Origin of the sequence: Parahoeflea olei (assembly GCF_001703635.1) — a bacterium.
Lineage (GTDB): Bacteria > Pseudomonadota > Alphaproteobacteria > Rhizobiales > Rhizobiaceae > Hoeflea > Hoeflea olei.
On the sequence record NZ_LQZT01000049.1, the window covers coordinates 55405 to 96101 of the forward strand.

General features: G+C 67.3%; 39 protein-coding genes and 1 pseudogene. 30 read left to right on the forward strand and 10 right to left on the reverse strand.

Going from position 1 to position 40697, the window contains the following annotated elements:
• The first annotated feature begins 129 nt into the window (after positions 1-129).
• From AWJ14_RS20110 to AWJ14_RS20135, 6 genes are all read left to right on the forward strand, one after another.
• Positions 130-1332 carry an aminotransferase class I/II-fold pyridoxal phosphate-dependent enzyme gene (locus tag AWJ14_RS20110; protein WP_066183760.1) on the forward strand — a complete coding sequence of 401 codons (1203 nt, stop codon included), beginning with the start codon at positions 130-132 and terminating at the stop codon, positions 1330-1332.
• 40 nt (positions 1333-1372) lie between these two features.
• Positions 1373-2026, forward strand: coding sequence for an RraA family protein (locus AWJ14_RS20115; protein ID WP_066183763.1), 654 nt, complete (start codon positions 1373-1375; stop codon positions 2024-2026).
• 34 nt (positions 2027-2060) lie between these two features.
• Positions 2061-2894: an ABC transporter substrate-binding protein gene (locus AWJ14_RS20120; RefSeq protein ID WP_066183766.1), complete on the forward strand. Its 834-nt coding sequence runs from the start codon at positions 2061-2063 to the stop codon at positions 2892-2894.
• Positions 2895-2963: 69 nt separating this feature from the next.
• Positions 2964-3662 carry an amino acid ABC transporter permease gene (locus AWJ14_RS20125; protein WP_066183769.1) on the forward strand — a complete coding sequence of 233 codons (699 nt, stop codon included), beginning with the start codon at positions 2964-2966 and terminating at the stop codon, positions 3660-3662.
• Positions 3663-3664: 2 nt separating this feature from the next.
• A complete protein-coding gene (locus tag AWJ14_RS20130) occupies positions 3665-4411 on the forward strand; it encodes an amino acid ABC transporter permease (protein WP_066183772.1) in 747 nt (248 codons plus the stop codon).
• On the forward strand, positions 4408-5136 hold the full coding sequence (locus tag AWJ14_RS20135; protein WP_066183775.1) for an amino acid ABC transporter ATP-binding protein: 729 nt from the start codon (positions 4408-4410) through the stop codon (positions 5134-5136). The genes AWJ14_RS20130 and AWJ14_RS20135 overlap by 4 nt, the downstream gene beginning before the upstream one ends.
• A 411-nt stretch (positions 5137-5547) precedes the next feature.
• Here AWJ14_RS20135 and AWJ14_RS20140 read toward each other — a convergent pair whose 3' ends face one another.
• A complete protein-coding gene (locus AWJ14_RS20140; RefSeq protein ID WP_066183778.1) occupies positions 5548-6771 on the reverse strand; it encodes an aminotransferase-like domain-containing protein in 1224 nt (407 codons plus the stop codon).
• A 468-nt stretch (positions 6772-7239) separates the two neighbouring features.
• Between AWJ14_RS20140 and AWJ14_RS20145 the strand changes: the two genes are divergently transcribed.
• The 10 genes from AWJ14_RS20145 (at position 7240) to AWJ14_RS20190 (ending at position 15716) form a co-directional block, all read left to right on the forward strand.
• Positions 7240-9621, forward strand: coding sequence for a putative monovalent cation/H+ antiporter subunit A (locus tag AWJ14_RS20145; RefSeq protein ID WP_066183780.1), 2382 nt, complete (start codon positions 7240-7242; stop codon positions 9619-9621).
• A gap of 1 nt (position 9622) precedes the next feature.
• The gene (locus AWJ14_RS20150; RefSeq protein WP_066183782.1) at positions 9623-10042 is read left to right on the forward strand and encodes a Na(+)/H(+) antiporter subunit B; all 420 of its coding nucleotides are present in this window, start codon (positions 9623-9625) and stop codon (positions 10040-10042) included.
• Positions 10042-10419, forward strand: a complete 378-nt coding sequence (locus AWJ14_RS20155; protein ID WP_066183785.1) for a Na+/H+ antiporter subunit C — start codon at positions 10042-10044, stop codon at positions 10417-10419. The genes AWJ14_RS20150 and AWJ14_RS20155 overlap by 1 nt, the downstream gene beginning before the upstream one ends.
• A 9-nt stretch (positions 10420-10428) precedes the next feature.
• Positions 10429-11997, forward strand: a complete 1569-nt coding sequence (locus tag AWJ14_RS20160; RefSeq protein WP_066183788.1) for a Na+/H+ antiporter subunit D — start codon at positions 10429-10431, stop codon at positions 11995-11997.
• Entirely contained in the window at positions 11994-12467 is a 474-nt protein-coding gene (locus tag AWJ14_RS20165; protein ID WP_066183791.1) for a Na+/H+ antiporter subunit E, read from the forward strand. The genes AWJ14_RS20160 and AWJ14_RS20165 overlap by 4 nt, the downstream gene beginning before the upstream one ends.
• Positions 12467-12901 carry a cation:proton antiporter gene (locus tag AWJ14_RS20170; protein ID WP_066184180.1) on the forward strand — a complete coding sequence of 145 codons (435 nt, stop codon included), beginning with the start codon at positions 12467-12469 and terminating at the stop codon, positions 12899-12901. Before AWJ14_RS20165 ends, AWJ14_RS20170 begins: the two co-directional genes overlap by 1 nt.
• Positions 12894-13232: a monovalent cation/H(+) antiporter subunit G gene (gene mnhG / locus AWJ14_RS20175; RefSeq protein ID WP_066183795.1), complete on the forward strand. Its 339-nt coding sequence runs from the start codon at positions 12894-12896 to the stop codon at positions 13230-13232. The genes AWJ14_RS20170 and mnhG overlap by 8 nt, the downstream gene beginning before the upstream one ends.
• A 262-nt stretch (positions 13233-13494) precedes the next feature.
• Entirely contained in the window at positions 13495-13917 is a 423-nt protein-coding gene (locus AWJ14_RS20180; protein ID WP_066183798.1) for a Ros/MucR family transcriptional regulator, read from the forward strand.
• A gap of 385 nt (positions 13918-14302) precedes the next feature.
• Positions 14303-14905 carry a helix-turn-helix domain-containing protein gene (locus AWJ14_RS22305; protein WP_139112719.1) on the forward strand — a complete coding sequence of 201 codons (603 nt, stop codon included), beginning with the start codon at positions 14303-14305 and terminating at the stop codon, positions 14903-14905.
• Positions 14892-15716: a DUF6456 domain-containing protein gene (locus tag AWJ14_RS20190; protein WP_066183806.1), complete on the forward strand. Its 825-nt coding sequence runs from the start codon at positions 14892-14894 to the stop codon at positions 15714-15716. Before AWJ14_RS22305 ends, AWJ14_RS20190 begins: the two co-directional genes overlap by 14 nt.
• Here the strand turns inward: AWJ14_RS20190 and AWJ14_RS20195 are convergent.
• A complete protein-coding gene (locus AWJ14_RS20195) occupies positions 15679-16107 on the reverse strand; it encodes a SufE family protein (protein ID WP_066183808.1) in 429 nt (142 codons plus the stop codon). The two genes, AWJ14_RS20190 and AWJ14_RS20195, sit on opposite strands and share 38 nt — an antisense overlap.
• 286 nt (positions 16108-16393) lie before the next feature.
• A complete protein-coding gene (locus AWJ14_RS20200; protein ID WP_139112720.1) occupies positions 16394-16768 on the reverse strand; it encodes a DUF5330 domain-containing protein in 375 nt (124 codons plus the stop codon).
• 449 nt (positions 16769-17217) lie between these two features.
• On the opposite strand from AWJ14_RS20200, the gene AWJ14_RS20205 reads away from it, so the two are divergent.
• From AWJ14_RS20205 to AWJ14_RS20215, 3 genes are read left to right on the forward strand one after another with little or no spacing between them, the layout of a single operon-like run.
• A complete protein-coding gene (locus tag AWJ14_RS20205) occupies positions 17218-19086 on the forward strand; it encodes a sensor histidine kinase (RefSeq protein ID WP_245304389.1) in 1869 nt (622 codons plus the stop codon).
• On the forward strand, positions 19061-20056 hold the full coding sequence (locus AWJ14_RS20210) for a peptidoglycan-binding domain-containing protein (protein ID WP_171904914.1): 996 nt from the start codon (positions 19061-19063) through the stop codon (positions 20054-20056). Before AWJ14_RS20205 ends, AWJ14_RS20210 begins: the two co-directional genes overlap by 26 nt.
• A gap of 7 nt (positions 20057-20063) precedes the next feature.
• Positions 20064-20405 (forward strand): DUF1491 family protein, encoded by a 342-nt coding sequence (locus tag AWJ14_RS20215; protein WP_066183817.1) that lies wholly within the window; start codon positions 20064-20066, stop codon positions 20403-20405.
• Between the two features lie 102 nt (positions 20406-20507).
• Here the strand turns inward: AWJ14_RS20215 and AWJ14_RS20220 are convergent, their stop codons facing one another.
• The 3 genes from AWJ14_RS20220 to AWJ14_RS20230 all read right to left on the reverse strand — a co-directional run bounded on the left by AWJ14_RS20220 (position 20508) and on the right by AWJ14_RS20230 (position 24300).
• On the reverse strand, positions 20508-20885 hold the full coding sequence (locus tag AWJ14_RS20220; protein WP_066183820.1) for a response regulator: 378 nt from the start codon (positions 20883-20885) through the stop codon (positions 20508-20510).
• A complete protein-coding gene (locus AWJ14_RS20225; RefSeq protein ID WP_139112721.1) occupies positions 20857-22800 on the reverse strand; it encodes a sensor histidine kinase in 1944 nt (647 codons plus the stop codon). The genes AWJ14_RS20220 and AWJ14_RS20225 overlap by 29 nt, the downstream gene beginning before the upstream one ends.
• 255 nt (positions 22801-23055) lie before the next feature.
• Positions 23056-24300: a hypothetical protein gene (locus tag AWJ14_RS20230; RefSeq protein ID WP_139112722.1), complete on the reverse strand. Its 1245-nt coding sequence runs from the start codon at positions 24298-24300 to the stop codon at positions 23056-23058.
• A gap of 529 nt (positions 24301-24829) precedes the next feature.
• Here AWJ14_RS20230 and AWJ14_RS20235 point away from each other — a divergent pair.
• Positions 24830-25102 carry a hypothetical protein gene (locus AWJ14_RS20235; RefSeq protein WP_139112723.1) on the forward strand — a complete coding sequence of 91 codons (273 nt, stop codon included), beginning with the start codon at positions 24830-24832 and terminating at the stop codon, positions 25100-25102.
• A 94-nt stretch (positions 25103-25196) separates the two neighbouring features.
• Here AWJ14_RS20235 and AWJ14_RS20240 read toward each other — a convergent pair whose 3' ends face one another.
• The 4 genes from AWJ14_RS20240 to AWJ14_RS20255 all read right to left on the reverse strand — a co-directional run bounded on the left by AWJ14_RS20240 (position 25197) and on the right by AWJ14_RS20255 (position 30400).
• Entirely contained in the window at positions 25197-26474 is a 1278-nt protein-coding gene (locus AWJ14_RS20240) for an NAD(P)/FAD-dependent oxidoreductase (RefSeq protein WP_066183830.1), read from the reverse strand.
• A gap of 268 nt (positions 26475-26742) precedes the next feature.
• A complete protein-coding gene (locus AWJ14_RS20245) occupies positions 26743-27297 on the reverse strand; it encodes a DUF1254 domain-containing protein (RefSeq protein WP_066183832.1) in 555 nt (184 codons plus the stop codon).
• Entirely contained in the window at positions 27290-27877 is a 588-nt protein-coding gene (locus AWJ14_RS20250) for a DUF1214 domain-containing protein (RefSeq protein ID WP_066183835.1), read from the reverse strand. Before AWJ14_RS20250 ends, AWJ14_RS20245 begins: the two co-directional genes overlap by 8 nt.
• A gap of 282 nt (positions 27878-28159) precedes the next feature.
• Positions 28160-30400, reverse strand: a complete 2241-nt coding sequence (locus AWJ14_RS20255) for a transglycosylase domain-containing protein (protein ID WP_066183837.1) — start codon at positions 30398-30400, stop codon at positions 28160-28162.
• 134 nt (positions 30401-30534) lie between these two features.
• Here AWJ14_RS20255 and AWJ14_RS20260 point away from each other — a divergent pair, with 134 nt between their 5' ends.
• From AWJ14_RS20260 to AWJ14_RS22930, 10 genes and pseudogenes are all read left to right on the forward strand, one after another.
• Positions 30535-30987 carry a YcgN family cysteine cluster protein gene (locus AWJ14_RS20260; RefSeq protein ID WP_066183840.1) on the forward strand — a complete coding sequence of 151 codons (453 nt, stop codon included), beginning with the start codon at positions 30535-30537 and terminating at the stop codon, positions 30985-30987.
• A 357-nt stretch (positions 30988-31344) separates the two neighbouring features.
• Positions 31345-31506 (forward strand): DUF1328 domain-containing protein, encoded by a 162-nt coding sequence (locus tag AWJ14_RS20270; protein WP_066183845.1) that lies wholly within the window; start codon positions 31345-31347, stop codon positions 31504-31506.
• A 417-nt stretch (positions 31507-31923) separates the two neighbouring features.
• Complete coding sequence (locus tag AWJ14_RS20275) at positions 31924-32583, forward strand: hypothetical protein (protein WP_139112724.1); 660 nt, start codon at positions 31924-31926, stop codon at positions 32581-32583.
• Between the two features lie 1547 nt (positions 32584-34130).
• Entirely contained in the window at positions 34131-35651 is a 1521-nt protein-coding gene (locus AWJ14_RS20280; RefSeq protein WP_245304391.1) for a DNA-packaging protein, read from the forward strand.
• A gap of 53 nt (positions 35652-35704) precedes the next feature.
• Positions 35705-36328 (forward strand): class I SAM-dependent methyltransferase, encoded by a 624-nt coding sequence (locus tag AWJ14_RS20285; RefSeq protein WP_066183850.1) that lies wholly within the window; start codon positions 35705-35707, stop codon positions 36326-36328.
• A gap of 98 nt (positions 36329-36426) precedes the next feature.
• The gene (locus tag AWJ14_RS20290) at positions 36427-36720 is read left to right on the forward strand and encodes a Dabb family protein (RefSeq protein ID WP_066183853.1); all 294 of its coding nucleotides are present in this window, start codon (positions 36427-36429) and stop codon (positions 36718-36720) included.
• 103 nt (positions 36721-36823) lie between these two features.
• Positions 36824-38002, forward strand: a complete 1179-nt coding sequence (locus tag AWJ14_RS20295; protein WP_066183856.1) for a phage portal protein — start codon at positions 36824-36826, stop codon at positions 38000-38002.
• Between the two features lie 73 nt (positions 38003-38075).
• Positions 38076-38396 (forward strand): DUF6107 family protein, encoded by a 321-nt coding sequence (locus AWJ14_RS20300; protein ID WP_066183859.1) that lies wholly within the window; start codon positions 38076-38078, stop codon positions 38394-38396.
• Positions 38397-38664: 268 nt separating this feature from the next.
• Positions 38665-39135: pseudogene (locus tag AWJ14_RS22925) on the forward strand (HK97 family phage prohead protease); the annotation flags it as partial.
• 243 nt (positions 39136-39378) lie between these two features.
• Entirely contained in the window at positions 39379-40635 is a 1257-nt protein-coding gene (locus tag AWJ14_RS22930; protein ID WP_066184185.1) for a phage major capsid protein, read from the forward strand.
• Positions 40636-40697 lie beyond the last annotated feature (62 nt).

Genomic DNA, 40697 nt, shown 5'->3' on the forward strand with positions numbered 1-40697 from the left:
CTGCCGGATTGAGAGCATGAACATTCCTGAAAGTGATGGTGAGACATCAAATAATATCTCTTTCTTTGATGTACGTCCAGCGATAGCGTCCCGACCCGACGATCAGGTCCAGGAGGAAGGATAGCCAGAATGACGATTGCTCTTGCAGAACGCGTAATCGCCCTCAAACCTTCGGCAAGCATTGTTGCCAGGCAGAAGGTTCTCGAACTCCAGGCGGCGGGCAAGACGATCATCGATCTGACCATCGGCGAACCCGACCTCGACACGCCCGCCCACATCATCGAAGCCGCCACCGCGGCCGCCAAGGGCGGCGACACCCATTACACGGTGCCGATGGGCACCCCGGCGCTGCGCAAGGCGATCGCCGCCAAGCTCAAGCGCGACAACAATCTCGACTATGCGCTCAACGAAGTGATCGTCGGCGTGGGCGCCAAGCAGCTCATCTACGAAGCCTTCGCCGCGACGCTCGACAGCGGCGACGAGGTGATCGTGCCGGCTCCCTACTGGGTGAGCTATCCCGACATCACCGCCATCCATGGCGGCCGGCCGGTGATCGTCGACTGCCCGGAGGCCGACGGCTTCAAGCTGACGCCGCAGTCCCTTGAAAAGGCGATTACGCCCAGGACCAAGTGGCTGGTGCTCAATTCGCCCAACAATCCGTCGGGCGCCGTCTATTCGCGCGAGGAACTGGCGGCGCTCGCCGACGTGCTGCGCGCGGCGCCGCATGTCCTGGTCCTGACCGATGAGATTTACGAGCATCTCACCTATGGCGACCGGGTGATGAGCCTTGGCGAAGTCGCGCCGGACCTGATCGGGCGCCTGCTGATCGTCAACGGCGTCAGCAAGGCCTATGCCATGACCGGCTGGCGCATCGGCTATGCGGCCGGTCCCGCGCCGCTGATCGCCGCGATCAACAAGCTCATCGGCCAGAGCACCTCCTGCGCCAGTTCGGTCAGCCAGGCTGCGGCCGCCGCCGCGCTGTCGGGCGACCAGTCCTGCGTCCGGGACGTCACCGAGATCTTCCGCAAGCGCCGCGACCGGATGTTCGAGCTTCTGGACGGAACCCCCGGCCTGAGCCTGCGCAAGCCCGAGGGCGCGTTCTATTTCTATCCGTCGGTGGCCGGCCTGATCGGCAAGACCACCCCCGAAGGCAAGGTGCTGGCCTCCGATCTCGACGTCTCGCTCTACCTGCTCGAGGCCGCCCATGTGGCCGTCCTCGACGGTGGCGCCTACGGCATGTCGCCCTATATCCGGATGTCGTTCGGCGGGGCGATGGAGGGCATCGAAGCCGGTTGCCGGGCCATCCGCAAGGCCTGTGAAGCCCTCGTCTAGCACCAAGACGCGGGCCAAGGATCCAATCAAGAGGAAGACAATGCCAACAGCCGCAGCCCAGACCAACGCCCCCGACGCGCTGCTTTCCGAATTCTGCACCGCCGCCACCGCTGTGATCAGCGACAATCTCGAGCGCCTGCCGGGCGCGGTCGGGCTGCGTCCGTTCCACGCCGTCGCCGGCACGATGGTCGGCCGCGCCTTCACGGTGAAGGTGGCCGCGGGCGACAACCTGTTCATCCACAAGGCGCTGGACCTGGCCAAGCCGGGCGACGTGATCGTCGTCGATGGCGGCGGCGAGACCTCCCGCGCGCTGATCGGCGAAATCATGGTGGCGATCGCCAAGAGCCGCAAGCTGGCCGGCTTCGTGATCGACGGTGCGATCCGTGACAGCGGCGCCATCGGCGCTGACGAGTTTCCGGTGTTCGCGCGCGCCGCCATTCACCGCGGTCCCTACAAGCATGGCCCCGGCGCCATCGGCGGCGCGGTCTGCGTCGGCGGCATGGTGGTCAATCCGGGCGACATCGTCGTGGGCGACGCCGACGGCGTGGTCGCGTTCCCCGTCGCGGGCGCGGCTGAGCTGCTCAAGGCGGTTCGCGCCCATGAGCGCAAGGAAGAAGAAATGCTTCGGCAAATTGCCGAAGGAACCTATGTCGGGGCCTATTCAAAGCCTGACAGCACCGGGCTTTCGGCCTAAAGACGATCAACCAAGAATACGAAGAGGTGGAAATATGAAATTCAAGCTTTCAGTCCTGGCGCTCGTCGCCACGGCGCTGACCGTCGGCACTGCCGCCGCCGACCAGCTGGCCGACATCAAGTCCAACGGCACGCTGACCTGCGGCACCCTCGGCACCGCCGAGCCGTTCAGCTTCGCCGATCCGAACACCCGCGAGATCGTCGGCTATGACGTCGATCTGTGCCAGGCCATCGCCGACGACATGGGCGTCAAGCTCGTCATGAAGCCGATGTCGGTGGAAGCCCGCATTCCGGAACTCGTGCAGGGCCGCGTCGACGTGCTCGCCGGCAATCTCGGCTACACGCCGGAACGCGCCGAGCAGATCGACTACACCACCGCCTATTTCGTGAGCCTGCAGAAGCTGCTCGTCAAGGCCAGCTCCGAGTTCGCCGCCATTGACGATCTCGCCGAGAGCCGCATCAGCGCGCCCAAGGGCTCGAGCTCCGAGCGCTACGTGCGCGATGCCCTGCCGCAGGCCTCGCTGCTGACCTTCCAGGATCCGCCGTCGGCCTTCCTCGCGCTCGCCCAGTCCAAGGTCGACGCGATGATCCTGTCCGAAATCAACGCCGAGAAGTTCGTCGCCCAGACCGGCGAGAAGTTCAAGTTCGTTGACCAGGCCGTGGCAAAGGAATTCTGGGGCCTCGGCATCCGCAAGGGCGAGACCGCCCTGCTCGAGCAGGTCAACGCCACGCTCAAGCGCCTCGAAGAAAGCGGCGAAGGCCAGAAGATCTTCGACAAGTGGCTCGGCGAAGAGACCACCTACAAGCTCAAGAAGCCGTTCAAGTTCGACGAGCCCGTCAGCGATCCGGTGCTGCGTCCGGCTCAGTGATGGCGCGTATCGCACATCAGATGTCCCCGGCGCACAGCGCCGGGGACACTCTCTTTCCGGGGAACCGCCATGGGCTATGAGTTTGATTTCTCTGCTGTCCTGACGGACCAGTATATCGGCTGGCTGCTGTCGGGCATTCGCATCACGCTGATGCTGTCGGCCGGCGCGTGGCTGCTCTCCTTCGCCGTCGGGACCGCGCTTGCCGTCCTGCGCGCGACGAATTTCAAGCCGGCCGTCTGGCTCGTCGCCACCTTCGTCGAGATCCACCAGAATATTCCGCTGCTGGTGCAGGTCCTGTTCTGGTATTTCGCGATGCCGGAGATCCTGCCGGAAGCCTGGCGCGACTGGCTCAACCAGAACAACAGCGAGTTCATCCTGGCGATGATCGCGATCGCCATGTGCCACGCCGCCTATATTTCCGAGGCGCTCAGGAGCGGATTGCGCGCGGTGCCCGTCACCCAGTACGAGGCCGGACGGTCCTTCGGCTTCAGCTACCTGCAGACGATGTCCTATATCGTCGTGCCGCAGGCGCTGCGGCTGTCGATCCCGCCGCTGGTCAATCACTCGCTGCTGCTGTTCAAGAACACCTCGATCGCCATGGCAATCGGTGTGCATGAACTGACCTACCAGACGCGCCAGATCGACAGCGACACGTTCCGCACCTTCGAGATCTTCCTGGTCGCGACCATTCTCTACATCTTGATGTCCTTCGTCATCATGGCCGCGGGCAATCTTGCCGAGCGCCGCTTCGGAATGGGGGCCAGATAGCCATGTGGGAGATCATTCAGAACAACTGGACGCTGCTGCTCGTCGGCCAGTATCCCAACGGTCCGCTCGGCGGGCTCGTCGCAACCCTGCTTCTGGCCATGGCCGGGCTGGCGCTCGCGTTTCCGGTCGCCATCACGATCGCCGTGGCGCGGATCAGCCCGTATCGGCCCATCCGCCTCGTCGCCGCCGGCATCGTCCATGTCGTCCGCGGCATGCCCTTCCTGATGGTGCTGTTCTGGAGTTATTTTGCGCTTCCGGTGCTCATCGGCCGGCCGCTCAGCGGCTTCTGGACCCTGGTCGGCGCGCTGGTGCTCTATGAGAGCGCCTATCTCGCCGAAGTGATCCGCGCCGGCATCCAGGCCCTGCCGAAAGGGCAGGAGGAGGCGGCACGGTCGCTCGGCTTCGGCTATTTCCGGACCCTGTTCCTGGTGATCCTGCCGCAGGCGCTCTACAATTCGCTGCCGGCACTGATCGGACAGTTCGTCTCGCTCATCAAGGAAACCTCGCTCGGCTACGTGATCTCGGTCAACGAGTTCACCTATGCGGCCGGCCAGCTCAACAGCCAGTTGCTGGTGCAGCCGGTGGAAGTCTTCTCCATCCTTGCCATCACTTACTTCATCGTCTGCTTCACGCTGACGCAATCGGCACGCTGGCTCGAACAGCGGATCGCGCGCAGCCGCCAAGGCGGACCCGGGGGACGCGCTGCGCAGACCCTTCCAAATCCTCTGGCCACGGAACCGATGCCATGATCAGCTTCGAGAACGTCAACAAGTGGTACGGACCTGAACTGCAGGTCCTCAACGATGTCACCGCCGAGGTGAACAAGGGCGAAGTGGTCGTCCTGTGCGGGCCGTCGGGCTCGGGCAAGACCACCCTGATCCGCACCATCAACCGGCTCGAGCCGATCAACAGCGGCAAGATCACGGTGAACGGGCAGGAGACGCATGCCAAATCGGCCAATGTCAACCGCCTGCGCCGGGAGATCGGCTTCGTCTTCCAGCAATTCAACCTGTTCCCGCACATGAGCGTGATGGACAACATCACGCTGGCGCCGCGCAAGCTCAAGGGCATGAGCCGCCCGGAGGCCGAGGAAAAGGCGCTCAAGCTGCTCGCCCGTGTCGGGCTTGAGGAAAAGGCCGGGGCCTATCCGAGCCAGCTGTCCGGCGGCCAGAGCCAGCGCGTGGCGATCGCCCGGTCGCTGGCGATGGATCCGCCGATCATCCTGTTTGACGAGCCGACTTCGGCGCTCGACCCGGAAATGGTGGGCGAGGTGCTGGCGGTCATCAAGGGGCTCGCCCATACCGGCATCACCATGATGTGCGTGACCCACGAAATGGGCTTCGCCCGCGACGTCGCGGACCGGGTCTGGTTCCTCGACAAGGGCGTCCTTCTCGAAGACGCCAAGCCCGGCGAGTTCTTCTCGAACCCGAAGCACCCACGCGCCCAACGCTTCCTCGCCGATCTCCGGCACTGACCGGACTCCGGCACTGACCGGACTCCGGCCCTGAACCGACGCGCCGGCCGTGCGCCCCAAAAGGGGCCGCGGCCGGCGTGAGCCGTTCCGGCGCCTGCGAGATCGGGCTGCCTGATCGGGGCTCTGCCTCTTGCCGCACGCGCGCCATCCGTGCGGCGGCGCCCGTGGGCGTTGGCCGGGTTGCCGTGCAGGTGCCGCGGAGCGCACCGCGGTGCCGCATGCCTTGCGCAGGCGGCAGATCGGGATTTCAGAGTAAGAGGGGCGGGCACTGAAGGGGGCCGGCCGTCGCGGGACTTCGCGAGGGCGCGGGCGCCGGCTAAGTCACCGCTGCCCGGAAAGCCCGGCGGCGCTGGCGCCGGGCCCGTGAATTGGCTCATCCCGAAGCATGAGCGTCCGAAAGATCAGGCCCGCCTAGGCCTGCACCGCGCGCGCGAGGCGCTTGATGCCCTCGTCGATCATGGCCTCGTTGGCGCAGGAGAACGACAGCCGGATGGTGTTGGCGCCCGAGCCGTCGGCGAAGAAGGCGCGACCGGGCACGAAGGCGACCCGTTCGGTCTTCAGGCTTTCGGCGAGCAGCGCCGCGCCGTCGAAGCGCTGCGGCAGCGTCACCCACACGAACATGCCGCCGTCGGGTCGGGTCCAGCTCACGCCTTCGGGCATGTGCTTGGCAAGGGCCGCGAGCATGGCGTCGCGGCGGGTGCGGTAGACGTCGCGGATGGTGTCGACCTGGGCCTCGAAGCCCTCGGAGGCGACGGTGTGAATCGCCATCTGGTTGAGCGTCGCCGAGTGCAGGTCCGCGGCCTGCTTGATCAGCACCAGCTTGGAGATCACCGGTTTCGCGGCGCAGACCCAGCCGACCCTGAGGCCCGGCGCCAAGGTCTTGGAGAAGCTGCCGCAATAGATCGTGCGGGTTGAGTCGATATGGCCCGAGCGGGCGATGTCGAGCGCGAGCAGGGGAGGGACCTCCTCGCCGTCATAGCGCAGCGACTGGTAGGCCGCGTCCTCGATCACCGCGATGTCGAGCTCGGCGGCCAGGTCGAGGATCGACTGGCGTGCGCTCTCGCCCAGCGTCTCGCCGGTGGGGTTGGCGAAATCAGCCGAGGCATAGGCGAACTTGACCTCTCCGCCCTTGGCGCGGGCGGTCTCGCGATAATCGGCGGCGGTGCGGTTGGCGAGCGGGGTCAGCCGGTCGTAATTGGGCTCATAGGCGCTGAAGGCCTGCAGCGCGCCGAGATAGGTGGGCCAGCCGACCAGCGCCGTGTCGCCCTTGGACAGGAACAGCTTGCCCAGATAGTCGAGGCCCTGCTGCGATCCCGAGGTGATGACGATGTTGTCGGCGGTGCAGGCGACGCCGAGCGAGGCCATGCGGCTCACCAGCCAGTCGCGCAGCGGACGGTAGCCCTCGCTCACCGAATACTGCAACGCCGCGCCGCGATTCGCCCCCGTCAGCGCCGCGCCGAGCGCCTTGCTGAAGGCATCGGCCGGAAACAGCGCGGGATCGGGAATGCCGCCGGCGAAGGAGATCACGTCGGGCTGGTCGAGCAGCTTCAGCAGCTCGCGGATCTCGGACGCCTTCATGCGCTCGGCGCGGGTGGCGAACAAGGCCGGCCAGTCGAGGCCATGGCCCTGGGTCATCGCTGCGGGCCTCGACCCATCCTGTTGCATTTGCGTGGACATGATATTCTCCCGTGGACGCCGCGACGCCCAAATAAACGCGGTGGTGGCGACCAACGCGGGGCGCGGGTGGCGAGCCAGTTTGTGTGGCTATTTCCCGACCCGGCGCAACAAAGCTGCGTCTGCGGTGGTTTCGAAGCAAGATTGAACACGAACGCGAATTTATGTCAACAATGCTGACCTAAATTTTCCGTGATTGCGGCAGCCCCCTGCGCAGCCCCCTGCAAGGCCGCGCGAAGCCGGGGGTGCGACGCTTTGTCCCGCCGTGGCGGCGCGGGCCAGCGGTTGCGGGAGAAAAGGCGCCCTGAAGACGGTATTTTCCACCAAATATGCGTGGTTTTGCCTTGTCCTCGACGATATCGATGACTAAGTGACGGGAACATAACGCGTGTTAAGCGATAATCCGAATTCCGTCCCCGGGGAACCTTGATGAGCGCAGCAGCGCCTGCAACGACTTTACTTGTGTTGGTATTGCCGTTTCTGGCGGCGCTTGTGGCACCGTGGCTGACGCGGCGGCTGGGACACAATGCCGCCTGGGTGCTCGCACTTGCGCCCTTGGCCGTGTTTGTCCGTTTCCTGGGCTTCGCCGGCGCGGTTGCCGACGGTGCCGCGGTCACGGGTGGCTTTGCCTGGGTTCCCTCCTACAATGTCAGCTTCTCCTGGCTGATCGACGGCCTGTCGCTCACCTTCGCGCTGCTGATCTCGGGCATCGGCACGCTGATCATTCTCTATTCGGGCGGATACCTGAAGGGCGACGCGCGTCTCGGCCGGTTCTTCTCGTTCATGCTGCTGTTCATGGGCGCGATGCTCGGCGTCGTCGTCTCCGACAGCTTCCTGATGCTGTTCGTCTATTGGGAGCTGACCTCGATCACCTCGTTCCTGCTGATCGGCTTCGATCACACCCGCGAGGCCTCGCGCCGGGCCGCGGTGCAGGCGCTGGTGGTCACCGGCGGCGGCGGCCTGGCGCTGCTCGCGGGCCTGCTGGTGATCTGGAACGTCACCGGCGTGAGCCAGCTCTCCGAGCTGTTCGCCCATGGCGACGCGCTGCGCGCAAGCCCCTTCTATCTCTTGGCCCTGCTCACGGTGCTCGGTGGCGCGTTCTCGAAATCGGCGCAGTTCCCGCTGCATTTCTGGCTGCCCAATGCCATGGAGGCGCCGACCCCGGTCTCGGCCTACCTGCATTCGGCCACCATGGTCAAAGCCGGCGTCTATCTCTTGATGCGGCTCAACCCGGTGCTCGGCGACACCGTCTGGTGGGAGACCCTGCTGCCGCTGTTCGGTGGCGCCACCCTGATCGTCGGCACGCTGCTCGCCGTGCGCCAGACCGATCTCAAGCTGATGCTCGCCTACACCACGGTCTCCTCGCTCGGGCTTCTGGTGATGCTCACCGGCTTCGGCTCCGAACACGCGATTGCCGCGGCGGTGCTCTACCTGGTCGCCCATTCGCTGTTCAAGGGCGCGCTGTTCATGGTCGCCGGCCTGATCGACCACGAAACCGGCACCCGCGACATCACCGCGCTTGGCGGCCTGCGCAAGGCCATGCCGATCACCTTCGTCGCCGCCATGGCGGCCGCGATCTCGATGGCCGGCCTGCCGCCCTTCGTGGGCTTCCTCGCCAAGGAAGAAATCTATTACGCGCTGTGGGCCGCCAATCCGTGGTCGCTCGCCTTCGTCGCCGTGGCGATCATCGGCAACGGGCTGATGTTCGTGATCGGCTTCGCCGTCGCCATCAAGCCGTTCTTCGGCGCGCCGGTGGCAACCCCGAAGGCCGCCCATGAAGGCCCGGTGCTGTTGTGGCTGGGGCCGCTGGTGCTCGGCCTGACCGCGCTCGCCGCGGGCCTGCTCTCGCCGCTCAGCCACCGTTTCGTCTCTTCGCCGATGGCGAGTGCCGTGGCCGGCCGGGCCGAGACCGTGACGATTTCTGTGATCCCGCATCTCGGCATGGCCTTGCTGCTCTCGCTCGTGACCGTCGCCTTCGGCATTGCCGCCTACCGGATGCTCGACCGGCTTCGCGCCGGCATGGCCCGGCTGCTCGAGGCGATCGGCTGGGGCCCGGACCGCGGCTTCGACCAGGTCATCTCCGGCATCGTGCGGCTGTCGGTGGCGGTGACCCGCATCATCCAGCCCGGCCGTCTCGACATCTACATGACGGTGACCTTCCTGCTGATCGCCGCCGCGCTGATCCTGCCCATGGCGATCTACGGGGAATGGCCGTCGATGCCCGCCTGGCCCGAGGATGCGCAATTCCACGAGCTGGTGGTGATCGCCATCGTGCCGATCGGGCTACTCGCGGTGATGCTCGCGCGCGACCGGCTGACGGCGATCGTCTCGCTCGGCGTGCAGGGCTTTGCCGTGGCGCTGATCTTCATGCTGTTCGGCGCGCCGGACCTGTCGTTCACCCAGTTTATGGTCGAAACGCTCGCCGTGGTGATCCTGGCGCTGGTGATGACGCGGCTCAAGCTGTTGGCCTCCGATCACCGGCCGACCGGGCGCAAGGCCGTGGACCTTGCGGTCTCGCTCGCCTGCGGCGGCGGTTTCATGCTCTATCTGCTCTCGGTGACGCAGCAGCCGTTCAACACCGCGCTCAGCGATTTCTTCGGCGCCTATTCGAAGACCATCGCCCACGGCGCCAATGTGGTCAACGTCATCATCGTCGACTTCCGCGGCACCGACACGCTCGGCGAGATCGCCGTGGTGATGGTGACCGCGCTCGCCATCCTGTCGCTGATCCGCATCCGCACACCCCGTCCCGGCCTGATCGCCGACAACGATCCCGACCAGCCCCGCGCTGACCTTGGCAAGGCGAACTGACATGCGCACGGTCATCCTCCGCTCCATCGCCCCGTTCCTGACCAGCCTCATGGTGCTGTTCTCGATTTTCGTGCTCTTGCGCGGCCACAACGAACCCGGCGGCGGCTTCATCGGCGGGCTGATCGCCGCCTCGGCGCTGGCGATCTACGGCATCGCCTGCGGCGTCGCCGCCGTCCGCCGCGCGATCTATTTTCACCCGATCGCCATTTCCGCGGTGGGGCTCCTGATGTCGGCGCTGGCCGGCGTGCTGTCGCTGTTTGCGGAAGTGCCGTTCATGAGCGGACTGTGGGTCTATCCGCATCTGTTCGGGGTCGAGGTGGCGCTGTCGAGCGTGCTCGTCTTCGATGTCGGCGTCTACCTGGTCGTGGTCGGCGCCATCTGCTCGATCGCGCTCGGGCTTGAGGAAGGGGACCGCGACTGATGGAACCGTTGTTCGCCCTGCTGGTCGGCGCACTGTTTACCGTGGCCTTCTACCTGTTTCTCTCCAAGCATGTGATCCGCGTGCTGATGGGCGCCGCCATTCTCGGCAACGCCGTCAACCTGCTGATCTTCACCGCCGGCCGCGTCACGCGCGAAGTGCCGCCGGTGATCGGCGGCGGCAACGACGTGCTGGTCCAGGGGGCGGCCAATCCGCTGCCGCAGGCCCTGATCCTGACGGCCATCGTGATTTCGTTCTCGTTCTTCGCGTTTCTTCTGGTGCTCGGCTTCCGCGCCTTCCAGAAGCTCGACACCGACCGGTCCGACGAAATGCGCGTGGCCGAACCCGTGCGCGAAGCTTCGCCGCCGCTCGGCTACTGAGGAACGACGATGGCTGGACAAAGCGATACCATGGTTGATCTTGCGGCTGCCTATGTGTTGGAGCCGGTCGCCGCTGCCGACTGGCTGGTCGTGGCCCCGGTGGTCTGGTGCATCATGACCGGCGCCGTGCTGGTGACGCTGCGCAAGCGCACCGCGGTGCAGCCGCTGATCGCCATTCCCGCGCTTGGCGTGCTGGTGCTGATGACGCTCGCGCTGTTGTGGCATGTGATCGCCGGCGGCACGGTGACCATGACCATGGGGCGCTGGCTGCCGCCGTTCGGGATCTCGTTCACGGTCGATCTGATGGGCGCGCTGTTTGCGGCCACCGCCGCGATCGTCGCGCTCGCCGCGGGCATCTACGGCCGCACCGATGTCGACGATTCGGGCCGCCGCTACGGCTTCTATCCGTTCCTGATGCTGATCATGGCCGGCATCCTCGGCGCCTTCATGACCGGCGACGTGTTCAACCTCTATGTCTGGTTCGAGGTGCTGCTGATCTCCTCGTTCGGGCTGCTGGTGCTGGGCTCGGAGCGGGCGCAGCTCGACGGCGGCGTCAAATATGCCTTCCTGAACCTGATCGCCACGACGCTGTTCCTGGTCGCCACCGGCTATCTCTACGGCCTGTTCGGCACGCTCAACATGGCCGACATCGCCATCAAGGCGGCCGAGCTGCGCGGCACCGCGCCGCTGATGACGCTGGTCACGCTGTTCCTGCTTGCCTTCGCCATGAAGGCGGCCGCATTCCCGGTCAATTTCTGGCTGCCCGCCTCCTACCACACGCCGCGCCTGGTGGTCTCGGCGCTGTTCGCCGGGCTTCTCACCAAGGTCGGCGTCTATGCGCTGTTGCGCATTCTCGTCATGCTGTTCCCGCTCGAGCGCGAGGCGTTGTCGCTCGTGATCGCCATCGCGGCGGCGCTGACCATGGTGCTGGGCGTGGTCGGCGCGCTGGCGCAGAACGACATCCGCCGCGCGCTCGGCTTCCTCGTCATTTCCGGCATCGGCGTGATGCTGGCCGGGCTCGCGCTCGGCAGCCCCGCGGGCCTTGCCGGCAGCATCTTCTATGCCGCCCATTCGATGGTGGTGATGACGGCGCTCTATTTCGCGGCCGGCCTCGGCGCGCGGCTCGGCGGCGGGTTTGAGCTCACCGGAGCGGGCGGGCTTTCCACCCGTCACGGGCTGATCGCGGCGATGACGCTGGTGCTGTTCCTCTCCGTCGCCGGCCTGCCGCCGTTCTCCGGCCTCTGGCCCAAGGTGATGCTGGTCAAGGCCTCGCTCGATGTCGGCGCCTGGTGGCTCGCCGGGTCGATCCTGGTGACGGGCCTGCTCACCACCATCTGTGTCGGCCGCATCTGGGTGCTCGCCTATTGGCGGCCCGCGCCCGAGGGCCGGGAGGATACGGTTCCGTTGAACCCGCCGCTGATCGGTGCGACAGTGGCGCTCGCCGGTCTCGTCGCCGTGACCGTCGCCGCCGGCCTGTGGCCCGATCCGGTGATGTCGCTCGCCCAGCAGGCCGCGCGTGGTCTGCTCGATCCGTCCGCCTATGTGCAGTCGGTGTTTCCCGCGGAGGCGCCCCAATGAGCCTGTTCCTGGTCAATGTGCTTCTCGCGCTGGCGTGGTCGGCGGTCACCGGGTCGTTCACGTTCCTCAATTTCGCCTTCGGCTTCGTGCTCGCGATCTTCGCCTTGTCGCTGATCCGCGAGCAGGTCGGCTCGATCGGCTATTTCTCGCGCGCCCGGCGGGTGATCTCGCTGTTGCTGCTGTTCGTCTACGAGCTGGTGCTGTCGGCCTGGCGGGTGGCGGTGATCGTCCTGTCGCCGCGGCTCGATCTCAAGCCGGGCATCTTCGCCTATCCGCTCAGGGTCGACCGCGATTTCGAGATCACCATGCTCGCCAATCTCATCACGCTGACGCCGGGCACGCTGTCGGTGGATGTCTCCGATGACCGTCGCACGCTCTATGTGCACGCCATGGATGCGTCCGATCCCGACGCCACCCGGCGCGACATCGCCGAAGGCTTCGAGCGCAAGATCATGGAGGCGTTCCGGTGATCAGCCTTGCAACCCTGTTCGATCTCGCCGTCACGGTGGCGCTCTGCAGCCTGTGCCTGTCGTTCCTCATCACCATCTACCGGATCGTCAAGGGGCCGACCCTGCCGGACCGGATCCTGGGCCTCGACATGCTGGTGGCGATCGCCATCGGCTTCATCGCGGTGATCGGCATCAAGACCGGTTACACGCTCTATGTCGATGTGGCGATCGCGCTCGGGCTGGTGGGCTTTCTCGCCACCGTCGCCTTCGCCCGCTTCGTGATGTCGCGCGGCAAGACCGAGGACGACATTCTCGCCGAGGTGCGCCAGGCCGCGACCGATGCCCGGCGCGAGGCGCGCGCCGCTTCCAAGGCTGCCGCCCGGTCGGGCGAGGGGCCGGGGCGCCCGGCCGCTCCCGCACCCGCAGCCGCACGCAAGGAGCCGGGTCATGAATGAAATCGCAACCCTGATTGCGGCGCTGCTGCTGCTGATCGGATCCGCCTTCACGCTGGTGGCGGCGATCGGGCTTTTGCGGCTGCCGGATCTCTACACGCGCATGCATGCCGCCTCCAAGGCGGGCACCATGGGCTCGTGCCTGGTGCTGATCGCGCTCGCCGTCCATGCCCATGATCTGGGCACCATGTCCCGGGCCCTGGCGGGAGTCGTGTTCTTTCTGCTGACGGCGCCGGTGTCGTCGCACCTTCTGGCCAAGGCGGCCTATTCCGTGGGCTACCGTTTGCACCCAACTTCCGTACGGGACGAAATGGCCCCGAAAGACAAAAAGTAGTATTACGTCAAACGGGAATTGACAAAAATGCAACTTATGAATTCATAAAAATCAAGCTTACCCGTAGAAATTAAAATTGAATAACAAAATTTGATGGTTTGTATTAAAAGGAAGGTCTCGCTACGAGAATTAGTACTTGTTAAACCTTCGATTTCCGATAGACCGCTTTCACAGCCTGCCGATCGGAGCATCGGTGCATTTGCAAGCCGATGATCCGCCCCCCTCTGGTAGTCTGTTTGATTGAAAACGTTAGGACCCGACTATGACTGAAACACAGAAGGACAATGGCGCCGAGTTGTTGATAGAGCTGACAGCTGAAATTGTTGCCGCTTATGTAAGCAACAACTCGGTGGCAGCGAATGATCTACCCAACGTGATTTCCCAGGTGCACATGGCGCTTGGCGGAGCCACGACTCCCACCGAGGAAGTCGCCGAAAAACCCAAGCCCGCCGTGCCGGTGCGTCGCTCGATCCAGAACGACTATCTGATCTGCCTCGAAGACGGCCAGAAGTTCAAGTCGCTCAAGCGCCACCTGATGACCCATTACGGCCTGACCCCCGAGCAGTACCGCGAGAAGTGGGAACTGCCTGCCGATTACCCGATGGTCGCCCCCGCCTATGCCGAAGCCCGTTCGCGGCTCGCCAAGGAAATGGGCCTCGGCCAGAAGCGCAAGCGCCGCGCCTGAGGCCGCTGCGGGAGGTTCTGGCACACGAGAGGATCCGGACGTCGCCATGACGCCCGGGGTGGCAGGATCGCCCTGATGATGTCCGCGGCGCGCAGATGCACGCCGCCGAGGAGAAACAACCGTGGCTCCGGCCACGGTTTTTTTATGCGCGCAAGCGCGTCCGTGGCGAAGGCGGGGTGGCCGGCCTCAGCGGCTGCGGCGCGACCGCACCTGGAGGCATCACGGGCAAGCGCGCAAATTTCGAGGAAAAAATTCCTTGTAAAATGCCCGTCAAGGGCTGAAAAACGAGCGAAAACAACGATAGGATGTAGCCCGACGCTGGCTGCACGTCCCCGATATCTGCATATCATGTAAGAAAATATTCCTATTAACGGAGATTTTCATCATGACGGATCATCACGGACACACAGTCATTTCCAGAAGAGCCGCGCGGCCAGAGGCGCGGGACACGGACCGGGGCGTGCCGGGTGGCGACGTCAGCCTCTCGGCCGTGTCTGGCGACCAGGATGCGCCGCTCGCCGCGATTGCTGAAGGACTGGCGGTATCGGGCCAGGCCGCGGCCGCCGCGGCGGCAGGCGTCGGCGCGGGGGCAGCGGATGATGTGCGGGGCAGGGCCGGGCGCCGCCGCGGCGAAATCCCGGCGGGGCGCGCCCATCCGGTCGATGTCCTGCGCTGCCGCATCGTCTGGCGGCTCGTCACCGAACTCTTCGCCATGGCCGGCGAGCGTGATCTGCTGCCGCGCCTGGCGGCTCGCCGGCGGCCCTGCCACACCCGCCAGATCGCGATCTATCTGTCGCATGTGGTGCTCTCGGTTCCCTACCGCACCATTGCCGAGGCCTTTGCCCGGGACCGGTCGACCGTGATGCATGCCTGCGCGGTGGTCGAGGACCGGCGCGACGACGGTGCCTATGACCGCTTCGTCGAGCGTTGCGAGCGCTGCGTCGCCGCGGTGTTTCAGCCTTTCGGGGGCGATCATGCGGAGCGCTGAGCCGCGCGCCGCCCGCAAGGCGCTGGCGGGACTGCTGCGTTTCCTCGGCCGCGACGGGGCGAGCGGGCCGGCGCCCGCGGACGCCGCTGGCCGAATCACGCTCCTGCGCGAGGACGGGGCAAGCCGCCCGCTCGACAGCGCGTTGCTGAGGGCGGCGCTGGCGCGCGGGCTGGCGGCGGACGGCCCGGCGCAACCGGGCGAGGCGCGGGGCGGAGCGGTGCGCCTTTACCGGACGACGCCGGAGGGGCGGGCGGCGCTGCGGCGCTGGCTTGCCGACCCCGAGAGCGCCTTTCAGGACCAGCACCGCAGCCTCGCCGCCGCCTCGGATCCGGATCTCGGAGCGTTGACCGTCAATCTTGCCGAATCCCCGCTTGCGGCGCTCGCGCGACTGCGAGGCAAGGGCGGGGAGCCTTTTCTCTCGCCGGCCGAGGTCGCGGCGGGCGAGCGCTTGCGGGTCGATTTCACCCGTGCCGGCATGCTGCCGGGCCTCGGCCAGCGCTGGGAGCCGGTGCGCGCGCAGCGTCAGCCGGGCGGGGCGGGCGGTGTGGCCGAACTCACCGATGCCGCCCTGCAGGCCCGGCAGAGGACCCTTGCGGCGCTCGCCGCGGTCGGTCCGGAGCTTTCGGGCGTGCTTCTCGACCTATGCTGCTTCCTGAAGGGGCTCGCCGATGTCGAGCGCGAGCGGCAATGGCCCGCGCGCTCGGCCAAGCTGATGTTGCGCACCGCACTGGCAGCACTTGCCCGGCACTACGAGGCGCCGCGCCGGCGCGACCTCAGGCCGCGGAGCGCGCCTCCGCCGCATGCGCCTTGATGCGCGCCACCATCGAGCGCAGGCCGTTGGCGCGCTGCGTCGAGAGATGTTCGGCCAGCCCCAGCCGCGCCATCAGCTCCACCTCGTCGAGGCTTTCGACGGCGGACGCCTTCTGGCCCGAGGTTGCCGCCAGCACGATCGCCACCAGCCCGCGCACGATATGGGCGTCGGATTCGCCGCGGAAGATCATCACCGGATCGCCGGGGTCGCCGGGCGCGGTTTCGGCGACCAGCCAGACCTGGCTTGCGCAGCCGCGGACCTTGTTGGCGTCGGTGCGCTCTTCCTCGGGCATCTCCGGCAGCGCCTTGCCGATCTCGATGACGTAGCGGTAGCGGTCTTCCCAGTCGTCCAGATATTCGAAGTCGTCGATGATGGTCTTGAGGTCGTTCATGCCGTTTTCCCGTGACTGACCCGTCATATAGGCCAATTCGTCCGGCTGTGCACCCCGGATCGGCGCGTTTGACGGAGAGACGGGGGCGGCGCGATAAAAAACGCCGCCGGGAGGAAGGGCAGGTCCCGGCGGCGGCGCATCGAGTGCGGCTTGAGGTGGCAGTGACAGGCATCATGGCATGAATGGCGTCATGGCATGATGGCATCGATGGCGGATCCTTCGCCTCGTCACGCCGGCTGTCGCACCGGCGGTGGAGGCAGGGCGGGTCCGGACCCTGAAGGCGTGTCTACTCGGTCTGCGTGGCGGTGTGCGTGGCGGGCAGGGACCCGGTGACGAGGTCCCGGTCGCCGCCGGCCACTTCCGTCATCGCAGCCGTGTCGGAGTCGGAGAACTGGGAATCAAGGAACTGATAGGCGATGCGCGCGCCTTCGCGGGCACGGATGCCGAGGGCCGCGAAGGTCTCGGAGCCGGTCGCGCAGACATCTGGCTTGCGCACGCAGATCTGGCGGATGTCCTCGAAGGCTTCGACGGCCGCGGCCACGCTCTGGCCGACTTCCAGCGGCGGCGCCTTGTCGAGCGCCTCCTTCGAGCCCGAATCCAAAAACGGCAAGGTGATCAACACCAGCGAGAACCAGAAACTTCCCTTGATCAGAAACCACATGATCGTGCCCTTCCTGTTGCCCGCCATCTTTGGGCGGGGGTGTCCGGGTTGTCCCGAACTTGACAGGCATCATGCTCGCCAAACTTCAAGGCCGATTTGAAGCGGAGACGCGGTTTTGAGACAAATTTGTCGAAAATTTTAGCGATTCGCCCCGTGCCCGGATTTGCCCGGGCGGCCAGACGGCCCGCCCCCCGGTTCGCCCGCCTGTCGCGGGACCTGCGGCGCGGCGGAATCGGCGGATTTGCGGGTGTGCGGCGGCAGGCCGGGCCCTGCCTGCGGGGCGGGAAAGCACTGGTTAACCATGTTCGCCAAAGCCCGGCGCCCGGCCCTGCCGCAGGGGCGGATTCGACCGGTTTCGGACCTGCTCCGGCCCCCGGCTTATCCTTTCCTTAAGTCGCCACTGGCAGACTCGGTTCAACCAAAAGACTGCGGCGTGTCTGGATTCGGCAGTGACTGATGTGAGTGCATTTATCGACAAAATGAGGCTTGCCGGAAGGCAGACGGCCGAGTCCTGGCTGGGCGATCCGGCTGCGGCGCAGGCCGAGGCCGCCGGCTGCCACGCGGCGCGGGTGAGCGCGATGTCCGCCTGCCTGTCCGGCGTGCTGCTGGCGCCGCTGCTCGCGGGTCCCGTGCTGCTGACTGCCTTTGCCTGGTCGCATGCCATTGCCGGTGCGCTTGCCGCCGCCGCGCTGCCGCTGGCGCTTGCCGGCGTGATCGCCTCCGGCGGTTCGCCGCGGCAGGCGGGCCGTCTCGCACTTTTCGCCGTGGCCGTTGCGCTGGGCGCGCTGGCGCTGGCGAGCGGTGGCCTTGCCTCGCCTTTCCTGCCGCTTCTGGCGCTGCTCCCGCTTGAGGCCGCGGTGCGGAGCCGGCGCCCGGAAGGTCTTGCCGAAGGGGTTGCGGCCGCGCTGCTTGCGCTCGCGGGCGTCGCGCTGGCGCCATCTTTGTTTCCTGCGTATCCGGCGCCCGAAGGCGGGCTGATCGCCGCCGGGCTGTCGCTTGCGCTCTATGCGCTGATGCGCGGCCTGTCGTTGAGCGTCGAGGTGACGACCCCCGTCGTGACCCCTGTTGTTCCCGCGGAACCTGTGGCCGCATCGGCCGCGCCGGATCTTCTCGATCTGCTGCCGGGGCTCTACACCCGTCATGACGCCCGCGGCGAGGTGCTCAAGATCGCCGGCGCCGACCGGGCCGACTTTGCCGCGCGCATCGGTGACCTGTCGGGCAAGGGCTTCGTCAGCCGCATTCACGTGGCCGACCGGATTGCCTTTGTCGACGCGCTCGATGCGCTGCGCCGCGGCGAGGCCCGCCGCCAGGTCGAGATCCGCTTTGACAGCATCGGCACGGGCACGCAATTCCTCCATGCCGCCGTGTCGTTGATCGCCGAGCGCAGCGGCGACGGCGCGCTCACCGGCGTGCTCGCGCAGACCCGGGACATGTCCGCCGAAATCGCCGGCCGGCAGCATGCCGATGCGGTGGTCGAGGAGGCGGAGACCGCCAATGCCGCCAAGACCCGGTTCCTGGCCGCCGTCAGCCACGAGCTGCGCACCCCGCTCAATGCCATCATCGGCTTTTCCGACATCCTCGCGGGCGAGTATTTCGGCGGCTTCGCCAACGAGCGACAGCGCGAATATGTCCAGCTGATCCACCAGTCGGGCGAACATCTGCTCTCGCTGGTCAACACCATGCTCGACATGTCGAAGATCGATTCGGGCCGCTACGAGGTCTTCGTCGAACCCTTCGCGGTGGGCGAGGTGATCGACAGTTGCGACGCGATGCTGCGGCTGCAGGCTTCGACCCGCGGCGTGACGCTCACCCGCCGGCTGGCCCGGGGCGTGGGCGAGATCGTCGCCGATCGCCGCGCCATGCACCAGATCCTGATCAACCTGGTCGGCAACGCCATCAAGTTCACGGACGCCGGCGGCGTGGTCAATGTCGACGCCGCGGTTGAGAACGGCCGTTTCAAGCTCACCGTCAGCGACACCGGCATCGGCATTCCCTTGGAGAAGCTGGCGACGATCGGCGAACCCTTCGTCCAGGCGCAGAACGGGCTTGCGCGCAATTACGAAGGGACCGGGCTCGGCCTGTCGCTGGTCAAGGGCCTGGTGCACCTGCACGGCGGCAGCTTCAGCATCACCAGCACGGAAGGCGAGGGCACGGTCGTCAGCGTCGAGCTTCCCGCCGACGGATCGGGCGCCAATCATGCGCCGCCGGAGCCGGGGGATGTCGCCGCCATCACCTTCCCGCCGGTGCTTCCGCGGCCGGCCCGAAAAGACCTGGACTCAAGGATTGAAAACAATGCCGAGACAGCACTCAGCGCCTGATGTGTTTGCGGACGAACCCGGCCCCGGTCGCGCGATCCTGCGCGCGCTGGGCGAGATTGTCTCCCGCCATCCTTCGCTTGCCGGCGGTGGCGTGGCCTTCAGCGTCATCTTCGGGTTCGTGGCGGCCAATGCCCTGTGGCACCAGCCCGGCCAGCACCCCGCGCCGATCCTGAAGACGCGCGAGATCGCCGAGCCCGCCACCCCCACCGCGCGCGCCGACCAGCCCGCCCGCAGCACGCCGGGAGCTGCGCTTCCGCTTGCAGACGGCGTGCCCGCGCGCACCGTCACCACGTTCCGGATCGAACGCAGCGACGAGACCCCGACCGCCTCGATCCCGGTTCCGGTGGTCGACCAGGGAACGCCGCCCGCCGCGAGCGCCCCGCGCCCGGCCGCCGATCCGGTGCTGAGCCGGATCCAGACGATCCTGAGCGCGCAGGGGCTTTACAGCGGAGGCATCGACGGCCTGATGGGGCCGAAATCCGCGGCCGCGATCCGCGCCTGGGAAAAGGCCAATGGTTATGTCGAAACCGGCGAGCCGACGCCGGCCTTGCTCAAGGTGATGGACACGCGGCCGACGATCGGCGACCTGATTGAAAGTGCGGCCAAGACGCCGGCGCCGGCCGCAGCCGCGCCCGCCCGGCGCAGCGAGCCGCCGGTCAGCCTCGCGGGCCTGAAAGACGTGCCGGCGCCCGCGCCGCGTCCGCGCGCCACGCCGGCGAGCGCCACGGCCGGCGACACCACCCCGCCCATGGCGGTGCCCGCCGTCGATGTCCCCAGACCCAACGAACTGGTGCGGCGCATCCAGGCGGGCCTTTCCAACATCGCCTATGCCGACATTGCCGTCGACGGGGTCGCCGGCGCCGAAACGCGCGCGGCCATCGGCGCCTTCGAGAAGCACTATCGCCTGCCGGTCACCGGCGAGCCGAACCAGACCGTGCTCGACAAGCTGATCGAGATCGGCGCCCTGTGAGCGCGACGTGAGGCTCAAGGCCGAGGTTTTCGTGGCGGCGCTCACCCGCCGCCTGTTCGCCGAGGGGGCAATGGCCGCCATCGAGCGCCGCGGTGCGGCGGAAGCCGGCGCGATCTTCGTCCGCGTGCGCCATCGCGACGGCACCGAGAGCCTCGCGGCCCCGGCGCCGCAGTCCGTCTTCGAGGACGATCATCCGGTCATGCGCCTGTTCGAGATGCGCAAGACCCGCGTGCCGGAGGCCGAGATCAGCGAAGTCCTGGCCCGTGAAAGGCGCTTCGACCCCGATATCTGGGTGGTCGAAATCGAAACCGACCGGCCGGAAGACTATCTCGACCTCGCGGAAGGCTAGCGCATCCGTAGCCCCGCCGCGCCGTGGGCCTGCAAAAAGATGTGAAATTCCAGATCCTTGGAGGGCCTTTTGTGAGGACAGTTGGCGCATGGCCCGCAAGGCTCAGCCTTCGAGCACCTTCCGCATCAGGTCGAGATGCTCCATCGTCAATGGCTTTTCGAAGTAGTTCCTGACGAAATAATACTCGGCGGCGCGTTTGCGGTCCTGGTCGAGCAACGAACTCGTCAGCATCGCCACCACCGGCACATGATGGTCGAAATCGGCGGCGTAGCGGTCGAGGAATTCGAAGCCGTTCATGATCGGCATGTTGATGTCGAGAATGATCGCGTCGGGCGTCTTCCTGGACAGGATCTCGAGCGCTTCGCGGCCGTTGAAAGCGGCCGTCGTCTCGATCGACGGATCGTATTTGCGGATCGTGTATTCGCAGATGAACTGGTCTGCGTCGTCGTCGTCAACGACCAGGATGTTTCGCATCGGCATCGGTCTCTCCCTGAGGCAATTCGACAGCAAAGCTGCTGCCCTTCTCAAGCGCTTCGTAGGTCACGGTCCCGTTCAGCGCTTCCGTGCTTTTCTTCAGTATATACAGTCCCAACCCGCTTCCGAATGCCCTGTCGGGGTGAAACCGCCTGAACATGCCGAACACCATCGGCCGCGCCTCCGGGGGAATCCCGAGGCCGTTGTCGATGAAGGCGATGCGGACGGTGCCGGAGTGGTGGCGCGTGGAAATCAGCAGCCTTGGCTCCGCTTCGTCGGGATCGCGGTACTTGATGGCGTTCGACAGGAGGCTGGCGATGATCATGCGGAACTTGACCGGCTTGCAGACAAGCCACAAGCCGGGCTCGATGTCGCATTCGATCCGGACCTCGGAAAAGCCTTCGAGATGCGACAGCCCATCCCTGGTCTCGGCGATCACCGCGTCCACCGACAATCGCACCGGGTCTTCCACCAGAAGCCGGCTGCGGGTGACGGCGATGATGTTCTGGATCAGCGCCTCCAGCCGCTCGCTGTTGGTCTCGAGCCGGCGCAGCGTGGCCGACAGCATGTCATGGTCGTCCTTTTCCAGGAGGTCCCGGGCAATCCGCACCAGGCCGAGCGACGAGGCGATCGGCGAGCGCAGGTCATGCGACGTGCGATAGGCGAATTCCTCAAGCTCTCCATTGGCCTCCAGCAGTTGGGCCTCGGCGCGCTTGCGCACGGAAATGTCCCGCACGATGCCGCTGTAGAACACGCCGTTCGCAAGCGAGATGCGTGCGACCGCGAGGTCGAGGGGAAACACCGAACCGTCCTTGCGCAGCCCTTCCATCTCGCGGCCGATGCCGATGATCTTGGCCTCGCCGGTGCGATGGTAATTGGCGATGTAGCTGTCGTGATGATCGCTGTAGTGCCGGGGCATCAGCATCTTGACATTGCGCCCGATCATCTCGTCGCGGCGGTATCCGAACATCTTCTCGCAGGCCGGGTTGACGGACAGGATCGTGCCGCCGGTATCGATTGAGACGATGCCATCGACAGCGTTGTCGATGATGCCTGCGAGTTCCGCCTTGCTCGCGGCCAGCGCGGCCGCCGACCGGCGGTAGCGCTGCGAATACCAGAACGCATAGCCGGCGAGGCTGAGATAGATCAGGCCGGAGACCAGGATCAGCGTGGACAGGGTATGAAGCGTCTGCTGTCCCTCGCCGGGATAGAGTGCGAGGCGCATTTCCTGGGCACGGAATTCGAGATAGGTGAGGGCGAGAACCGCGAGATAGGCGAGGATAGCCGCACCGGCAATCGTGAGCCGGACATGGTTGGCGCTGCGCCCGGCCCCCAGATAGATCAGGCCGCCGCCCAGAAGCAGGAAGCCGAAGCTGGTATGCGGCGACATCCGTGCGGGGCCGAACCAATCATGCGCCCGGTCGATCTGCACGGCATAGCCGAGGAGGGCCACGGTTGCTATGCCGAGGACGATGAAACCGAGGGCAAGCCGCGCCTGGCTCGCATATCTGATCCGGGGAAGGGCGATGCCGATGGCCGAGAGCAGGAAGCACAGCGCCGTGTTGGGCGCCATCCGGCCGGGCGCGCGCGTGCCGACGGCCACGAACGGGGTGTTGAACAAGGTATCGACGCCGACCGTGGCACCGCTGAGATCCTGGTAGAGCGAAAGCGCCGCCACCAGGGCGGTGGCCGCAGTGAGCGCGTAGACAAGGAGCGTCTTGCCATAGGCCGCCAGGATGAAGCTCAGCCCCAGCATCACCAGGCACAGCGCGGTGTTGAACTGCATCGCCAGGATGACCGGCGCCTTCTGGGCCACCTGTTCGAGCCGCAACCACCAAAGGCTGATGACGGTCAGGCCGATCATCACGCAGACAGATCCGATGCCGATTGCCGCCGGGCCTCTGTACAGGTTTCGGTTCACGTCCTCTCCCTGTGATGTGCTGCTGGACGCACCCGGATCCGGGCGCGTCGAACAGCGAACGTGAATGCGGATTAGATAGTTCTAATTCTTTTGGCGCAACCCGTCCGCACAGGTTGTTTTACGTTAAACAACCTGTGCTGAGCCGTAAAATACAGGAGGTTTCAACAGGAATGTCAGAAAACCCGGGGCCGGCATCGCGGTTGTGCTGCGAATCACCTGGCGGAAACGGTGCCGGGCGAAGGCGCCGCGCGGCCGTCAGCCGTGCTTGCGCGCGGCCTTGCCAGAGTCCCTGCCAGAGTCCTTCCCAGCGTCCTTGCCTGCGTCCTGCCGCGGCCGGGTCTGGACCGGGTCGCGGCGAACCGGCTTGCCTTCGGCGAGCGCCGGGACGTGGAGGCTGCCGCCGGTGGTGTAGCGGTCGGCGCGCTGCCAGGCTTGCAGCCGGACAAGGCAGAGTTCCGGATCGAGCCCGGCAACCAGTTCCGCGGCGAGCGTTTTTGGCGCCGCGGGCTCGGCCAGATGCGGAAAGAAGCTTTCCAGCGCCGCGTTGATGGTGGCGACCGGCGCGCCGAGCGCGATCATCGCGGTGGCGAGCTGGCGGCCCGAAAGATCCATCATGATGCGCTCGGCGAGCGGGTAGCTCGCATCCATCGCATCGGCAAGGGCGGTGGCAAACCAGCTTTCCTGGTTCGGCCGGGCGTGGCGCGTGAGCCGGTCGATCCTGGGGTCGGGCAGGGGCGCGGACCGGGACGCGGGTATCGCTCCCTTCTTCGCGCGCGTGCTCGTCGGCCGGTTGAGCGGCTGCGCCGGCGCGCGCATGCCCACGGTCGGGACGGGAAGCCGGGCGGGACGCCGCAGCGCCGGGGTTGCGGGCGCGTCGGCGTCATCGGACGCCGCAGCTGCGCCGCGGCGCACGGGGTCGGTGCGGCCGGCCTTGCGCACCGCAAGGGCGCGCAACTCGGCCCGCAATTGTTCGCTCGGGTCGAGCGGCGGGGCGGCGACCACCGGGCGGCCGGAGGGGCGGCCGTGATCGGCCGGGGGCGCCGACGGGGCCGGAATGGCAGGCGCTGGCGCGACTTCGGGCGCCGGCGCGGCGCCGGGGGCCAGCGACGGATCGGGGATCAGCCCGCGCAGGATCAGGAGCCCGTCCACCGAGGGATCATTGAGGCGCCGGAGCGTCATGATCGCCTGCGGCGAGAGGTCGGAGCGGCGGGCGGCGGCGCGGGCATGCGGCGCACCCCGGCGCAGCACGGCGCGCGCCAGCGTGCTTTCCTTGAGTCGCGGGTAATGGGCGATGAAGGGGGCGGCAATCGCGATCGGTTCGTTGACCAGCATCTCGACCACGTCGTCCGGCACATGCGCGATCCGCGACAGGGTTGCCGAGGCAGTGCGACGCACATCGGGGCTGGCGGCGGCATAGAGCGGCATGAACAGGCGCGAAAACCGCACGAGATCCTGGCGCGACGGGTGCTCGAGACATTCCAGGCCACTGATCGCGGCCATCAGCACCGCATCCTTGCGGCGATGCGGATCAGACCGTTCGAGGTCGCGGAAATTGTCGGACACAGGGCACCTTACTCACACGCAGCGGGACAGGTAGATCAAATTAGATCAAAACCGTTAGCAAAGCGTTAAGCATTTTCCCCGGGTTTCGCAAAGCCAGGCTTTTCAGGGACTTAACGGCGATCAGCGGGGAGGGAGGCGAGACTGCGCCCCGGTGCCTGGAGGGCGCGTTGTGCCGGTTTCTGACGCAACTGCAGGTGGGCTCCCGGGCTTCGTCGAAGCCGGGATGCGGGTCGGGGTCAAGCCCTTGCGCAGGCCAGTGCCACGGGGGGACGGCGAGCGCGGCGGCGCAGTCGGCCCCTGGGTTCCGGCCAGTATTTCCAAGGCTCGCTGCACCAGGCTTAAAAGCAGGGGGGCAAATGGGTCGGGTTTATGTTAGCAACCTGTTAACCAAGACATGGCTTGATGGAAATCAACGAAGGAGACAACTGTCGAGCGTATTTCTTCATCCAGACCATTGGAGACCAATATGGCGACAATACTGACCTTTGACCGTGCGCGGTGCCGGGTTCCGATGCAGTCCCGGAGCAAGGCGGGCACGACCACGGCCCAGATCCTTTTCTTCACCGGCATTCGCCGCGAGCCGCTGAAACTGAGCTACGCGCCACACCCGGAGCGGGCGGACGCGCCGGTCCGCCGCGATCCGGACGGACATCCGCCGCGCCATCCCGAGCCGATGTTCGATGACGGGGTCCCGCAGAAGCCGGGCCGCGCCAAGCGCCGCAATGCCAAGAGCCGATGACCGGGGGTGCGGGCGGCGCTGTTGGGGACGGCGCCGCCCGCGGTCCGGGGGCGGGCATTCGGGCGTAGTGCTGCCGGCGCGGACGCCGGCATTTTCATGATTTCAGCTTGTGCATCGCCAGCATCTTCATGATGGCGTTTTCGTAATAGGTTTCGGTGATGCCCTTGCGCACCTTGCGCAGGAAGTATTTCTCGAAGGCGACCTTGGCGAGATGCACCCACATGCCTTCGCCGGCCCAGTTGACGTTGCGCGGCGGGTTCTGCGGTTGCGCGAGGAACGCCACGCCGCGGTCGCCGAAATCGGCCAGGCAGAAGGCGTTCCAGGTCGCCTGTTCGGTCGGCTCCCCGCCGAGAATGAGCGTCTTGATGTTGCGCGCGGTGGCAAGCACCATGCTCTCGATCATGTAGCCGGTCTTCGGCACGCCGGTCGGCACCGGGGTCTGTTCCAGCGGCGGAATGGCGATCGCCACGCCGATGCCGAAGATGTTGGGGTATTTCGGATTGCGCTGGTGCTTGTCGACGATGACGAAGCCGCGCGGATTGACGAGCCCCTCGATGCCGCGCAGGGCCGCGATGCCGCGGAACGCGGGCAGCAGCATGGCATATTTGAAATCGAGGCTGTGGGCCTTCTTCTCGCTGCCGTCGTCGTTGAGCTCGCGGATATGCATCGTGCCCGGTTCGACCCTGTCGACCATGGCGTTGGTGATCCAGCGCACGCTGCGATCGCGCAGTTCGTGCTCGAGCATGCCCTTGGTGTCGCCGACGCCGCCGAGCCCGAGATGGCCGATATAGGGTTCGGCGGTGACGAAGGTCATCGGCACCCGGTCGCGCAGTTTGCGCGTGCGCAGCTCCTTTTCCAGGATCATCAGATATTCGTAGGCCGGGCCGTAGCAGGAGGCCCCTTGCGCGGCGCCGACGACGATCGGGCCGGGATCGGCGCAGAAGGCCTCGAAGGCGGTATTGGCCTGCTCCGCATGGGCGAGCGTGCAGACCGACTGGGTGTGGCCTTCGGGGCCAAAGCCTTCGATCTCGTCGAAGGCGAGCTCCGGCCCCGTCGCGATCACCAGATAATCGTAATCGACGAGGCGCCCGTCCTCGAGCTCGATGCGGTTGTCCTCCGGACGCAGCTTCTTCGCCGCGCCCAGGACGAAGTCGATGCCGTGCTTGCGCATCAGCGGCGCGAGCTCGACGGTGATGTCCTTCTCCGTGCGCCAGCCCACGCCCACCCAGGGGTTGGAGGGCGTGAAGTGGAAGCTCGGGGTCTTGCTCACGAGCGTGACCTGCTGGCTGCTGCCCAGTTCCGCCTTGAGGTCGTAGACCATGGACACGCCGCCCAGGCCCGCGCCGAGCACAACGATGTTCGCCTTCTTCATGTTGCAGTCCTCCCGTTGCCGGGCCTCTCGGCCCATTCATATAGAATAATCCGAATATAAGGAGAAATACAAGAAACATCCTTGATTGAAATCAAACCGGGATACGCGCCTGCGAAGGACCGGGGCCGGGGCCGCGCGGGTCCGGTCGGGTCGGTTCAATTGGAGGAGGGGCGGAGCGAGAGGGCGTCCGTGCGGAAACGCAGCCCCCAACATCGATTGCCGGCGCGGGGAGGGGGCGAGGGGCTTGCCCGGTCCCGGACTGCGGTTCTCAGGCGGGGTCGAGTTTCAGGGGCGCGCAGAGGGCGCCTGCGAGAAACGCGCGCGCTGCGGGCTCCTGGCTCGGCAGCGGCGCCACCGCGCGCAGCGCCACATAGCCTTGCTCGCGCTGCAGCTCCACCAGCACAGCGCGCTCGAGCGAGGCCGGCATGGCGCGGCGCAGCTGCAGCATCTGCGCCGGCGTGACGAAGGCGATGTCGACATTCTCCCCGATCGAGGAGCGGTCATTCATCGAAAAGGTCTCGTTGGAGGCGGTGTCATAGGCCGCGACGGTCCAGATCGGCACGTCGCCGGTGGCGATGATCCTGACCGGCGCCTCGGTTATGTCGAAATGGCAGACGGCGGTGTGGATATTGGCGTCGTCGTTGAACAGGCCGGTCGGGTTGGGTTCGTTGGCGAGCGCATAGAACACGTTCGGCGCGCCCATTTCCCGCACCCGCGTCCAGGCATCCTTGCCGGTCCACATCGGCAGCGCCAGGACGATGATGATGTGGATGATCGCCGCCCCGACGAGCCCGATCGCGGTTGCCAGCAGCACGCTACGCATCGCGGCACCCGATCCGGCTGATCTTCGGCATGTCGAGATCGACCATCGAGGCGGAGGCGGCGGTGGGCGTGTCGACCATGGTCAGCACGAAGGTGACGGCGGAGGACGTGTCGAGCCGGATCCAGTTGCCGGGCTCGGGCGCGGCGTTGACCCGGATGCTGAACGTGCCGTCGGTGCGGCGCAGCGTGGTCCAGGAATTGAGGCTGTCGGGATAGGAGGGCGGCGACTGCACCGGCGCGCCGCCGGCATCGGCAATCCGCAGCGTCCAGAACCGCGCCGGCGGCGTGGCGCCGGATATCTCGTAGGCGCAGCGCCCCGACAGCAGGAAGCCGTCCTCGTCGGTGCGGGCGGTGAACACCAGGCCCTCGGCGCGGCCGAGCAGGATGCGGCCGTCGCCCGCCCGGTGCGCCCGCGCGAACGGATCGGCGGCGGAGGTCTGCAGGTTGGGATAGGCGCTCCAGGCCCCGAGGTCGATCGAGCCGAAGCCGGAGGTGGCTTTCAGCATCCGCGCAGCCGACCACGTGCCGCCGCCAAAGGCGATCGCCAGCGTGAGCAGAACCAGGGCAGGCAAACGCAACACGGGCGGGCTAGTCCTTCGTCAAGACAGGGGCGCAAAACGGGCCGGGGAAAGCCGACCGACGACGGGCGTGCCGGCGACGGGCGCGCCGGCGGGGGCCGGATGCGGATGGCCGCGGCGCGGGAAAGGCCGGCGCTGGATGGGGGACAGAGCCGGCATCGACGCGCCCGGCCTGACGCGGCCTGTTGTCCCTGGTCTCATCTGCGCTCCCCGCCGGTCCGTGCGCTTGCCGCATGCCGCATCGCCCTGTCCCGAAACGGGACCCCAAAATCGGGTCATGCCATATCACTGTTCGACGGTGATGGGAACAATGCCGGCGGATGATCCCTCGGGCGTTTCGGCGGCGGCAAGGCGGCCGGCCGCGCCGAGCGGCCTGGCGCGCTCGAAGCGTTCGGCGAGCCCGCGCAGGACAGTGGTGGTCTCGCGATTGAGGCTGCGCGGACGCTGCAGTTGCGGCAGCGCATTGCCGTTCGCATCGGTGGCGGCACTTGCCACCAGCGGCCCCGCCTTCGGCTCCGGCAGCGGATTTTCGACGCCGGGAATGGCCCTGAGTTCGATGCCCTGGTGGGCATAGTCCATCACCCGCTTGAAGGTTGCCGCCGGCAGCGAGCCGCCGGTCATGCGGTTCGACGAGGTGTAGTCGTCATTGCCGAACCAGACGGCGGCGGTGAAATTGCCGGTGAAGCCGCAGAACCAGGCGTCGCGATAGGCCTGGGTGGTGCCGGTCTTGCCGCCGGTGAGCACGCCATCGACGGCGGCGCGGCGCGCGGTGCCGACATAGGGCACGCGGGTCAGCATCTGGTTCATGTAGTTGCCGGCCTCTTCCGACAGCACCCGCTCGGCGGGCGGCTCGTCGCGGTCGAAATCGTAGAGCACGTCGCCGGCATAATTGACGATCTGGGTGATGCCGTGCCGGCGCGACTGGTAGCCGCCGGCGGGGAACACCGCATAGGCGGTGGCCTGGTCGAGCACGGTGACTTCCGAGGTGCCGATCGGGATGGTCACGTCGCGGCGGATCGGGGTCTCGACGCCGAATTTCTTGGCCATCGCCATGATCTGGCCGATCGGATCCTCGCCGAGCTTCTCCTTGGCGAGACGCACGGGGATGGTGTTGATCGAGCGCGCCAGCGCGGTCTTGATGTCGATGCGGCCGGAATAGCCGCCGGAATAGTTGCGCGGGTTCCAGTTGCCCCAATGGATCGGCGCGTCGACGATCGGGCTGTCGGGCGTCATGCCTTTTTCCATGGCCAGCGAATAGGTGTAGACCTTGAACGAGGAGCCGGGCTGGCGCAGCGCACGGGTGGCGCGGTTGAACTGGCTTTCGCCGTAGTCGCGGCCGCCGACCATGGCGCGCACGGCGCCGCCGTTCTCGATCAGAACCATCGCCGCCTGGCTCGCCCGGTAGCGCTTGCCGTCCTGCCTGAGGCTGGTCTCGACCGCGGCGTCCGCGGCCTCCTGCATGCCGGGATCGATGGTGGTGCGCACGATCAGCGAATGCTGCTTGAAGCCGGCGGCGATGCGCTTGACCTCGTCGAAAGCCCAGTCGAGGAAATAGTCGGGCGCGTCGTGGTCGCCGCGGTCGATCACGCTTGCGGGATTGCGGCGCGCGCCGATCACCTGGCCCTCGGTCATCAGGTTGCCCTGCACCAGGTTGGACAGGACCTCGTTGGCGCGGGCGCGGGCGGCCGGCAGGTTGATATGTGGGGCATAGCGGGCCGGGGCCTTGAACAGGCCGGCGAGCATCGCCGCTTCCGCGATCGAGACCTCGGTGATGTCCTTGCCGAAATAGAACTGCGCGGCGGCTGCGGCGCCGAACGTGCCGCCGCCCATATAGGCGCGGTCGAGATAGAGCCTGAGGATTTCCTTCTTGGGCAGGTTGGCCTCGAGCCAGAAGGCGAGGAACGCCTCCTTGATCTTGCGCTCGATGGTGCGCTCATTGGTCAGGAACAGGTTCTTGGCGAGCTGCTGGGTGATGGTCGAGCCGCCCTGGACCACGGAATTGGCCTTGACGTTCTCGGTCATGGCGCGCGCCAGGCCCAGGAAATCGATGCCGAAATGGTCGAAGAAGCGGCGGTCCTCGGTCGCCAGCACCGCTTTGACGAAGTGGTCGGGCAACTGGTCGACGGGCACCGAATCCTCGTGGATGATGCCGCGATGGCCGATCTCGTTGCCGTAGCGGTCGAGGAAGGTGACGGCGAAGTCGTCGCGTGCCTGCCAGTTGCCGGAGGTTTCCTCGAATGCCGGCAGCGCCAGCGCCAGAAGCAGCACCATGCCGGCAGTGCCGGCGTTCATGCCCTCGCCGAGCACCTCGAACACCGCCTTCCAGACGCCGCGCGTGCGGAAGCGGCGGAAGAAGATGGTAATCTCCTCCCAGGTTTCGCCGGCACGAAAGCCCGCATTCCAGATCGTGGAGTCGATCCACGAATCGATGCGGAGCAGAATGTTGGACCGCTTGCGCGGCCGCTTCTCCTGATTGAACGGGTCTTGCACGGGTCTCGATCCATTGCGGGCGGGCGCGCCGTCCATGTGTTGAGATGGTGGTGTGGCGTCACCACGGTTTTCGCCCCTGTGGCCTATGCTTTTGGACGATTTTCAGTCAAAGGACAAGTCGCGCGAGCCCGGGCAGGCCCGCCGCAGTGCAAAAAACAAGGACGACAGCCATGGGCGCCAAACCCTTCTGGATCACCAAGCGGCTCGACGAGATGACCGCGCGCGAATGGGAAAGCCTGTGCGACGGCTGCGGCCGCTGCTGCCTGAACAAGCTCGAAGACTGGGACACGGGCGAGATCGCCTGGACCCGGATTGCCTGCCGCCTGCTCGACGGCGAGAGCTGCCGCTGCACCGACTATGCCAACCGCCAGGCCACCGTGCCCGACTGCATCGGTCTGACCCCGGAACAGGTCGAGACCATCCCCTGGCTGCCGCCCACCTGCGGCTACCGGCTGGTGGCGGAGGGCGCCGATCTCTACTGGTGGCATCCGCTGGTTTCGGGCGACCCGGAGACCGTGCACGAGGCCGGCGTGTCGGTGCGGGGGCGGACGGTGAGCGAAGTGGGCATCCCGGTCGAGGAGTTCGAGGACTATCTGGTGGACTGGCCCGGCGAGGAGCCGTGAGTTTCGGTTCGCGGCGGCATCGGCCCGGCCATCAGGGCGAGCGTCACAGGGATCAACGCGACAGCGCTGGATAAAGCGTGCCCATCGCGGCCCGGCAGGTCTCCGATTGGAACGGAGCTCTGACCCGGCGGGCAACCGCGAGGTCCGGTCCGAACCCGGGACCAAGGACGACCCGGCGGGGGACCTGGCGCAGGGCCGCGCCATGGGCATGCTCGTGCCGTGTGGAGCCGGATCGGCCCGCATCATGTCCGCCCGGCCTGATATCGAGCGTTCGGCGCAAGCCTTTTTTCGACCTTGGACGGAACCATTCCGGCGCACGGGCGTTTTGCTCGCGATGTTCAAAAGGAGGCTCTCCCGATGATCCAATGGATCCTGATACTGCTTATCGTCGCGGCCGTTGCAGGCCTTCTCGGCTTCGGCCGCCTGTCGGGCGCCGCCATGACCGGTGCCAAGCTGCTGATCGGCATCGTGCTGGTGCTGTTCCTGCTGGCCGTGCTCGGGATCGTCGCCATCGCCTAGCCTCCCATCTTCCTCCACCCCTTCTTCCACTCAGGCAGAAGCACACCTTGGCCGCCAGAGAGACATCTCCGGCGGTCTTTTTTGTGGGCCTTCCTTGTGCCTGGGACGGCGGACTCTGTTTGGCGGGAAACCGGAGCAAGTGTCTGGAAAGACAGGGCATCCGTGTCTGCGTGAAGGTGCTGGGGATACGCCGCGGATCGGGCGTCAGGGCGCAGTGCGAACGCTGCTTTCAAAAAAATAGGAAAATAATCCTTGACAACGTGACGGTGGTTTGGTAGGGTTATGCCATCGTCACAGTGGTGCGCCTTCGGGGCGCGGTGATTTGGACATTGAACACCTCCGGCTGGCGTCCGCGCATCATCGCGGGCGCTTTTTTGTTGGCCTGCGGGTGGATTTTTCGACGGATGCGAGGGTGCGATGACCGGAAGCTTTGAGGCGGACGGGCGGGCGGGTGTGCCTGCGCCGGCGGGCCCGTGGGGGCCGGAGGCGATGGCGCGCGAGGCCGAGCTGATCGACTGGCTGGTCGACCAGCTGCTCGCGCTCGAGCCGATCGAACACAAGCAGCACCGGGTGGCTGGCACTCGGCTCGCGGGCGGGTCATGCGCGGCGGCTTGTGGGGAACCGGCGGCCCCCGAGGCGGCGACGGACCATGCGGAGGGCCTTGCGCCCGAGGGCGGGGAGCGGGAGAGCCCGAACCCCGAGGCCGCGGACACCGAGGCCGCGGGGCCGGCAGGCGCGGCGGGTGGCGCCGGCTCCGACAGCACCATGCGGATGCTCAGGCAGATGCGCGCCGTGCTCGACCGCGAGGCGGCGCGGCTTGGCATCGACGGCGCCGAGGGCAAGGCGGCGGTCGATCAGGTGGCGCTGATCGCCCGCACGCTCGAAAAGATCGACCAGATGGAACACCAGATCGCGGCGGACCGCGCCGGCGAGACCGCCCGCACGCTCAGCGCCGACGAACGCGCCGAGATGCGCCGCACCGTGCGTCATCTGATCCTCGCCGCCGCCGAACGGCTCGCTGCCGAACGCCTGGCCGCGGCGGAGCACGCCCCGGATGAGGATGCGCCGGTGGAGTGATCGCGAGGGCGGATGTTCTGAGGGACGGCGCGGCGCTGGTCGCACGACGGCCAATTCGGAGGGGGTGGCGGTGGACCCCGGATCAAGTCCGGGGTGACGGAAATTGAAAGTCGGCGGGGTGACGGACATCGAGAAGTGCCGGGGTGTCGGAGATCGAGAGGCGCCCGAGTGACGGAGAATGAGGGGTGCCGGAGTGACGGAGAATGAGGGGTGCCGTTGCGGCGACAGCGGCCTCAGGGACGCGTCACGTATCGATGAGCGTGTTTGACGCGGATGCCTCTGCATCCGTCATGCCGGACTTGGTCCGGCATCCAGGGCGGAACGACGGGTGCCCGGCCCTTTGACCTTGAGGCAGTCGGATTGGCGGTGCGCCCCGTGGCGGCGCGGCGGCCAATTCGGAGGGCGCGGTAGTGGCCGCGCGACGGCCAATTCGGAGGGTGTGGCGGTGGACCCCGGATCAAGTCCGGGGTGACGGATATTGAGAGCTGTCGGGGTGACGGAAATTGAAAGTCGGCGGGGTGACGGACATCGAGAGGTGCCGGGGTGCCGGAGATCGAGAGGCGCCGGAGATCGAGAGGCGCCGGAGTGACGGAGAATGAGGGGTGTCGTTGCGGCGACAGCGGCCTCAGGGACGCGTCGCGTATCGACGAGCGTGTTTGACGCCGATGCCTCTGCACCCGTCATGCCGGACTTGATCCGGCATCCAGGGCGTGACGGGTGCCCGGCCCTTTGACCTTGAGGCGGCCGGCGTGACGGCACGCCCGGTGGCGTGGGCCGTCAATTCGGATGGCGCGGTAGTGGCCGCGCGACGGCCATTTCGGAGGGTGTGGCGGTGGACCCCGGATCAAGTCCGGGGTGACGGAAATTGAAAGTCGGCGGGGTGACGGACATTGAGGGGTGCCGGGGTGCCGGACATCGAGAGGTGCCGGGGTGCCGGAGATCGAGAGGCGCCGGAGTGACGGAGAATGAGGGGTGCCGTGGTGCCGGAGAATGAGGGGTGCCGTTGCGGCGACAGCGGCCTCAGGGAAGCGTCGCGTATCGACGAGCGTGTTTGACGCGGATGCCTCTGCACCCGTCATGCCGGACTTGATCCGGCATCCAGGGCGGAACGACGGGTGCCCGGCCCTTTGACCTTGAGGCGGCCGGCGTGACGGCGCGCCCGGTGGCGTGGGCCGCCAATTCGGATGGCGTGGTAGTGGCCGCGCGACGGCCAATTCGGAGGGTGTGGCGGTGGACCCCGGATCAAGTCCGGGGTGACGGGAATTGAAAGTCGGCGGGGTGACGGACATCGAGAGGTGCCGGGGTGCCGGAGATCGAGAAGTGCCGGGGTGCCTGAGATCGAGAGGCGCCGGAGTGACGGAGAATGAGGGGTGCCGTTGCGGCGACAGCGGCCTCAGGGACGCGCCACGTATCGACGAGCGTGTTTGACGCGGATGCCTCTGCATCCGTCATGCCGGACTTGATCCGGCATCCAGGGCTGGCCGGGACGGACCATGGTTGGGCCAGAACACCGGCAGATACAAAACAGGCGGCGGAAAGGATCGGGCATGATCGTGCGGTCGATGGCTTTGGCGCTGGCCGCCGGGGTTTGGGCGCGGCCGGCGCCGTTTGGCGTGCGGTGGGCGCCGACCTCGGCCTGCCGGGCCGTGGCGGCGCCGGCGCTGGTGCGCGGGGCGCGGGTGCTGACGGATGCATCTGAGTTCGAAGAGGCTGCCGGGGCGGCGCTGGCCGGGGCGGTGCTGAAAGGAGCGGGGCCGGGCGACGTCGAGGGCGAAGCTGCGGGTGACGCCGGCGGTCTGGTTGCCGCCCATGTCGGGGCGCTCGATGACCGGTGGCTCGCCGCGCATGCGCGGGACTGGCGGCTTCTGGCGCGGCCGGAACAATTGCCGCCCGAGGGCGATTGGCGCACCTGGTTGTTGATGGGCGGACGTGGATCCGGAAAGACCCGCGCGGGCGCCGAATGGGTGCAGGCGCTTGCTTCCGGCGACATGCCGGGGCTCGGCCGCGACGGCCGCATCGCGCTGGTGGCGGAGACGTTCGGCGACGCGCGCGAGGTGATGATCGACGGGGTGTCGGGCATTCTAGGGGTGGCGCGGGAAGACCGGCCGAGCTTCGAGGCGACGCGGCGGCGGCTGGTCTGGCCCTCGGGTGCGGTGGCGCAGATGTTTTCGTCCGAAGACCCCGAAAGCCTGCGCGGGCCGCAATTCGACCTCGCCTGGTGCGACGAGCTCGGCAAATGGCGTCATGCGCGCGAGACCTGGGACATGCTGCAGTTCGCGCTGCGGCTCGGCACCGCGCCCAGGCAACTGGTGACAACGACGCCGCGGGCGACGCCGCTGATGCTGGCGCTGGTCAAGGACGCGGGCACGCGGGTGACGCGGATTCGCACCGAGGACAATGCGGCGCATCTGGCGGCGGGGTTTTTGGACCAGGTCCGCGCCCGCTATGGCGGCACCCGGCTCGGGCGCCAGGAACTCGACGGCGAACTGATCGCCGACCGCGAGGACGGGCTGTGGCGGCGCGAGCAGATCGAGGCTATTCAGGTGCGCGCGCACGGGCCGCTTGGGCGCATCGTCGTCGCCGTCGACCCGCCCGCTTCCGGGGAGGCCAAATATTCCTGCTGCGGCATCGTTGCCGCCGGGCTCGATGCGGAGGGACGCGCGGTGGTGCTGGCTGACGGCTCGGTCGAGGGCGCGAGCCCGAGCGGCTGGGCCGGGGCCGTGGCGCGGCTCTACCGGCGCTTCGATGCCGACTGCGTGGTGGCCGAGATCAACCAGGGCGGCGACATGGTGGCGAGCGTGCTGAGGACCGTCGAGCCGTCGCTGCCGGTCCGCACCGTGCGCGCCGCGCGCGGCAAGTGGCTGCGCGCCGAACCGGTGGCAGCACTCTATGAACAGGGCCGGGTGGTGCATGCCGGCCATTTCGCGGCGCTCGAAGACCAGATGTGCGATTTCGGACCGGACGGGTTGTCCTCCGGCCGCTCGCCCGACCGGCTCGACGCGCTGGTCTGGGCGCTCACGGAACTGATGCAGGGCCCGCGCGGCGAGCCGCAGGTGCGGCATTTGTGAGGGGGCGCGGAATCGGACAGGGTTGCGGAGGCAAGAGCGGCGAAAGGACAGGCATGGACACGGACAGCGGCGCGCGGGCCGAGCGGGTGCTCGAAGGCTATGCGGCGGCGGGCGCGGACTGGATCGCGCGCTCCGACGGGCTCGACCCGGAGCGGATCTATGCGCCGGTCCTCGATTTCCTGCCGGGGATGCCTGCAACGGTGCTCGATCTCGGGGCCGCGACCGGGCGCGATGCGGCCTGGCTCGCGGGGCGCGGGCATCAGGTGACCGCGGTCGAGCCGGTGGCGGAGCTGAGGCGCGCCGGGCAGCGGCTGCATCCCGACTGCGCGATCGACTGGGTCGACGACCGGCTGCCGGCCCTCGAGCGGTTGGGGACCCGAGGATTTGGCCTGGTGCTTGCCAATGGCGTGCTGCATCACCTCGACGCAGATGCGCAAGGCCGTGCGTTGATGCGCATGGCGGAGCTGACCGCGCCCGGCGGGCTGGCGATCGCCGCCCTGCGGCACGGGCCTGCGCCGGCGGACCGCCCGGGCTGGCCGGTCGATGTCGAGGCTCTGCTCGCCGTGGCACAGGCGGGTGGCCTGGCACTCGCGCGGCGGGTGGATAAGGGCTCGATCCAGCCGCAGAACTGGGCGGTGGGCGTGACCTGGACCTGGCTCGCGCTGGCGCGGGCGTGACCGGGTGCGGCATTTGTGAGGGAGATGCGCTTCGCCTGTTGCCATTCGGCGGCGAAGGGTGAATCAGGATCACGCACTCAAGACTGAAAGGACCCCGCATGATTCGCCATATCGTGTTTTTCAGCGTCAAGGATGGGGAGGATCGCAACCGCGTGGAGGAGGGGCTGAAGATGCTCGCCGCCACGCCGCATGCGCGGTTCTTCGAGATCGGGCGCAATCTCAATCATGACGCCATCTCGGCGCCGGTCGATTTCGTGGTCTATGGCGAGTTCGAGGACGAGGCGGCGCTCGCCGCCTACAAGGCCGATCCGCTGTACCAGCGCTCGATCGACGCGGTGCGGCCGATCCGCGAACTCCGGATCGCCGCGGATTTCGTGAGCGCCGCCAAGTAGCGGCAGCCGCGCCGGCGTGACCGGCAGACATTTGGACATGTGTACACCCCGCCGGGTCGCCTCGGCGGGGTTTTTGATTCCGGAGCTTGGAAAGGGCCAAAGCATGGCAATGAGATTTCGGCTTCCCTTCGCCCGCGCGCGCAGCCCCGAACCGCCCGCCGCGAAAGCCTGGCTGCCCGGCGCGATCGCGGCGCTGTCGGGCGAGGGCGATGCGCGCTGGAGCGGGCGCGGCTACCAGGCGCTGGCGCGCGAGGGCTTCATGCGCAATCCGGTGGCGCACCGCGCGACCCGGATGATCGCCGAAGCCGCCGCCTCGGTGCCTTGGCTGGTGTTCGACGGCGGGCGCGAACAGGAGCGCCACCCGGTGATCGACCTGCTCAACCGGCCCGACCCGAACGGCGCCGGCGACGGCTTTTTCGAAACGCTCTACGGCCACCTGGTGCTGGCGGGGAACGCCTGGGTGAACCCGGTCGATGCCGGCGGGCGGCTTGCGGGGCTGCAGCTCCTGAGGCCCGACCGGATGCGGGTGATCGAAGGGCCGGATGGCTGGCCGGTCGCCTATGAGCACCAGGCGGGCGGACGGCGCCAGCGCTTCGCGGTGACGCCCGAGGAGGGGCCGGGGCTTTTGCATTTGAAGCTGTTCCATCCGCTCGACGATCACCTGGGCTTCGCGCCGCTGGAAGCCGCGCTGATGGCGCTCGATCTGCACAATGCGGCGATGGGCTGGAACAAGGCGCTACTCGACAATTCCGCCCGGCCGTCGGGCGCGCTGGTCTACCAGCCCAAGGACGGCGGCAACCTGACGCCGGAGCAGTATCAGCGGCTGAAGGCCGAACTCGAGGACGGCTACCAGGGCGCGCGCCGCGCCGGGCGGCCGCTGCTGCTCGAGGGCGGGCTCGACTGGAAGGCGATGGGGCTCACGCCGCGTGACATGGATTTCATCGAGGCCCGCAACGGGGCGGCGCGCGACATTGCGCTCGCGCTCGGCGTGCCGCCGATGCTGCTCGGCATCCCTGGCGACCTGACCTATGCCAATTACCAGGAGGCCAACCGCGCCTTCTGCCGCCTGACCGTCTTGCCGCTGGTGGCGCGCACGGCGCAGGCGCTGACCGCCTGGCTGCGGCCGGTCTACGGCGCGGGGCTGAAGATCGACTTCGACGCCGACCGGTTGCCGGGGCTCGCCGCCGAGCGCGATGCGTTGTGGGCGCGGGTCGGGGCTGCGGATTTCCTGAGCGACGAAGAAAAACGGGAAGCTGTGGGATATCAAGGTGTTACGGAGTGAATCGGACTCATATTCCGAGCCAGTTGAATCAGATTGGCAAGCCGGGCGGCGAATGCGTCAAGGAGGTGGGACGATGCAGGGCATGGAACCGGAGCCGGCGTGGCTCGCCGTGCGGATCGCGGGCGCGGTGGCGGGCGCGCTGGTCTCGCTCGTCTACATGATGCCGAAAAGCGCGCGCGAGGCGGTGGCCCGGGCGATCGCCGGGGTGATCTCGGGCCTCGTGTTCGGCGCGCCGGCGGGGGCGGCGCTCGCCGGCTGGATGGGCGTGAGCGAGGCGATGTCGCCCGACGAAATCCTGCTCTCGGGCTCGGCGGCGGCGAGCCTCTCCGCCTGGTGGGCGCTCGGCGCGCTGGCCCGGATCGCCGCGCGGGCGGGGCGGGGGCGGGATGGTTAGAATTTCCCCGCGCTTTGACACGGCAGGACGAGCGCGGAACCTCTGCCTCCCCCTTGAGGGGAGGCGGGCGATTGACTCGGCGAAGCCGAGACAGAGCCGGTGGGGGTAGCGATCTAACCATCTGCATCAGTGCGTGGGGCGCTTACCCCCACCCCAACCTGGCTCGCGTCACGCGCCGCTCCCCGTCCTACGGACCCCCTCAAGGGGGAGGGGCTTCGGGCCGCCGGCCTCCCATCAACTTCGAAGTCACTTTAGGAAAGGACACCCCATGACCGCCAAGGCATTGCCGGGACGGCAGCACAAGCGCGTCGATCTGGCGCTTGAGGATGTGAGCGGCGACGGCCGTTTCTCGGGCTATGCGAGCCTGTTCGGCGCGGTCGATCTCGGCCGCGACGTGATCGAGCCAGGCGCGTTCGCGGCCTCGCTCAGGCGCCGCGGGGCGGGTGAGGTGCGCATGCTCTACCAGCACGACCCCGAGCAGCCGATCGGCCGCTGGCTGACGATCCGCGAGGACGCGCGCGGCCTGCATGTCGAGGGCAAGCTCGCGCTCGGCGTGGCCCGCGCCCGGGAGGTGCATGAGCTGATGAAATCCGGTGCGCTCGACGGACTGTCGATCGGTTTCCAGACCGTGCGCGCCCGCACCGAGGCGAAAAGCGGCGTGCGCCGGATCCTGAGCGCCGATCTGTGGGAAATCTCGGTGGTGACCTTTCCGATGCAGCCGGGCGCGCGTGTGACCGCGGTCAAGGCCGCACCGGACACGCCGCGCGCGCCGACGGTGCGCGACCTCGAACGCCGGCTCACGCGGGATGCGGGGCTGACCAGACGCCAGGCGCGCGGGCTGATTGCCCGCGGCCACGGCGCACTTTCGGCCGGGCGGGATGCCGCGCCGGAGGATCTCGAACGCCTGGAGACGAGCCTGCGCGCGCTGACCGGCCGGCTGCTCGCCTCCACCTCCGAAATCACGTCACGGAAAGGACGACCCATGAACCAGCATTCCAACCCGCACGCCGGCACACGCAGCGGCCGCGCGCCCGAGACCAAGGGTATCGACGCCGATGTCTCCGCAGCCTTCGAGGACTTCATGACCGCCTTCGAGCGCTACCGGGAAAGCAACGACACGCGGCTCGCGGAGATCGAGCGGCGCGGCGCCGCCGACATCCTCACCGAGGAGAAGGTGGCGCGCATCGATACGGCGCTCGACGAGCAGAAACGCGCGCTCGACGCGCTGATGGTCAAGCGCGCGCGGCCCGATCTCGGCCGCGGCGGTGCGCCGGGCCCGGTGCGCCAGGCCTTCGATGCCTATGTGCGCCGCGGCGACGAGGCCGGCCTGCGCCAGGGTGAACTCAAGGCGATGGCGGCGGGCTCCGACCCCAATGGCGGCTATCTGGTGCCCGACGAACTCGACACCGAGATCGGCCGCAGGCTGTCCGAACTCTCGCCGATCCGCTCGATCGCGACGGTGCGGCAGGTCTCGGGCGCGGTGCTGAAGAAGCCATTCGCGCTCAATGGCATGGCGACCGGCTGGGTCGGCGAGACCGACGCCCGGCCGCAGACGGCGACGCCGCAGCTGACCGAGCTGCAGTTTCCGACCATGGAGCTCTACGCCATGCCGGCGGCCACCGCCTCGCTGATCGAGGATGCGGCGCTCGACATCGAGGGCTGGATCGCAGCCGAGGTGGAAGCGGCCTTCGCCGAACAGGAAGGCGCGGCCTTCGTGAACGGCGACGGCGCCAACAAGCCGCGCGGCTTCCTCGACTACACCGCGGTAACGGACGCGACCTGGAGCTGGGGCAATCTCGGCTTTGTCGCCACCGGTGCGGCGGGCGGCTTCGGCACCGATCCCTCCGACCGGCTGGTGGAACTGATCTATGCGCTCAAGGCCGGGTACCGGCAGAACGGGCGCTTCGTGATGAACCGCAAGACCCAGAGCCAGATCCGCAAGTTCAAGGATGCCGACGGCAACTATCTGTGGATGCCGCCGGCGGGTGCGGGCCAGCAGGCCTCGCTGATGGGCTTTCCTGTGGTCGAGGCCGAGGACATGCCGGATATCGCGGCGGGGTCGCTGTCGCTCGCCTTCGGCGATTTCCGCCGCGGCTATCTGGTGGTCGACCGCACGGGGGTGCGCATCCTGCGCGATCCCTATTCGGCCAAACCCTATGTGCTGTTCTACACCACCAAGCGCGTGGGCGGCGGGGTGCAGAATTTCGAGGCGATCAAGCTTCTGAAATTCGCGGCCTGACGGAGAGGCGGTCAGGAGGACCCGGCGGGAGCGATTTCGCCGGGGCCGCTTACGATCTTCTA

Excerpts from the sequence above, each read along its gene's own strand:
- AWJ14_RS20300 (WP_066183859.1), top strand. The coding sequence starts at position 38,076 with ATGCAGGGCATGGAACCGGAGCCGGCGTGGCTCGCCGTGCGGATCGCG.
- AWJ14_RS20200 (WP_139112720.1), bottom strand. The coding sequence starts at position 16,768 with ATGTGGTTTCTGATCAAGGGAAGTTTCTGGTTCTCGCTGGTGTTGATC.
- AWJ14_RS20190 (WP_066183806.1), top strand. The coding sequence starts at position 14,892 with ATGCGGAGCGCTGAGCCGCGCGCCGCCCGCAAGGCGCTGGCGGGACTG.
- AWJ14_RS20165 (WP_066183791.1), top strand. The coding sequence starts at position 11,994 with ATGAGCCTGTTCCTGGTCAATGTGCTTCTCGCGCTGGCGTGGTCGGCG.
- AWJ14_RS20195 (WP_066183808.1), bottom strand. The coding sequence starts at position 16,107 with ATGAACGACCTCAAGACCATCATCGACGACTTCGAATATCTGGACGAC.
- AWJ14_RS20155 (WP_066183785.1), top strand. The coding sequence starts at position 10,042 with ATGGAACCGTTGTTCGCCCTGCTGGTCGGCGCACTGTTTACCGTGGCC.
- AWJ14_RS20240 (WP_066183830.1), bottom strand. The coding sequence starts at position 26,474 with ATGAAGAAGGCGAACATCGTTGTGCTCGGCGCGGGCCTGGGCGGCGTG.
- AWJ14_RS22930 (WP_066184185.1), top strand. The coding sequence starts at position 39,379 with ATGAACCAGCATTCCAACCCGCACGCCGGCACACGCAGCGGCCGCGCG.
- AWJ14_RS20210 (WP_171904914.1), top strand. The coding sequence starts at position 19,061 with ATGCCGAGACAGCACTCAGCGCCTGATGTGTTTGCGGACGAACCCGGC.
- AWJ14_RS20145 (WP_066183780.1), top strand. The coding sequence starts at position 7,240 with ATGAGCGCAGCAGCGCCTGCAACGACTTTACTTGTGTTGGTATTGCCG.
- AWJ14_RS20130 (WP_066183772.1), top strand. The coding sequence starts at position 3,665 with ATGTGGGAGATCATTCAGAACAACTGGACGCTGCTGCTCGTCGGCCAG.
- AWJ14_RS20160 (WP_066183788.1), top strand. The coding sequence starts at position 10,429 with ATGGCTGGACAAAGCGATACCATGGTTGATCTTGCGGCTGCCTATGTG.
- AWJ14_RS20295 (WP_066183856.1), top strand. The coding sequence starts at position 36,824 with ATGGCAATGAGATTTCGGCTTCCCTTCGCCCGCGCGCGCAGCCCCGAA.
- AWJ14_RS20255 (WP_066183837.1), bottom strand. The coding sequence starts at position 30,400 with ATGGACGGCGCGCCCGCCCGCAATGGATCGAGACCCGTGCAAGACCCG.
- AWJ14_RS20280 (WP_245304391.1), top strand. The coding sequence starts at position 34,131 with ATGATCGTGCGGTCGATGGCTTTGGCGCTGGCCGCCGGGGTTTGGGCG.
- AWJ14_RS20285 (WP_066183850.1), top strand. The coding sequence starts at position 35,705 with ATGGACACGGACAGCGGCGCGCGGGCCGAGCGGGTGCTCGAAGGCTAT.
- mnhG (WP_066183795.1), top strand. The coding sequence starts at position 12,894 with ATGAATGAAATCGCAACCCTGATTGCGGCGCTGCTGCTGCTGATCGGA.
- AWJ14_RS20120 (WP_066183766.1), top strand. The coding sequence starts at position 2,061 with ATGAAATTCAAGCTTTCAGTCCTGGCGCTCGTCGCCACGGCGCTGACC.
- AWJ14_RS20115 (WP_066183763.1), top strand. The coding sequence starts at position 1,373 with ATGCCAACAGCCGCAGCCCAGACCAACGCCCCCGACGCGCTGCTTTCC.
- AWJ14_RS20180 (WP_066183798.1), top strand. The coding sequence starts at position 13,495 with ATGACTGAAACACAGAAGGACAATGGCGCCGAGTTGTTGATAGAGCTG.
- AWJ14_RS20290 (WP_066183853.1), top strand. The coding sequence starts at position 36,427 with ATGATTCGCCATATCGTGTTTTTCAGCGTCAAGGATGGGGAGGATCGC.
- AWJ14_RS20245 (WP_066183832.1), bottom strand. The coding sequence starts at position 27,297 with ATGCGTAGCGTGCTGCTGGCAACCGCGATCGGGCTCGTCGGGGCGGCG.
- AWJ14_RS22305 (WP_139112719.1), top strand. The coding sequence starts at position 14,303 with ATGACGGATCATCACGGACACACAGTCATTTCCAGAAGAGCCGCGCGG.
- AWJ14_RS20125 (WP_066183769.1), top strand. The coding sequence starts at position 2,964 with ATGGGCTATGAGTTTGATTTCTCTGCTGTCCTGACGGACCAGTATATC.
- AWJ14_RS20275 (WP_139112724.1), top strand. The coding sequence starts at position 31,924 with ATGACCGGAAGCTTTGAGGCGGACGGGCGGGCGGGTGTGCCTGCGCCG.
- AWJ14_RS20220 (WP_066183820.1), bottom strand. The coding sequence starts at position 20,885 with ATGCCGATGCGAAACATCCTGGTCGTTGACGACGACGACGCAGACCAG.
- AWJ14_RS20235 (WP_139112723.1), top strand. The coding sequence starts at position 24,830 with ATGGCGACAATACTGACCTTTGACCGTGCGCGGTGCCGGGTTCCGATG.
- AWJ14_RS20140 (WP_066183778.1), bottom strand. The coding sequence starts at position 6,771 with ATGACCCAGGGCCATGGCCTCGACTGGCCGGCCTTGTTCGCCACCCGC.
- AWJ14_RS20260 (WP_066183840.1), top strand. The coding sequence starts at position 30,535 with ATGGGCGCCAAACCCTTCTGGATCACCAAGCGGCTCGACGAGATGACC.
- AWJ14_RS20150 (WP_066183782.1), top strand. The coding sequence starts at position 9,623 with ATGCGCACGGTCATCCTCCGCTCCATCGCCCCGTTCCTGACCAGCCTC.
- AWJ14_RS20270 (WP_066183845.1), top strand. The coding sequence starts at position 31,345 with ATGATCCAATGGATCCTGATACTGCTTATCGTCGCGGCCGTTGCAGGC.
- AWJ14_RS20110 (WP_066183760.1), top strand. The coding sequence starts at position 130 with ATGACGATTGCTCTTGCAGAACGCGTAATCGCCCTCAAACCTTCGGCA.
- AWJ14_RS20230 (WP_139112722.1), bottom strand. The coding sequence starts at position 24,300 with ATGGCCGCGATCAGTGGCCTGGAATGTCTCGAGCACCCGTCGCGCCAG.
- AWJ14_RS20135 (WP_066183775.1), top strand. The coding sequence starts at position 4,408 with ATGATCAGCTTCGAGAACGTCAACAAGTGGTACGGACCTGAACTGCAG.